Origin of the sequence: Alteromonas sp. RW2A1 (assembly GCF_001886475.1) — a bacterium.
Taxonomy (GTDB): domain Bacteria; phylum Pseudomonadota; class Gammaproteobacteria; order Enterobacterales; family Alteromonadaceae; genus Alteromonas; species Alteromonas hispanica.
Genome location: NZ_CP018031.1, coordinates 1767642 through 1825312, shown reverse-complemented (window position 1 = coordinate 1825312; position 57671 = coordinate 1767642). Strand labels below are relative to the sequence as shown.

The window sequence follows — 57671 nt, the reverse complement described above, 5'->3', positions numbered from 1 at the left end:
ATTCAGCATACAAAGGTTTTACCGAAAGTCAGTTACCCATCGTCACACAGGATTACTACGATGATGGCAGCGGTAAATCACCTCGCTACTATCAGCTGCAGGCCATTAATAAAACAATTGAAGCGGTATCGGCAGGGCAAAACCGCATCTTGCTCGTCATGGCAACGGGTACGGGAAAGACCTATACCGCTTTCCAAATAATCTGGCGGCTTTGGAAAGCCAAGGCAAAAAAACGCATCTTGTTTTTGGCAGATCGTAATGTATTAGTCGACCAAACCCGTATTAATGATTTCCAGCCATTCGGTCAGGCAATGACCAAAATAACAGGCAGAAAAATTGACCCTGCTTATGAAGTACACCTTGCCTTATATCAAGCGTTAACGGGCCCTGAAGAATCACAAAAAGCCTACAAACAAGTCGCCCCAGATTTTTTCGACTTAATCATCATTGACGAGTGCCACCGAGGCAGCGCAGCAGAAGACAGTGCGTGGCGTGAAATTCTTGAGTACTTTAATGCAGCTACCCAAATAGGCTTAACAGCAACGCCAAAAGAAACGGATGAAGTCAGTAATATCGATTACTTCGGTGAGCCGGTATACATGTACTCGCTTAAAGAAGGCATTGAGGATGGTTTTCTTGCACCATACAAAGTGGTAAGAGTGGACCTTGATGTTGACCTTCAGGGCTGGCGTCCAACCAAAGGCCAGGTAGACAAACACGGCAATCAAATCGAAGACCGCGTTTACAACCAAAAAGACTTTGACCGCACTATGGTCATTGATGAACGCACGCAGCTAGTGGCACATACCATTACTAATTATCTCAAGCGCACCGATCCTATGGCCAAAACCATCGTCTTTTGTAACGACATTGACCATGCCGAGCGTATGCGTCGTGCTTTGGTGAACTGCAACCCAGAGCAGGTCGCAAAAAGCGATAAATACGTAATGAAAATCACAGGTGATGATGAGGTAGGTAAGGCGCAGCTAGACAACTTCATTAATCCTAAAAAAGCCTACCCTGTTATCGCTACCACATCTGAGCTTATGACAACCGGAGTGGACGCCAAAACTTGTAAGCTAGTGGTATTGGATCAGAACATTCAGTCCATGACCAAGTTTAAGCAAATCATTGGGCGCGGCACGCGTATTGACGATAAATACGGCAAGCTCTGGTTCACCATATTAGATTTCAAAAAAGCCACCGAATTATTTGCCGATGAACGCTTTGATGGCATACCCGAAAAAATCATCACAACCAAGCCTGATGACATCAATGATCCTGATTCTAACTTTGACGACATCATCGATGACACCGACAACGACAATGAAGATGACCAGGGAGTTGATGAACCAGACGGTTACCCGGATGATTCTGGACTCATTGACGGTGGTGATTGGACTAGTAGTGATGACGATGAGGGTGAAGAGGTACGTAAGTATCATGTAAACGGCGTTACCGTCAGTAAAGTCGCGGAGCGCGTTCAGTATTACGATACTGATGGCAAACTGGTCACCGAGTCTTTTAAGGACTATACACGTAAAACGTTGTCAAAACAGTTCACATCACTGGATGATTTTGTGCGCAGATGGAACGACACAGAACGCAAGCAAACCATTATCGATGAGCTTGCCGGTGAAGGCATTTTGTGGGAAGCACTGGCACAAGAAGTCGGTGAGGGGATCGATCCGTTTGACATGATATGTCACGTTGCATTTGACCAACCGCCACTCACGCGCAAAGAGCGAGCAAATAACGTCAAAAAGCGTAACTACTTTACTAAGTATTCTGAACAGGCACAGCAGGTATTAGACAAACTGCTGGACAAGTATGCCGATGCCGGTGTTTTGGAAGTGGAGAACTTGCAAACTATCAAAGTACAGCCATTTACCGACATTGGCTCGGTCACTGAAATTGTCAAAAAAGGCTTTGGTGGTCGTAAACAATACGACGAAGCTATTACCGAATTAGAGCAGGCCATTTACAGCACAACCGATAAAAGTGCGTAACGGTTTTGCCTGCTAACCAATAAAAATAAGAGAGAAAAGATGTCAGTCAGTACAGTCATTAAATCGATTCAGGACATTATGCGCAAAGATGCCGGTGTAGACGGTGATGCGCAGCGTTTGGGACAAATTTCATGGTTACTGTTCCTTAAAATATTTGATGCGCAGGAAGAAGAGCTTGAACTTGAACTCGATGATTACCGTGAACCTATCCCAGAACAGTACCTTTGGCGTAACTGGGCTGCAGATGAGCAGGGGATAACCGGTGATGAGTTAATGGAGTTTGTAAATGACGACTTGTTCCCAACCCTGAAAAACTTTACCGTCCCGATTGACAAAAATCCGCGTGGTTTTGTGGTGCGAGAAGCATTCAGCGATGCCTTCAATTATATGAAAAACGGCACACTGCTGCGCCAGGTAATTAACAAACTCAACGAAGTGGACTTCACTGACTCAAAAGAGCGTCATTTATTTGGTGATATTTACGAGCAAATCCTTCGTGACTTGCAAAGTGCAGGCAACGCGGGCGAGTTTTACACACCAAGGGCAGTTACACGCTTTATCGTTAATCGTGTGGACCCAAAACTGGGGGAGCAATTGTTCGACCCTGCGTGCGGGACAGGTGGTTTTCTAGCATGCAGTGTTGACCACATTAAAACCAACTACGTTCAAACAGGTAGCGATCATCAAATGCTGCAAAAGCAAATTCATGGAGTGGAAAAAAAGCAATTACCACACCTGCTGGCAACCACCAATATGATGCTGCACGGCATTGAAGTGCCTGTTCAGATTAAACATGACAACACACTTAACAAGCCTCTATCGAGCTGGGATGCTGACTTTGATGTCATCGTGACCAATCCACCATTCGGTGGCACAGAAGAAGATGGTATTGAAAAAAACTTCCCATCAGAAATGCAAACCCGCGAAACAGCTGACTTATTTTTACAGTTAATCGTTGAGGTGTTAAAAGACGGTGGACGTGCTGCACTTGTATTGCCTGATGGCACACTATTTGGTGAAGGTGTGAAAACCAAGATCAAAAAGCTACTCACTGAAGAATGTAACCTGCATACCATTGTGCGTTTACCTAATGGTGTATTTAACCCCTATACCGGTATAAAAACCAACCTACTATTCTTCACTAAAGGTAAACCCACCAAAGACATCTGGTTCTACGAGCATCCTTACCCCGAGGGCGTGAAAAACTATTCCAAGACCAAGCCGATGAAGTTTGAAGAATTTCAGGCTGAAATTGATTGGTGGGGCAATGAAGAAGATGGTTTTACCAGCCGTGTTGAGAATGAGCATGCTTGGAAAGTGTCGATTGATGAAGTCATTCAGCGCAACTTCAATCTGGATATTAAAAACCCGCATCAGCACGAGCAGGTCAGTCATGATCCAGAAGAGTTATTAGTACAATATCAGGCTCAGCAAAACGAGATACAAGCACTACGTGACCAGCTTAAAGGCATCTTGGCTGAGGCACTATCAGCTAATAGTTCAGTAACAGGCAAAGAGGGTAACGCTTGATGTCTGTTGAAAAATTGATTACCGATAATATTGATGTGTGGACATCGGCCATTAAAACTAAATCTGCATCAGGGCGAGGCAGTTCAAATAAGCTTGAGCTTTACGGTATTAAAAAACTGCGTGAGCTGATTTTAGAATTAGCCGTGCGCGGTAAGTTGGTGCCTCAAGATCCAAGTGATGAACCCGCATCGAAGCTGCTTGAGCGCATTGCCGCAGAAAGAGAACAGCTCATTAAAAGCAAAAAAATCAAAAAGCAAAAGCCACTGCCGCCAATATCAGACGATGACAAACCGTTTGATGTGCCGAACGGTTGGGATCACTGCAGGTTGGGAAACGTCATACACGTCTCTTCTGGAAAAAATCTAACTTCATCAAAAATGGTGAAAGACGGTGGAATTCCAGTTTTTGGGGGGAACGGAATAACTGGCTATCATGACGAAGCAAATATAGTAGAAAAGACGTTAGTTATTGGACGTGTAGGTTATTACTGCGGTTCAATACATATTACACCTAAAAAAGCCTGGGTTACTGATAATGCGTTTATTACCTATTTTTCAAAACATAATATTGACATGGATTTTCTTGCGTTGTTGCTGAAAGCAACTGATTTAAAAGAAAATGAAAATGCCACAGCGCAACCAGTGATCTCCGGCAGTAAGGTATATCCAATTGTGGTAGCTTTGCCTCCGACACATGAACAAAAACGCATCGTCGCCAAGGTTGATGAACTAATGGTCCTGTGTGACCAACTAGAGTCACAAACCGAAACCAATATCGAAGCGCATCAGACCCTGGTCAAAACTTTGCTTGAAACGCTCACCAACGCCAAAGATGCCGATGAACTCAATGAAAGCTGGCAGCGCATTAGCGAACACTTTGATGTGCTCTTCACCACCGAAGCCAGCATCGACCAGATAAAACAAACCATTCTGCAACTCGCCGTGATGGGCAAACTCGTCAAACAAGATCCCAACGACGAACCCGCATCAAAGTTACTTGAGCGCATCGCAGCCGAAAAAGAGAAGTTAATTAGAGAAGGTAAGCTTAAGAAACAAAAGAAAGCGATCGCTCATGACGCTGTGATCAAAGAGGGCAATTTGCCGCATGGCTGGGTTGCAGTGGATTTTGGTGATGTTTCCTTTAATAGAGATTCAGAAAGAGTTCCTTTATCGGTTTCTCAACGCCAGAACAGACGTGGAGAGTATGATTACTACGGAGCATCTGGAGTCATCGACTCTATTGACGACTTTCTTTTTGATAAGCCTCTTCTTTTAATAGGTGAAGATGGCGCTAACCTCGTAAATAGGTCCACTCCAATCGCATTCATGGCTCGAGGGAAATATTGGGTAAATAATCATGCACATGTTATTGATGGAATCACTGAACAATTACTTCAGTATCTTGCACTTTATATAAACTCAATTTCTTTACTTCCATATATTACCGGCATGGCTCAGCCTAAAATGAATCAAGCTAAGATGAATGGAATATTGGTATTTTTACCTCCTGAAGGTGAACAGTGTCGAATACTTGCTAAAGTCGACGATTTAATGGCTGTATGCGATAAGCTTAAAGACCGTTTGAGAGATGCTCAAACCACCCAGCTGCACCTCACTGACGCGATTGTAGAACAAGCGTCATGAAGGCCAAAGATTTTCGATGGGGTATCGATAAACTTTCAGATATTGAACCAGAACCATCCAGTTTCTATTTCCCCGAATACGATCCCTACATGCAATTGCACGGTTTGAATCAACTGGTTGAGGTGTTGTTGGAAAAAAGTTCAGCTAACAGTACAAACATACAAGTAGGTAAACACACCGGCCTTTATTCTGGTGAGAGAGGTGGTAATGCCTACGCTGATGACTGTGCTACCTCGGCATATTTTGATGCTTTCATGTCGAGTTCCATTGCAGCGGCGCTGGCGCAATTTTTGGAAAGTTTAATAAAAAATGAAACGTTGACGATTAAGAAAAATGAAGGTGAAAACGCTAAAGACCCCAATCATGTCCGTACATTAAAAATGACCAAGGCCAAACAGTTCTGGGATGTAGGTAAATACTGGTGTGATCAATCTGACAAAATTGAGACCGGAATAGTCGGTGGCTGTTTGCAGTTGTTTGAAGCGTTAAACTTATCCAACAAATTACCCGTAAATTTTGCCACACACATGAGAGTGTTGTTTGGCTACCGTAACTATGTCATGCATAACGGCGTGGAGTGGGAGAAGACTAGAAGAGATAAATTCAAGGAAATCATTCAAAGCACAGGTTGTGATGGTTTTTATTGGTCAAAGTCTGATGGTGAAGACAATGTGTGTTATTTAAAAGATGCCTTCATCAAAGAACTCCTCACTTTTTGTAATGACCTGTATCAGTCGTTTTATCCTGAATTTACATAAATAAAAGGTACGGAATATTAAGCAAAATCTTCAATGCTATTGATGCAGAGTATTAAAAATGAAAACAAGGAGTTGTCATGGCAGGTAAAAATGGACAAAAAATGTTTTTCGAGTTTCTTCAAAGATGTGAAAGAAACGGTAAAACGTTTGATAAAGAGCAGGTCATTGCTGCTGCAGGTTGGAAACCTGCCACTTTCAAAACCTATTTTGGTAAAGGCCAAATAAACCAATTCGTTACCGATGTTGGTAGTGGGCAGTTTGAAGCGGTTAACACACTTGATATTTCCTTTACCGAATTTAAGAAACGCTTATCCCAAAGCAAACATTTTCAAGAGTTAGGGCATAAGTGCAGATCTCCATTAGCCAAGGCCCTGCTGAAAAAGTCTAAGGACAATATGATGTTGGCGTTAGAGTTATATAACCGGCCATCATTGGAAAACAAGCTCGATGGGTTTGTTTTACTGTTTTGCACGGCATGGGAACAACTATGCAAATCAATATTAATTGAACGCGAAGGTGAAGAGTTTATATATGAAAAGGCCAATAAAAAGGGACTAAGGAAAACCAAGCCTCTACGCATTTGCCTTGAACACCTTTATGAAGGCAAAAGCCAAATCCGTCGAAATGTAGAAAAAGTTGCTGAATGGCGGGATAAAGCGGTTCACCTTCTAATGCCCGAGCTACAGTCTATTGCGTCAAGAATATTCCAGTCTGGAGTATTAAATTATTCCTCCGAATTTGAAAAGTTTGCTGACGTACCTTTTATCTCATCCCAACACACAGGAATGATGTCTCTAGTAGGCGACTTTAAATTACCGCCTGCGTCCATGTTAAAAACGCTTTATGGCGACGCCGCCAGTGAAATCCTTGAATTAGCAACCACGTTGCAAGATGAGATTGAGCAAGAAGATGATATTGGTTTTGCTATTCCTATGCGCGTTTCATTAGTTTTTGCTAAGGAAGAGGGGGGCGACCAAATCGTCATCGCAAAAGCAAACGGCAGTGCTGAAGATCTGAAAAATCTGCGCCAAGCCATGGTTGTCGAAAAGCCTATTGACCCAGATAAATCACATCCGCTTAGTCAGGGTGGTTTGATGAAACGAGTCAACGAGATCCTACTTAGAGATTTTGCGATAGAGAAACTGGAAAAGGTCCTACCGAAGCGTGACAACCAAGGCCGCCCATCATTGAATCAACACTGCGTCCAATCATGTGTGAATAAACTTGGGTGGAAGAAACAAAGTAACAATAAGTACCATTATTACAGCAAACTCTCCAAACGACACCAATATTCGGAAGATGCAGTAAATGAATTAATCGAACGTATTACTGCGGATGATAGTTTTGTTGTGAGAGCAAAAAATAATAAGTAGGAAGCAGGGCTATGGAAACAATACAGTCATATTGGTTTGTCGGGGCGAGTTGGGATGATGCGGATCAGACAGACCGGTTTGTGCAACAAGGAGTCTGGGAGAATGGATACGATGACAAGTACGTTGAACAAGTCAATGCCATCAAGCCAGGTGACTTAATAGCAATCAAGGCTGCTTACACCCGTAAATCAGGAGTTCCATTTGAAACTCGTGGGAATGTGGTTTCAACAATGGCTATCAAGGCCATTGGTCGTGTGACGAAAAATTATAAGAATGGAAAAAAACTCGATGTCGAATGGCAGTCTGCATCGCAAACGCCTCGAGAGTGGTACTTCTATACAAATATGAAAACGATTTGGCATATTCAACCGGGCGACTGGAAAACGGATGGCTTGATTGCATTTGCGTTTGAGGAACAACCTCAGGACATAGATAAATTCAGGAATGCCCCTTTCTGGCGTGAGCGTTTCGGTGATATTCCTGAAGATGATATTCGCTTTAAATGGGCGAGCTTTTATGAGGCAGTGGCGAGCAGCCTTCTAAAATTCGAACATGATCGACAAAAGCTGATTGATATTTCTATTTCCGTTGCTGATAAACACGGCTTGTCCTATATGCAAGATAAACACACGCAATTAGATGATATGGATCCATTCACACTAATGGGAATGTTCAATCGTGGCCAAACAGCGGCAAATAGGCAGGCCATAGCAGCAGATATTGCAACCGCTATCGGTGTGGAAGCCGAAATACCGACTTCGTTCGAAGCCATCCCATTATTAAATAATCAAAAATCTTGGTTTTTCTGGGGGAAAGAAGACGGGCGAGGCGAGCAAGACGTTAATAATCTATGGGCTCTTTTTAAGATTGCACTGATGTATGCGGATGATAACGAAAAAGTAAATAGCGACACGTTTGTAGAAGCCTACGACAAAGTGATTCAACAAAAAGGGATCCGTTGGAATATAACGATGGGCTTATTTTGGATAAGGCCATGGTTTTATCCAACCCTTGAAACACAATCGATGGATTACCTTGGTGCGCTGTCTTGTAAACCAGACTGTTCCGGCCCCAAAAGAACCTGTTCGGGGGAAGAGTACTTGGTGTTGCGCGAAAATTTACTTATCCGATTTAGTGAAGACACCTTTCCTGTGCATTCTTTTCCTGAATTATCATTGAATGCATTTTCCAGAGACGTGAAGCCTGATAAAAAATCGAGTCACTCTTGGAAGTTGGTGGTTATAGAAAGAATTCGCGATCTTTGTCACCGAAACCAACGACCTAACTTTTCCCGACAAGAATTTCAAGAAAACTACCTTGATGAGATAAGCACAATCTTTCCGGAAAATTCGACGCCTGATATGTCGATAGACCGCACCACGCAACAGTTGCGAGATGAAGGTGAGATTGAGTTTATCAGCTCGGGGCAATATCGTTGGGTCGGCTATGAGGACGATACTGTCCTTGAAGAAACAGCTCCAGTTGTAATTGAGAAACGGATCGAAGCGTACGACTTATCCAACATTAAAAAAGACGGATGCTTTATTGAGGTCAGTGAACTTGAGGGTATCCTGAGTACACTGCGAGACAAAAAGAACATGATCCTTCAAGGACCACCAGGAACAGGCAAAACGTGGTTGGCAAAAAGGCTTGCAATGGCGCTAATTGGAGAAAAGCAGCCAGAGCAAATAAAAGCCGTGCAATTTCATCCAAACCTCGCGTATGAGGACTTTATCCGTGGATGGCGGCCTTCTGGGCATGGGCAGTTAACGCTCTGTGATGGACCTTTCCTTGAATGGGTTCACAATGCTCAAAAGTATCCGAGCAAAAAGTTTATTGTTGTAATCGAAGAGATTAATAGAGGTAATCCTGCACAGATATTTGGTGAAATGCTGACATTGTTGGAAGCAGATAAACGCACACCTGAGGAAGCCCTGCATTTATCCTACACCAAAGAGGATGACGAACCCGTTTACATACCCAGTAATCTTTATGTAATCGGAACCATGAACGTGGCAGACCGATCTCTAGCGTTAGTCGATCTTGCTCTGCGCCGACGCTTTGCCTTTGTCTCTCTTAAACCGCTTTACGATGATAATTGGCGTAACTGGGTGCATGAGAAAAAAGGGATAAGCACGGAAACGTTGAATGTTATTCAACACCATATGCGTGAATTGAATAATGCGATTTCAGACGATAGTCGCCTTGGAGAGCAATTCCAGATAGGTCACAGCTATTTCACGCCTGCTAAAGGCCACGAAGTCGCCAACGAGAAAAAGTGGTATCAGCAAGTCGTGCGAACAGAGATTGCTCCTTTATTAGACGAATATTGGTACGACGACCCTGAAACAGCAATGAAGTATGTCGATGAATTAATGAGTGCGCTATAACTCATGGAGGCTACTCAAAACATTAAAAACCAAGGGATCCCTTTACAAAACCTTTGGTTGCTAATGCTTTATGCGTCGGATTTTCGTTACCAAGCACATCAATACACAGGTAGCGAAAATTCAGATGAGCACCTTGTTGACATGGTCGCTGATGTTTTATGTAACCAAGTAGAAAAACGGCTTAGGCGTCAGCTTTCATTTGGTTATAAACACAGAGATGAACAGCTGAACCGGGTAAGAGGACGGATTAACGTTTTAGAAACAGAGCGCAAAATGCTACTTTTCAAAGGAAAAGTATCGTGTCGCTTCGAACAACTCACAGTTGATACCTCTCGTAACCAATACGTTGCATTAGCGTTGAGTAAGAGTATCCGACTAATAGAGAATCCTGCATTGAGAAATCGCGCTAAGATGCGCTTAAATGATCTTGTTGGACTAGGGGTTACCGTCCAACAATTTTGTTCCTATCGGCCACAAGACGATCGTTTTTCTCGTCACGAAATAGAAGATAAAAAGGTGATCGCAACTGCTGAGTTAATGCACAATTTAGCATTAATTAACGAATCAGTAGGCAATCAGTGGTTACCGTCGCCCGAAAAACAAGAGCACTGGGTTAGAAGGTTATTTGAAAAAGCCATTTTCGGTTTTTATACGTTACACCTTGGTGATGAATGGAGGGTAAAAGCCAGCAAGAAATTGGGATGGCAAATTGATGAGATGACAGAAAATATTCCAACTTTATTACCTGGAATGGAGTTGGACATTTTGATTGAGAATGTGCAAAAAGAACAGCGAGTGATTATCGATACCAAGTTTACCTCCATCACACAGGACCGTAGGTTTGGTGGGCAGTCATATAAAAGCAATTATATTTATCAACTGTTTACCTACTTGCGATCGCAAGAAAGACATGACGACCGATTATCCGCCACTGCCGAAGGAATGTTGTTGCATCCGTCTACAGGGGTTACACACCGCGAGTCTGTGTTGATCCAAGGACACCGTTTGCATTTTTGCACAGTTGACCTAAGTCGATCGTCTACTGAGATTAAAAATGAATTGATTGAGCTAATCGATAAATCAATTACGAATTGATATTCGTTGCCCTAAAAAGTACTGCGGCTCATATTTAACCTTTAACTTTCGCGTTAGAGGTAAGTAAAATCTGACAGTCTGCACTTCGGTTTAGTTAGAGCTTTGGAGCTATAACTTAGCTTGTATTACTGAGTTCATAACTAAGCAGACATTTCTTCGCCGCTTTCATTTCATTCGCTTATATACTTCTGTTCCTTATTGCCAGTGAATTGTGATGCTCTATTGATTAGAAGCTCTCTGATTGACACTAACTCATTTACCTTAAGAATTTCCCTTACCCTACTTTTTACTTCTACTACAGTGGCATCTTCATTTTTAACGTTGACTTCGCCAATACCCATTAAATTGCTGAATACGTCAAACATTTCTTCTAGAGCCTTCGTCCTTGTCTCGTCGCTACGCTCTGTACCTGAAAACGCATCTACGAGACCTGATTTTGCACCAATATTACGAACAGCTTTCTCAAAAGGCAGGAGCTTCTTTTCCATATCTGGCGTAATCCAAGCAGTGTATTCAATTCTTAACGTATAAAGTCTTCCTGCGTGTTCCAATGCTTCTTTTGTTGGGCCTTCCCTAGTCAGAGTTACAACAGTTTTATGAACCTCTGCCAGATACTTTTCACAAAACTCTACATGCTTATCAAATACTGAGTTAGCCATGTGCGAAGTTGCGCCTAGATTAAATAGTTGCTGTTCTTGTTGGATTTCGATATTTCGTTTATGCGAGGCCTGGTCTCGTATTAACTGAAAAAGAGCGGTGAGTAATCCGGCAACACTAGGTAATGAAGCAACACCTTTGTAGATATCATTAATTGGTGCAAAGAATGTGACGCCCAAGGACACTGCAACAATAATAGAAATGCCAAACCAAAAACCGTTGTTCATGTGTTGTACTCCTTTACAAAGTAGACTTGCGTGATTGACGCGAGCTAGGGGATGACCTGATTGAGGCATTTTTAATGTTTTATCGATAAGTTGGCGATATCCACTCACATAACCACCAAGTATTGATTGCTGATTTTGCGGTTTTTATGCAGCCAATTTGCTTGAGATTTTGTAATGCATGTTTTATGTCCGCTTCTGAAAGGGGCGGCCTTTCGTATTTTTTGGCATGCGTATCAATGGCTGGCTTTATGTCTTCAAGTTTAACGTGTTTGTTTGAATCTTTGACCTGCCACATTACCCATAAAGTAACGGCTTCTGCCTCTGAAAGACTAACCTGCGTATTTCTCCATATACTATTCCACAACAAAATTGCTGCGAAAGGTATTGCCCATGGAGCCTGCGTAGTAGAGATCACTGTAAACACACCATTAGCAATAGCGTCAAATAAGGTTCTAACATTTAATTTGATGTTGCCGGCCTTAGAGCTACGGCCACCACCACGTCCAGAGGGAGCCATGGTAACCATATGCATAAGTACTGGTTCCTTCTCTGGTGGTGACACTCGTATTGCTTTTTCAAGGAATTCTGTGGCGGTCTTTTTAATAATTTCCTTATCTAAACCAGCATCACGAAGAAAAACTTCAATAGCTCTCTGAATTTCCTGTTCTTTTTCGTTTTTTCTTTTGTGGTTCCATTCCATTTCATTTTCTCAAGGCTAGTAGATTGATGTTGTAAGAGACAAAGTAATACGACAAACAAAGTATATTAATACCTCATGTTTATCATACTACTGCTTTTCACATACAAGTCATAAACTTAAGAGTTTACATAACATAAGTTGCAAAAAATGTACTCGATAAAAATACTAACAATTTTGTATGCTAAATCTAATGAGTTCATGCCACTTTGTTACCTTTATTCTTTACCACAAAACTTTGCCACAATGTAATAAAACTGCTATGTTGCTACCACAAATCAATAGGTTATGTGATAAAAAACGTCTGGCGGAGAATCCCTCTCTCTCCGCCAAATAGCATCGAGGCCTTGCATGACGCAGGGCCTTGTTGTTTTTAAAGCGCTTATTAATTACCAAATAAATATCAAAAAACCTCTTGTCTAAACTCGAAAGTAAAGAGCCCAGCATCTTATATCAATAAAAAGTGTGACTGCGTCACGCCTCCCAATTTTTATTGAAAAACTCTTCCTTCGTTTGCAACGTATACTTTCTTAAATAAGCCGAGACTTTAAATAGCTTAGCCTTTATTCCCGCTTGCGGCGCTATGGGCTGAATTTTTTGAAATTAGTAGTCCGGTAGCTATAAGCATTTATCACATTTAAAAAGGTCATTGACATGCCAGAGGGCCCAGAGATCCGTCTTGCCGCAGATAAGATTGCCAAGGTAATTGAAGGCAAACAAATAGACAATATTGAAGTGGGGTTACCACATTTATATCAAGGAGCAGAAAGGCTTAAAGGACATATGGTAAGTCATGTAGAAACGAGGGGGAAGGCAATGCTGATTCACTTTAATAATCAGCTTTCTATCTACTCTCACAACCAGCTTTACGGCGTTTGGATGACTGCTAAGCGGGGTGAAATGCCCAATACTAAACGCTCGCTAAGACTGGCGTTGCATACCGCTGAACAGAGTGCACTATTATACAGTGCCTCAGATATTGGCATTTATCAGTTAAAAGAACTCGATGAACATCCATTTTTGAGAAAAATAGGCCCTGACATTCTACAGCCTAACTTAACCTGGCAAACCATAAGAGATAGGCTACTTTCAAAGCGATTCTGCAATCGAAGCGTCAGTGCACTTTACTTAGATCAGCATTATATTGCCGGTATCGGAAACTATATTCGCAGCGAAATTTTGTTTGCCGCAGGCATACACCCAGATTATAAGCCAAAGCAACTCAGTGAAAAGCAGGTGGCAGAGCTTGCTAAGCAAACGTTATTAATTAGTAAGCGGGCATACGAAACAAAGGGGCACACGGTACCCAATGCGTTAGCGAAAAAACTGGCGAAGACCAAGGGCAGCTATGAAAGCGTTCGGTTTATGGCATTCAACCGTGAGGAGCAACCCTGCCGACAATGTGTTTCACCAATAGTAAAGGCGCAGCGCAACGGGCGTAGAATTTATTGGTGTGAAATCTGTCAGCCGCTGGTATAGAGCGGATTCAGAGTGAAGGATACAGGTTGAGTAAAACCAGTATCAATCACCATTTACTTAGCCTGATTCTACTTATTCGGGTTTTGCGTTCTCAAACTGCGCAGTAATGGCGTTCATGCGCTCTTTATTTACGCCTAGGTCTGAGTAGCCCAAACGAGACGCCGACCTAAAATCAATGATTGTTTTATTATCAGGTGTTGAAGACAACAAAAACTCAACATCATCCACAAAGCCAAAAAGTTTTGATGAGAACGCCGCGTGTACATAGTTATCGTTTTGCTCAATTATCGATGTGCGAGGCATGTCGCTGATAATATCAATTAATCTAACTTTTGCAGCCACTATTGAGCCGTTAAACGTTAAGGCTGGCATAGATTCACTGTCGGTACCCATACTGGTCACGCAATTAGGCGTGCTTGGACAGGGTTTGAGTGTGCCGTTTTGAACACCTAATTCTGGTGGCGTTGTAAAGCAGCCTGTTAGAAGAGACGCTGCGAATGTTAATGCTGATGCTGCGGGTATTTTCTTAAATTTTGACTCGCTTTTTACCCAATTTGTCCAATCGGGCCCGCGAGAAAAAAATAACGTGGATCGCTGTTTCATAACTTTCCCTCTATAAAGATTTCGTATTTTATTTTTGTTCCTATTTATTTCTAGCATAGCGCAAATGGTCTTATCTTAATTACACTATCTACATACAAAGTAGTAGAATGCGGCGCATGTGTTTCACTGTCACTTTTTTCGTAAATTGAGTCGTAAAATGAAATTATTTGTAAATCTTATTCGTAACTTACTCGGTAGTATTATTGCCTTTTTCGATGTAATTACTCGAGGCTCTAAACTAAAGCGTTCGCCAGAAGAGCAGTCTCAGGTTGTTGCTGAAAGTGAAAACCTAACTTTATATCAATTTTTTGGCTGCCCCTTCTGCATCAAAACGCGCAGGGCAATGTACAAGTATAACGTACCCGTTAAAAAGCGAAGCGTATCAGAAGGCTCTCCATATCGCGAAGAGCTTTTACAAGGAGGCGGGAAAGTGCAAACCCCATGTCTTCGCATTGAAAACAACGATGGCGTTGAATGGCTTTATGATTCGAAAGCCATTATTGGGTATATTGAAAAGCGTTTTGTAGCGGCAAAGTAATACAATTAGCATATGCGCCACTGGTGGCTGTTAAATGGTGGCGCACTTTCAGAAATAAAACGTCCTCTTTGAAAACTGCTGCGTAATAATGCAGAAGAGAGAGTATATAGATTGTAGAGGGCAATAAAGCCTTCTTACATCAATGCGATACGCAATTTCTGCCCTTTTCTTTCGCATTATAAACGGCTTCATCAGCGCGTTTTATCAAGGTATGCATATCTAGGGTTCCATCAAATGTAGCAATGCCTATGCTACAGCTCACGGAAAACGGATGTTGTGTGGAGATTGACGCTACACTTTTGCGTATTCTCTCAGCAAGCTCATAGGCCTGTTGATTATCGGTTTGCGGCAATACAATGAGAAACTCCTCGCCACCGTAACGCCCGACAGAGTCGGTTTGCCTGCATGTTTGGGTAATCGCATCAGCAATCATTATTAACACCTCGTCGCCAACTTGGTGTCCATAGGTATCATTAACGTGTTTAAAATAGTCCACATCAAGCATGAGTACTGAGCATATTTGATGATGCCTCTGGCAACGATTAATCTCGTTGTCTAAATCCTTTAGAATGGCGCGGCGATTAAGTATAGATGTCAGCTCATCGGTGCTGGCCTGAATATTCAGCTCACGGGTTCGCTCTGCTATTTTCGCCTCAAGCGTCATATTAATGTCTTTGAGTTCTTGCTGAGCGTTTAACAGCTCTTGGTTTCGTTGAGCTAGAAGGGCAGCACTCGGTAGGGCAACAATTCGGGGCGTTAACTTCCATAATACTACAGCAGTTACGATAGAGATAAGGCCAGTGATTAGCTTCGCCACGCCCTCTATAAAGTAATACCCATGCCAGATATTAAAAAGTCCAAGTAAGTGAGTAATACCACAGAAACTTATAAACCCTGCAAAAAGTAAGAAGAGTCTGTCGAATTTTAAGTCATTTCGCTTTAGAACAATATGGATGAGGGCTATGGGTATCATTGCATAGGCGAGGCCGGTGAGTGCATCTCCACCTACGTGTAAGAATAATAAGTCCCAACGCCATAGCAAGCAGTGTCCGTGTGGCATAAAGCTGCCGTTGAAGACCATTTCTAGCACGTCCTATTCTCCTCTTGCTGATGCAGATACTTACCTGTCGCCTCGCCTGAAAACGCCATCTTTCATTAGAAAATATAGTGCTAGCAGTTCGAAAAGAGCTGTTTTTCAGCGCAAATTGATAGGTAAATATTTATGTTACTAGGTTTAGCGTAGTCTAAACCTCAGTTTCGTAAAGTTATTTAGCTATTCTGAGGCAACATGAGGTGTGACTTTCTATAAAAGTGGCAATTATGAAGAACAGCTGTAATGAGAGACTCCGCCCGCACCAAAATATTCGCGAGGCCGCAAGCGGCAGTGTTCTGCTTCTGTCTGCGCCGACTGTTCATCATAGGGCTTTGAAAGTATGTGTTGTAATGCGTGTATACGCTCAAATGTTCCTTGCTCAGCTTCTTTATAAGCAGGCACAACCAGCCATTCTCGCCAGGTATATTTTGGGTTGCTACGCATCATTTTTTGCACGGCAAGCTCGCTATTTCCTTGTTGCTTGCCATCTCCCTGATGTTTTATGAGCGCATGCCACGTATCAAGCCACTCATTCCATTGTTCAGTCGTACCATCTTTTAGAGGAACGTAAAAGCTCTTCGTTAAGCCACTCACTTCTTTTGGAAGCTTTGAAAGCTCTCGAAAAAAGAGATTATAGTCGACACCGGTACGCATCATTAAATGCAACAACTGCAGAAGCAACTCATGATTAAACGTGTTAAGCCCGAGTTTAGCGGCCCACATAGTGTCCATTTTTTCCTGCATTACAGCAGAAAACCCGCTATTTACATCCCGCAATGCCTCAAGCGATGAAGGTGCATTTGTGAGCAGAGGCTCAATTGCACGGCAAAACATATCAAAATTCTTTTCGGCGGCTACGGGTTGGTTAAGAAAAGAAAAGTGGCGTCCTCCTCCTGTCCACGGCTGATAAGCAGGGTCAAACAGTTCACAGAATCCGAAAGGACCATAGTCGAGAGTGTATCCGCCCGCAGCGCAGTTATCACTGTTGAAGTTTCCTTGGCAGTATCCCACTCGTATCCAGTTGGCGATAAGTGATGTCAATCGTTCGCGAAAAGCCTTGGCAAGTGCGATGAGCTGGCTTTCAAATGGTTGCGAGCTGTCTACTTCGTTTGGATATTCTCTTTCTATCAAGTGCATAACAAGCTTTTGAAGCTCCTCTAGCGCAGAAGGATACTCATTGCGTCTAGCACGCCTACCAAATAGCTCAAGTTGCCCAACGCGAATAAACGAAGGTGCTACTCGCGTAGATATAGCAACAAAATTTTGAACCATGACCTCTGGATCTTGAGAGTTTGAGCCCTCTAAATACCAAGGGCGATCTACGGTTTCCGACTGAGACATAAAAAGACTAAGCGACCTAGACGTCAGTATGCCAAGTGCATGCATATGTTCTTGAACTAGGAACTCTCGCACACTTGAGCGCAGAACGGCTCTGCCATCTGCACCCCGGCAGTAAGGAGTACGTCCGGCACCTTTTAGCTGCATTTCCCAGCGCTTTCCATTTAAAACAGCTTCAATCACTGAAATAGCCCGTCCATCGCCATAGCCGTTGCCGGTCTGAAACGGGCATTGCTGAGTGTATTCGGTTCCGTAAATAGACAGAGCATAGCCTGTAGACCAGCCATGAGGTTTTATCGCTGAAGGTAGGGCTGCCATGTCGCCGGAAAATAGCTGTTTAAATTCATCTGTGTAAGCGAGTTGCTCATCAAATCCAAGTTCGTCAAAAAAAGCAGGGCTGTGGGCAATGTATTTGGGATCTTTAATAGGGGTAGGGGTTACTGGAACATAATGCCCTGAGAATACTTGTCTTGGGGCGTGTTCGTCGCCGCTCTTATCCGCTTGCGGATCAGCAACTAAGGCGTTCATAAAGGAGTAATCAAGGTGTTCTGCAAGGTCGCCTATGGTTTGTACTCGCTGTTTTGCTGTGTTGTCTTGCTGGTTTAACATTTGCTCTGACATTGGCGCCTCATTAAAAACACTAAATTATGCTCACATTGTATGGTCTCTCACCTAAAAATAACACCTGTGCTTTTTGGGGTTATCTGTTGCGCTCGCTCGCAGAAAGCATAGCTAATTCAAACATAGCCAATTCAATAGTCACTGATTCAACCACAAGACAATGTTTACTTTACTGCGGATAAAGAGCAATCTAGCGTTAAGCGTTGCGCGCTTCTTATTGCTAAATCACCAACCGTGGTCGATGCCATTCGCAAGTAATCAATAATTCGTTGCGCGCTAAAAAGCTGGAATCTAAAAAGCTGGGATTTAAAAAAAAGCAATGACACAGCACAAAACTACAAAAATAGTCATACTCGGCGCTGGCAGCGTAGGATGTTATATCGGTGGATGTTTGCTAGCCGCCGGCGCAAACGTGAGTTTTATAGGTAGGCCCCGTTTACAGCAGGATATAGCGCAATATGGCCTTCATATAACCGATTGGGAAGAGCGAGACAGTAATGTAAGTAGCAGCGATATTCATTTCACAACAGATAACAATGTACTGACTGAAGCAGACTTTATTCTGCTTTGTGTGAAAAGTTTAGACACAAAAGCCGCAGCAAACGTCATAAATCAGTACGCTGCGTCACACTCTATCATTGTGAGTTTTCAAAATGGCGTGACTAACGGCGATGTGCTGCAATCACTATTACCTCACAGCGTAATGCGCGGAATGGTTCCCTTTAATATTTTTTATAGAGGGAAGGGGCACTTTCATTGCGGTACTGAAGGCCATTTAGCCATGGAGGATAAACACGGGATATGCCAGCCATTGTTAACTCTGTTAAGCAAAGCTGGGCTTCCTGTCACCGTACACGACGATTTGAAAAGCGTTCAGTACGGAAAGCTCATACTCAACTTAAATAATGCGGTTAATGCATTATCGGGGATTCCGTTAAAACAACAGTTGGCCAATAGAGATTACAGGAAAGTAGTCGCTGAAGTGCAAAAAGAAGCGCTTGCGGTTCTTAAGGCAGAAGGAGTAACACCTGCGCGCACCGGCAAGGTAATACCCTCTCTTATGCCTTATATTTTATCGCTTCCAGATGGTCTGTTTAAGCTGGTTGCCGCCTCTACATTAAAAATAGACCCACAAGCTCGCTCCTCTATGTATGAAGATCTCGAGTTAAACAGACCGACAGAAATCGACTTTCTCAACGGTGAAATTGCGCAAAAGGGCGAGAAGCACGGAATAGCGACCCCGGTAAACAGCCATATTGTGAAATTGATGAAACGTGCAGAGCAGAGTGCGAAAGGCTCACCTCATTTATCTGCTTCGCAGATGATGCCCTAACTGCACAGCTAAAGCCGAAGCCAAAACCAAAGCTTAGCCCAAGTACGAGCTTAGCACTTCGATAAGCTTTACTCTCTCAATGGGTTTACTGATATGTGCATTCATACCCGCTTTCTTGCTTTCTTCTATATCGTGTTGCATTGCGTTAGCGGTTAACGCAATAATTGGCGTTTTTATATTACGCTTTTTGCGAATAATTCGTGAAGCCTCATACCCATCCATTTGCGGCATTTGAATATCCATCAAAATAAGATCGTAAGACGCATCAGATAGGGCTTCAAGCGCCTGTATTCCGTTCTCGACTCGTTCTATCACGGCATTGGTATTACTGAGTAACGACCTGATAACTTCTACATTAATATCGTTATCCTCGGCGAGCAAAATTCGACACTTTTTAAACTGGATATGCGCAGGCGCTGAAGCAGATGACGGTGATCGCTTTTCTTCTTTCTCATCGCCTACCGCTAAGCTTAGTGTGAAAGAAAATGTTGCTCCGCTGCCTTTTTCACTCTCAACGTTAAGCGATGAGTTCATTAACGCCAGTAAGTTATTGCTAATATTGAGGCCAAGTCCCGTGCCACCATATTTTCTTGCGGTTGAACTCTCTGCCTGAGTGAAAGGCGAGAACAAGTGGTCTTGCTGAGATTGAGAAAGACCAATTCCCTCATCTTTCACCCAAACTTTTAACATGCATATATTTCCTTCAATATGTTCAACACCTATTCCAATTTCGATGTTGCCCGCATCAGAAAACTTAATGGCGTTGCTTATTAAGTTTGCCAAAACCTGCCTTAGCCGTAATTCGTCAAAAACAAGGTATTTGGGCAAGGTCTTGTCGATATTAAAGCGCAGTGATAAACCTTTTAGCGATGCTTGCTCATAAAAAATATCAGCGAGATTGCTAACGCTTTTTTTGAGGTCATGGCTTTCCAACTCAAGCTCAAATTTTCCGGCTTCTATTTTTGCAAAATCGAGTAGGTCATTAATAAGCTGCAATAACATTTGTGAAGAGCTGACAATGCGACGAGTGAGCTTTTTATTCTCTCTATCTTGCATTTTATCAATAAGCACCTGACCGAAGCCGATAATCGCGTTCAGCGGTGTACGAATTTCGTGACTAATGTTTGAGATAAACTCTGTTTTGAGACGGTTGTGTAATTCAGCCTTTTCTTTGGCGTCTAAATAAAGTTTATTGGTTTTATGAGACTTGCGCAGCAGAAGTAAAATAATCACGATGGTGGAAAGAGTGAGCAGAACCAGCAGTACCAGAAGTTTAGAGTAAAGGCTCTGACTCTCTTGAGCAGCATTTTGGGCTTTAAACAGTTCGTTGAACGCCTCGTTTTCTTTTTCCAACTGCAGTGCTTTCTGCTTTTCTTGTTCTATTTGCTGCACTAAGTTTGCACTTTCTATCAGCTCTAAATCTTCATATTTTTTCGCTTTTATATATTCCTGGTGAAACTTCTCATACTGGGAAAAAGCAAGTTGATAGTCGCCTCTTGCAGCGGTTATTTGTGAGGCCGTTTGCTCTAATTGTGCTCGCCACGTCGTGCTCTCTCCCGGGCGACTGTTGTCGTACAAATCACGAGCCATGTTCAGCGCGGTTTCAGCTTTTTCCAGTTCACCTCGCGACAAATGTGCTTCTGCTTTTAGCCTGTATATTTCACTGTCGTAAAACGATGATGTAAGCGGGTGGGCAAGAATTTCCTCAGAAAGCGTGAGCGCTTCGTCAAGTCGTTGAGCTCTAAAGTAGGTAGTCGCCATACCATATGTAGCAAGATATTCAGAATACTGAATGTCTATTTTTACATCGTGGGTAATCGCATAATTGAAATACTCAAGCGCTTTCTCATATTGGCCAATATTTCTATAAAAAAACCAATAGCATAAAGGCTGTCGCTCATAAGTACCCACTGCTGGACTTTTCTGCGCCATTGAGCGACTTTTGATAGTAATCAAGTGCAATATCAAATGCGATGATAGACTGATAGTAGTCGGCGACTATGGTGTCGTATAACGGCCGAAGCTGATGCAGGTCGTTTTCTGTAAGCAGGAGGTTGAGCTCGCTGATAAGCTTTGCATTTGGAGCAAAAACCTGACCTTCACTATAAGTGAGAATAAGATAAGCAATGGCATAAGCTTTAACGTTAGCTGATGCGGCGGGGTGTGATATGACCTTGTCAAAGTAGCTATAGCTTTGTTGGTAATCTGCATTCAATCCATATATACGCGTAATGCCGGTGGACACGGTTAAGCCTTGTTGGCTGTCATTTTCAAGAGTTTGCAGAATAGCAAAAATATTGTCGTTAGGTGATTGGTGTAATTTGAGTAGATATTGAACGTAGTAACTAGCAATTAAGCGTTTTGTATCGGTATCTATGCTTTGCTCGCTTAGCCATTCCTCCATTTATTCGATGGCCTCGCCAATGGGCATGGGAAGCTCATTATCTACGCGATTTACCAATTCGTTTAACTGAGAAACTTCGAAAGCCTGAGCGTGCCTATGAAAAGACAGCGCGCAAATAAGCACTAGAAAACAAAATGTGGTTATTCTCGTCAACTTCTTGAAGCCCATATTTAACAATGATTTTTGTAATGCGGAAATGCCGGTTACGAATTTGTATCGTACCGTAATTCGCATGTAAGTCTAACCCTTGTTTCTCATATAAAATGAGATATATGTGCCAGAAAACAGAAGAATATGGCTGTAACTCTAAACCCGTAAATTTGTGGCCCTTAAAAATAAAGCTCCTAAAGAGGAGCTTTAACGATTCTTTCAGCAGCTAGCGTATCGCTTACTAACTCTTTGATAATAAAATACGCAACATTCTGCGTAGAGGCTCGGCAGCGCCCCACAGCAGCTGATCGCCCACTGTAAACGCTGAAATATATTCTGGCCCCATGTTTAGCTTACGAATTCGGCCCACAGGAATGGTCAGAGTGCCGGTGACTTTAGCCGGAGTAAGTTCTTGCATGGTGATATCCCTATCGTTAGGGATAACTTTCACCCATTCATTATGTGCGGCGAGAATGGCTTCTATTTCCTCTACAGGCAAATCCTTTTTAAGCTTAATTGTAATAGCTTGACTGTGACTGCGCATCGCGCCTACACGAACACATATTCCGTCAATCGGAATTTCCTTTTTCTGTGCAGAACTAACGCCTAATATTTTGTTTGCTTCAGCCTGTGCCTTCCATTCTTCGCGGCTTTGACCCGAAGGTAGCTGAGAATCTATATACGGAATAAGGCTGCCGGCAAGAGGGACGCCAAATTGTTCACTTGGGTAGTCTTCACTACGAATAAACTCAGCCACCTGATGGTCGATATCGAGGATAGCTTTTGCTGGGTCTTCAACGCTGGTTTTTACGTTGTCGAATATGGCGCCCATTTGCGAGATAAGCTCTCGCATGTGTTTAGCTCCAGAACCAGACGCCGCTTGATAGGTCATGGGAGAGGCCCATTCAACCAAGTCTTTTTCAAACAGTCCGCCTAAAGCTAGCAGCATAAGTGAGACGGTGCAGTTACCGCCCACAAATGTACGCACTCCTTTCTCGATGCCAGTAGATATTTCGCTGTTGTTAACAGGATCTAGCACAATAATGGCGTCATCGTTCATTCGAAGTGTTGACGCAGCATCTATCCAATAGCCGTTCCACCCAGTGGCTCGCAAGTCTTCATAAACTGCTTTGGTGTAATCACCGCCTTGACAGGTAATGATAATATCTTGCTGCGATAGTGCGTCTATATCGTATGCGTCTTCTAAAACACCGGTGTCGCCATTGTCGGTTTTATTGGCAAAGTTCGGTGCGGCGCTACCTTTTTGAGAAGTGGTAAAAAATGTGGGCTCAATATGCGCAAAATCGTCTTCTTCTTGCATGCGCTGCATTAATACTGAGCCAACCATACCGCGCCAGCCCACTAAACCTACTTTTTGTTGTGCCATTGAATCGAGAACCCTTGTTTCTAAAATTGATAAGTACTGGCTTACACCGGCTTCGTGCCGCTATAAAGCCTGTGAGGTGATTAGATAACCTAAACCACGTATACCTGTCGTTTTTATTTTTATGCCCGCAGTCTAAGGGTTATTTTCCCATCTTGCTAGCAGGTTTTTATAGATTGCAGCAGGGCTTGAGAAATCGATTGCTAAGTGGCAGTTAAACTTGCTTTTGTCAGGAACACTTTTTATGCTCAAGATGAATTTTGATTCCTTATAAAAAAGAATACAGCGAGAATCTACCCAATGAGTGTTGCTAATATTATGTCTAAACGCGTGGTGAGCGTTTACATGGACGACAGTCTACAGTCGTTGCGAGAACTATTTACGGCCACGGGGTTTCACCACTTAGTTGTGGTTCATGATCACAAGCTGCAGGGCATTATATCTGACAGAGACTTGTTAAAAGCGGTGAGTCCCTTTGTAGATACCATCAGCGAGCGTATGTTAGACAGGGCAACGCTAGATAAACGTGCCCATCAAATAATGACTCGTGATGTTATAACCATGAGTCCCGACGACTCTATTTTTACTGCCATTGAGCTATTCAATAACAACAAAATATCATGCATTCCCATTGTCGATGACAAGTCGCACCCGGTGGGCATGGTGTCTTGGCGAGATGTAATGCGCTTTATGCAACAACGAGTTGAGTCGAAGCGCTAGGGAGTCTAGGTTATTGCTGCAAAAAAAAGTTAGCACAGTGGTGCTAACTTTCTCTATCGGCTAGCAGCCGCTACTGTTTGCGGTAGCTAACTTTAAATAGCAAGCTGTATAAAACAGGCACGGCAATTAGCGTTAAAACAGTGGCGAAGGAAAGACCGCCCATAATCGTCACTGCCATATCTGCAAAGAAGGGGTCGAAAAGCAGAGGCGCCATGCCCAGTATGGTAGTCACTGCCGCAAGCGCAACAGGTCGAACACGACTTAGCGTGGCCTCTACAATCGCTTTTCTAATCGCCAGTCCTTCCTCAATTTGAAGATCAATTTCCTCAATTAATACAATAGCATTCTTTATTAACATGCCGAACAAACTAAGGAATCCTAGTAAAGACATAAAACCAAATGGCATGCCGGTGGCAAGTAGACCGGATACCACACCCACTACTGCCATAGGAACCACAAGCCAAATGATCAGAGGTTGTCTGGCGCGGCCAAATAGCAACACTGATATGATAAACATCACTAAAAAGCCTGCTGGTAATCCTGCTCCCAGCGCTTTTTGGGCATCTCGAGAGCTCTCAAATTCCCCGCCCCATTCAAGGTGATAACCCGGCGGTAACTCGATAGACTCGACAACCAGTCGTATTCTCTCGAACGCCTTTGCAGCAGTTTCGTTAGGACCGGGTTCACCCTCTACCGTAATGGTGCGCAAGCGGTTCCTTCTATGAATTCGCATTTCTTCGGTAACAAGATCCAGCCCTTTAGACACCTGCGTGAAGGGAACATACTGGCGCTGCTGTGAAGACCAAACCTGTGATTCTCGAATAGACTGTAGTTCGGTGTCTTCGGCTTTGCCCATTTTAGCCATAATGCTATAGGCATAGTCGCCGTCTTGAAACGTACCTAACTGTACGCCACTGCTGGCGTATTGCACAGTTTGGCTAAAGTCAGAGTGGGATACACCAGCAATACCTGCATTATAATTGTCGTACTGCGTATTAATGGCAAACCCTTTCTCGCGCCAGTTATGACGCACATCGATAATTTGCTCATCTTCTGCAAATAGGCGCTTAGCCTGCTCAGCTATTTCTCGAAGAACCTCAGTATCAGGGCCAGAAAATCTCGCTTCAAGTTTGGCGCCGGACCCCGGGCCAAACTGCATGCGCTCCATGTAAAAGCTGGCATCGAAGTCTAAGTCGGTTAGTTTATCTGATAGCGCTTTTTGAATAGAAGGAATACTATCTAATGTTTCTGCCCTAACCATAAAGAAGGCATAATTTTCGTTTGCACTTTTCGGGGCGTAGGTAAGAGTAAACCTGTCAGCACCCTGACCAACAAAGGTGGTAACAGCCGTTACATTTTCCATTTCAAGAATGCGTTTCTCGGCTTGTTTGGCGATGACTTCGGTGGCTCGAATGTCGCGGTCTTGCGGGCCCCAATAGTGAACAAAGAAGAGTGGGGCATTGGAAGGGGGAAAGAATCCTTGTTTCACCATACCAAAACTGCCATATGCCACAACGGTAATAACTACTAAGGCGGCAATGGTAACCCAACGAAATTTGAGTGCTTTTACGAGTGCACCTTTAAAATAGGTGAGCATAGTTGAGGGTTTTTCATCACCACCTGACGACATACCTTTTCTATAAAAGTAGGCTCCCAATACAGGCACAAGGGTTACCGCTAATACCCAGCTTATAAGCAGTGACACAAGCACAACAGCAAATAGAGAATATAAAAATTCGCCTGTGGCGTCGTTAGACAACCCAATACCTGAAAACGCTGCAATACCAATAATGGTGGCTCCCAGCAACGGCCATTGTGTGCGCTTAACAATGAAGCTTGCTGCGCTTTTTGCGGTTGTACCTGTGGCCATTCGCAGCATCATACCTTCTGCAACCACAATGGCATTATCTACCAACATGCCCATAGCAATAACCATGGCTCCTAGGGATATACGCTGAAGCTGAATACCCATTAACCACATTATCAAAATGGTACCTAGTACGGTCACAAGCAACACAGTGCCCACAACGACACCAGAGCGCCAGCCCATAAATAGGCACAAAGTGAGGGTCACCACAGCCACTGACATCACTAAGTTGTTAATAAATCCATCTACCGACTCATCAACAACCGAGGCTTGATCGTAAATCGGTGTCAGTGTAATACCCACAGGCAATTGTTTCAGCAATTCGTCTACTTTGGCGTTTACTTTCGCACCTACATCCACAATATTGACATCTTCAAGAGCTGATACGCTGAGCGTTAATGCTTCTTCTCCGTTATAGCGCACTAACACAGACTGAATGTCTGCTGGCTCAAGTTTTAGCGTTGCAATGTCCGCTACCCGTAAAGAGCGATTCGTACCAGGAATAACCACCGATAAGTTAGAAATCTCTTCTAGTTTATCGGGAGCGCGCTCAACAATAATTCTGACATTCTTTTCGTCTACTTTTACGCGACCACCATTAAATGGGCGAAGATTGTCTTGAAATAAAGAGGCTAAATCAGGGAATGATATGCCCAAACCGGCCAGTTGATAGGGGTCGATGTAAGCCACTATTTGCTCTTTTTGTACACCGGTTACATCCACTTTTGCTACCCCTTCGGTAGTCAGCAAGTCTCGACGTATAATGCGAGCAAACTCACGTAACTCACGAGTGTCAAAATCGGGTGCACTTAAGGCGTAGTAAAGACCATATACATCACCAAAATCGTCATAAACAATAGGGTCTTGCGTACCGGTAGGAAGCGAACTTGCGGTGTCGCGAATACGTTTTCTTAGCTCGTCCCAAATTTGAGGAAGTACTTTACTATCGTAAGTACTTTTTACTTCAACCGTAACTTCTGACAAGCCGGGAGATGATACCGAGCTTACCTTTTTAAGTTGAGGCATTTGTTGAATAGCAATTTCAAGTCGCTCGGTAACTTCGCGCTCTACTTTTTCTGCACCCGCGCCAGGGTAAGCGGTATATACCTTTACTTGTTTAATGGTGAAAGCAGGGTCTTCTAAACGTCCTATTTTCGACATCGCCAGAATACCGCCTAACAGCAGTATTACTACCATAAGCCATACATTAACCGGCTTATCTATTGAGAAGCGCGCTATATCCATGAATTACTTCTCTCCTTTATATGGGAGGACTTTCATGTCGGGCGTCATTTTTGTGGCTCCCGCCGATACTACGCGCTGCCCAAGACGAATATCGCCTTCAACAATAGCAAGTTCATTTTCGATGTGTTTAACGCTGATTGACTGTTTGTTAACGCGGCTGTTGTTCTCGTCAAAGATCCATATAGCAAACCCATTATCCTTATCTCCCACTAACGATTTCACCGGCACGACAAGTCCTTCAGGGTACATAGAGCCTTGCAGGCTTACTTTTACAATAGCGCGAGCGCCAGGGGTAAGCGGTAACTCTTCTCGGGGCTCCATAGCAAACACTACTTCGTAAGTTTGCGATACCGGATCGGGCTGGGTTGAATGTTCGACGTAAGTCACTGGATACCACTGGCTTCTATTGGTGGCAAGGGTAGCACTTGCCTGCTTTATACCACGGCCTAAATTAGCGGTGAGCAGCCGTTCAGGTACATTGATATTAAAATAGATTTTTGACATATCCTGCAGTCGAGCAATGGGCGTACCCGCAGCAACAAAGCTATTATTTTCAACGAGTCGTTGAGATAGTTTGGCATCAAAAGGGGCATAAAGCTGGGTGTAGCTCAAATCTTGTTCCGCATTTTTTAAATCAAGCACAGCAAGTTCGTATGACGTTTTTGCCGAATCAAGGGAGCTTTGAGCAACAAGATTTTGTGCGAACATTTTCTCGATGCGGCTAAGTTCACGCTTAGACTGTTCTAGCCGTGTTCTCGACTGCTCTACGCGGCGCTCAAAAGGCTCTCTATCGATAGTGGCTAAGAGTTTGCCCTTCTCAATATCACTTCCCGTTACAAGGTCGGTTTGAATCAGGCGACCAGACACTTCAAAGCTTAGATCTACCGTTTTAACCGCTGATACTACCGCAGGAAAGGTAAATTCATCAAAATTTGGTATGTTGCTAATCGTTGCCAGCTTTACATAGCGCGGGGTGGCGGGTTCTGACGACTCAGTCTTTTCCGATGTGCATGCAGCAACGGTTAAAAAGGTGATCGCAGTAACGATAAAAGTACGAGAGATTCGCATCATGGACATAATGTTTTGTAATCCATATCAAATTAAATAAAAAGAGAATAGAAGAAACGGAATTAGCCGAATGGAGCTTCTTCTTAAAGTAAACTGTTGAGTGCATTTTAGTGTGCTTCATTTGAAAAGTAAACTGTTCAGTGTAATATGTGCCTTAGCATTCATTAAGACTTTATTAAATGACAGACATTACACGCAGACGAAGCGATAAAAAGCGAGAAGCTATCATTCAGGCCGCCACCCAAGCGTTTCAGGAGTTTGGGGTGAATGGTACAAGTATGGATAAATTGGCCGAATTGGCAAATGTATCGAAGCGGACCGTTTACAATCATTTCTCAACCAAAGAAGATTTGGTGATGCACTTAATCAAAGAGCAATGGCAGAGTGCATTAGTTGATATTAATGCAGAATATAAAAGCGACTCGCCTTTAAACGAGCAGCTAGAGGAATTAGTATTTCAAGAGGTATCGTTTATGTGCAGCGACAGCCACCTTGAACTAGCCCGTGTTGCCATTGGTCACTTTTTTTACAAGCCTGAAAAGCTGAAAGACGAAGTAACACAGTTAAAAGCGCAGGAATCTTCGCTGCACCGCTGGCTCAAAAAAGCTGAAGCAGACAATAGGCTAACATTTGAAGATATAGGGCAGGTGGTTAATGAAATAGACAGCCTCATTAAGGGGCAGTCTTTTTGGCCTCGACTATTTAAGATAGAAGACAACCTAAGCGACGATGATAAGTGGCGAATTACAAGAAATATTGTCGCCATGGTGTTAAGTCGATATGAATGTTAGAAAGCGAAGCAGTAAATGATTAGCAAGCTGCTTCGCTTCAAAAAGCCTTCCCGAATCTGATCTCAATCAGGATGGTACTACAGTGTTATTGTCCGTTTTTTGCAAATTTTATCAGAGTTTCTCCATCCATTCGGTATCCAAGCCATTCGCTTTTCGCCTTTGCGCCTAGCGACTCATAGAAGTCGATAGCCGGCTTGTTCCAGTCAAGCACACTCCATTCAAATCTTCCGCAATTGTTATCAACGGCGATACCGGCAAGATGCTGCAATAGCGCCTTTCCTGCGCCTAAACCGCGAGATTGTGGAGAAACATAAAGGTCTTCTAAATAGAGTCCATTACGCCCTTGCCATGTTGAATAGTTAAAAAAGTAAACCGCAAAGCCTATGGGCACGCCCTCATTTTCGCATATGATGCAATGAGCCGTGGCACCCTCACCGAATAAAGTGTTATGTAGGTCAGCTTCCGATGCTTCTACTTCATGTTCTGCTTTTTCATAAATTGCAAGTTCCAGAATAAACTGACGAATTTGCTGAATATCATCTGGGGTGGATTGACGAATTGATAGGGCATTACTCATCGGTATTCCTTATTTGCTTTTATCGACCACTGCTATCAAGTGCCGGCTTATGGTCATTGATTGACGCGCTCTCACCGCCTGTTGTGCTTTTTACCAACTTACTCTTAATCCATGTAAATGGCTTTCTCAAATCAAGCAAAATCAAATACAAGCAGGGCACTAAAATAAGTGTCACCAGAGTAGCATAAAGCACAGCAAAACCCAGTGCAGCAGCCATTGGCACTACAAATGCTGCCTGCAGACTGGTTTCAAACATTATAGGTAGCACGCCCACGAAAGTAGTAATTGAGGTGAGCGTTATTGCTCTAAATCTAGCCGTGCCTGCCTCAACAACCGCTTCTTTTACACTGAAGCCCTGACTTCGGCGTTGATTAACAAAATCGGTCATTACCAAAGAATCATTTATCACTACACCGGCTGCCGCAATAAGGCCAAATGTAGACATCATAGAGAGATCTAAACCGAGCAAAAAATGTCCCCAAATAGCGCCGGTTAAGCTAAACGGAATGACCGACATGATAATGAGAGGCTGACCATAACTTTTCAGCGGTACTGCAAGTAAAATGTACACCATCACCATGGCCGCCAAGAAAAACAGCAGCTGCTCACTTTGTTGTGCCTGCTGTTCTTCAATATCACCACCAAGTTCTGTCATCACAGTCGGAAATTCTTCCTGAAGTTGAGGGAGAAGAGTGTCTTTGATGTCTTCTACCACTTCGTTAGGCTCAACCGTTTCTTCGTCTATATTGCCCCAAACGTAAACGCTTCTGTATCCTCCTTCACGGCGTATGTAGCTAATGCCTGGCTTTTCTTCTAAGTACACGACATCGCCGAGCATCACTTCTTCACCGGTCGGGGTTTTAATGAGCGTGTATTTCAAGTCGGCAAAACGCTCGCGGGTAAGCTCCGGGTAGCGCACCATAACGCGCACTTCTTCGCCATTTCGAATAACACGCTGGGCTTCACCACCATAAAATCCAGCGCCAACCTGAGAGGCTATGTCTGAGAGTGTTAATCCCAAATCGTAAGCTACCGGCAGTAATGTCATCTGCACTTCTTTACTTGGAGGGTCGATAGTGGAGCTAACGTCAAACAGCCCATCCTGTTGTTGTAGCATTTCAATAAATTTTAATCCTGCGGCGTTTAAGGTATCTATATCTGAACCAAAAAGAAGGTACCCAAATTCACCATCGTCACCGCCTCCGTTTACATCATCAACAACGGTAAAAGATTTCATTCCAGTAATTTCTGGTATGGCTTCACGCCAGCGCCGCGCCAATTCAAATGTATCGATGGGGCGCTTTTCTTCTTCCACTAGGGGAGCAAGAATTTGTGCTTCAGTGCGTGTATTGTTAAATGCCAGCCTGTCTCTAACCATGCCTGAGCCAAATTCATCAATTATTTGCTGCTCAACATCAAGTATGGTGTTTTCTACGATTTTGAGCGCATCAATGGTCGCTTGGTCTGAAACATTCTCATTCATTTCTATTCTTACGCTTGGAAAATCGTGAGGTACTTTGGGGTTTGGCACCATGCGAACATAATTCGCACTTATCAGGCCCCAGCTCAACATAAGCATGGCAATGAAAAGCATAAACACTACCCAACGAATTTTAATGGCTGCCTCGACCGTTCTTTTGTAAGGTCCATTTATAAAGCTTTGGAAGCGTTTATTGAACTTAGAACGCCAGCTATCGGGTTTTACTGGAGAAAACGAGGTGTGTGCTAAATGAGCAGGTAAGATGAGCTTAGATTCAACTAAGCTAAACACTAAGCATAAAATAACAACAACAGCGATGTTGTAGAAAAAAGCGCCTTCCGGGCCGCTACTTAATGTGAAGGGTGCAAAAACCGCAATGGTTGTTAGTACACCAAACGTTGCCGGAGTGGCAACGCGCTTGGCACCACGGATCACGTTATCTACTCCGCCGCCTTTGCTTTCTATTTCTGTGTAAGCACTTTCACCGATAACTATGGCGTCGTCCACCACTATCCCAAGCACCATAATAAATGCGAACAACGAGAGAATATTGATACTTATGCCAAATACCGGCATGAGCATTACCGCACCAAGAAAACACACTGGCAAGCCGAGCATCACCCATATGGCTAACCTAAATCGCAAAAAGAGAGTTAGCATAAAGGCTACTAACACTGAACCTTGCAGAAGATTAGACAACATCATATCAAGGCGAGCGTTAAGATAGTAAGTTAAGTCTACCAACACTTCTAATTGCACATCTTGTGTAAAAGATTTATTTTTTTGCTCTATATAGGCTTTAACTGTCTCGGCAACGGGAATGGTGTCTTGTGTTTTGGTGGCTTTAACGGCCATTGCAATAGCATTCATACCGTTATACTTAAAGTATCTTTCACCCTCTACAAAACCATCGTTTATGAAGGCGACATCTCCTAAAGTTACTTTGGCGCCGCCCTGACCAATTTTAACAGGGATATTGGCAAATTCTTCGCCGCTGTAAAATTGGTTTTCCACTCGCACAGAAACAAGCCCGGCGTTGGTGCGTATTTGACCTGCTGAAATGTTTGCAGAATAATTATTGATTGAACGGGTGACATCAGCAATAGATAGACCGTACTTTCGTAGCGTATCGGGCTTTATTTCTATCGCAATCTCATCATTGGGAGCAGACATCTGAACCAGTGATACTGTGCCTAGCTGCAAGAGTTCGTCTTCTACTTCCTTCGCTATTTGCTTTAGCTCAGAAAGTGGTAAGTTACCCACCAGCGGCATCTCTATCACGTCTTGTTGAAATTCTACTTGCGAGACATTGACTGGTTCCATACCGGCGGGAAATGTTGCTATGCCGTCTATTCGAAGTTTTACCTTATCAAGCACATCAGTGAGTTCTGCATTTGTGTCTATTTCTAAACTTACAGTACCATTTCCTCTAAATGCTCGGGACACAGTGCGCTTTATTTCAGTTATGTCTTTTATCGCCTCCTCAATTTTTATGAAAATACTTTCTTCTATTTCTTGAGGAGAAGCACCGGGGTAATTGGCAGTAACCGTGATATAGTTAATTTCAATATTGGGAAACATTTGACGTTGTATAGTGGCAAAACTGGCAATACCCATAACGATGATAAACACCATCAGTAAGTTAGCCGCCACTGAGTTACGCGCAAACCAGGCAATAATGCCGTGTTTTGTATCGTTATGCGTATCCATGAAAACCCCTAAATTAGTTTGCTTTCGCTGTCACTGCATTAGCAGTATTTTCAATCACTCTTACTGCCATACCGTTTTGCGGGTATTCAGGTAAACTCATCACAACTTTCTGAGGGTTAAAGTCGCCTTGAATAAGAAAGTCGCCACTGTCTTCACGCACCACTTTAACTTTGTGAGAGTGTAGGGTGTTGTCTGCATCTAACGTCCACACTTTCTGTTCAGTAACCAACTCCTGTGGTATGCGGAACACGTCTTCCAATACCTTACCTTCAAAACTTACTGATACGTAAGAACCAAACTTAAGGACAGGTTTGTTTGAATTGATACTATAGGGGTCGTTAACTCGCGCAACAAAGTAAGACATGCGCGTATTATTATCTACAATGCCTGTATCGCGATGAATCACACCTTTTACAGATATGCCTTGCCCGTTTTGATTTGAAATCGTGTTGTCAGAAACCGTCACTTCACTGCCTACCGTTTTCGCCTCCAGAAATCGACTATCAAAGCCAGCAACAGGAAAGGTGATTTCAGCAGATTCGATATTGTTAAGTACTGCAACCGGTGAGCCTTGTGTCACATAGTCACCGGTGCTTATGCTGCGAGATACAACCAGCGCGTCGTAGGGCGCTTTCACCTTACAGTTTTCAAGATCGCGTTTGGCTATCTTCAATTGTGCTTCTGCAGATTTTAAGTTTGCCTCTGCACTCATCACTTGTGGCTTACGCAAATAAAGCTCTGAAACCTGAGAGTTAGGCATAGTTTTCGCCTCTCTCGCGGCTACGTCCGCCTGGGCTTTTTCTTGAATAAGTTGTGCTTTAGCACTCGCGACATTTGCCTGAGCAGAGAGAAACGCCGCTTCATAGGTGTCGGCTTCAACGGTAAATAGCACTTCCCCTTTGCGCACCAGACCGCCACTGACTAACTTTGGATTCCACATTTGAACTTCACCCGACACTTGCGCAGCAAGGTTTGTGGTTTCTAGGGGCATAACTTCGCCATAAGAGCTAAGCTGCACGCGAACGTCTTCGGGGGTCAAAGAATCAATTGTTACGGTGGGGCGGGTATCTATTTTTTCCGTAGGCGTTTTGTCAGAAGCTGACGCTTCAATACCTTTCATACCGGCGTATCCTAGGACAAGAACTACCGCGGGTAATACAACTTTCGACCACTTCATTTTACTACCTAAACTTACTGCTAATTCTGGTTATAGTTTAACGTTTATCTGACGTTTTTTGTCAAAGAAATTGTAACGAAAAGTGAGTCGAATAACGTCGAGAGAGCGAAACTGGCTATTCACAATCTTAGCCGATACAGACTTTATTGCGACCGCTTTCCTTGGCGCGGTACAATTCCATATCTGCATGACGTATAGCGTCTGCAAGGGGGAGTGCACAGGAAACTTCACACACGCCAAAACTGCTGGTTATGTGAATGTCGCTGTCGCCGATTGCGACTGCTGAGTAGCTTAGTGCCTCACGCAGCTCCTCCAGCACGTTTACAGCCTCTGAGGAGGTGGTTTCTGGGAATATAAACATAAACTCTTCACCGCCCCAGCGTGCAAGAATGTCTTGCTTTCGCAACCGTGAGCTGAAAATTTCTGATATTTTTACCAGTACGTCATCACCCGCTTCGTGGCCGTAAGTATCATTGATGCTTTTAAATCTATCTATATCAGCAATGGCAATTGAGAATACCTTTTTGCTGCGCTGAATCCGTGCATACTCTTTTTCTAGCGTGACCTGACAACCGCGGCGATTCATTAACTTGGTCAAATGATCGTGATTGGCTTGCTGCTCAAATTGTTCAGAGAGGTCTAGCGCTGTCTCATAACTTTTTTGTCTGCTGTACTCATAAAACGCAGAGAGGAAGGTAACGGTAAGAAATGAATATAGCAGCCGAGATTTAAATGCGTATGTGTAAGACGTTAAAAGCAGCGATTCGTCGAAAACAAAAAAAAGCAGGGTGCAGGCAATGGTAAATACCAATAAAGCGAGTAGTCCCCGAACGAAACCAGCAAAAAACATGGTGACCGGAGGCACTAAATAAATCCACAGCGGGCCCGTATTATCTTTTCCTCCAGTAATAAGCAAAAGAAACACTAACACCATTAAGCACGTTATTAGCAACGTCATGGAAACTGTTCGTGAGCGAGGCGTACCAAAATGAATTTGTATTCGTTGAGATAGCGCAAAAGTAATGCTTGCGGTAAGTAGAATAATAGCTAGTGGAAATTCTTGCCCGATGAGTGCGCGTATGCCTAAAAAGAAAGTGATCGAGACGCCAACAGCAGAAAATAAGTTCACCACCATAATACGACGATTGGTTTCGTCTTTGTAGTGTCGACTCACACCACTCATCACATACTGTTTTAGAAAACTCATCATAAAGATTAGGCTGAAGGTGCTCTGGTGTTGTGTGTACTATCAGCAACTTTACTGGCTAACTCCACTAAAGCGTGCCGCATGGCTGTTATGCTGGCGGAAAAACCGTCGTTCTCTAATTCGGTCTCTATAAGAAACGACTCCCTATGGACATTTGAATGCATGTCAGTAATGACAAAGTCACCTTTCAGCACAACATTGCCTTTGTATGTGCTTATAAAATCTGAAACGTAAAGGTTTAGCGTAGACAAATTCCCTTCTAGCGGATTTTTTGCCGATGTCAGGCTTATGTTTTTTAGGGCGAGATGGTCGCTAAGCGATTTTCTCAAACCTTCTTCAACAGGCTCGGCCCATAAATGGGTGGCAGAGATGTGCAAGTTAGTATCGCTAACTTGATAGACTAGCCCGCGATGTTTTAAATAGTCGGGAAGCGTAACCTTGTTGAAAACAAGATTGGTGTTATTAGTATCTGAGTACGCAGTTGTGTTTTGGGCTTTAGAGGGAACTGCCGAGTGCAATAAATAGTAAGACAAAGACGGATTAGAACCTGCACACCCGCTGATAAATAAAACTAAAATTGTTGCCAGTGCAAACCTGATGTTTCCTTTTTTCGAAAAAAAACCAGTGTTCATTGCCATTTTTATTTTCCCTAAACTCTTTTGTCTTTTAATGACAAGAGTATTAACTACGTTTATTAAATGAACGTCAACTTTTCTCAATTTCTGATAGGCATGCTCTCTCATTTTACTTCTGAGATATCACGCATGTTTCCATTGCCTTTCTCTGGCCTTATACGTTCAGAATAAATGAATTCTACGCTTATTTCTCTACTGCTTTAGGCTGAATATCTTCATTGACCTCACGAGAAAAAATAAGGCTATTGGGCGACTGATTTAGCTTAAGCAATAATGGTTGAATTGTGCGCATAGTGTCTTGAAGCGCATCCACCGTTTCTTTTATTTCTGACTTGTCGAAGCCACCTTCACTGTAATTTTTCAATAAGCTATCTAAACTTATCAGGACTTGATTCAAATTACTATTTAGCGCTTTCGCATCAATGTCCTCAATAAGAAGGTCAAAGTCACTGCTTGCGGTCTCTACTGATTCAGCGGCTAGCTTCATGTCTTCTACCGCTAATTGAACGTTTTCTACCATTTCCTTAAGCGGTAATTGATTAATTTTATCCAGTATGGCATCGGCCTTTTGAGTCAGCTGTGTGAACTCATTGCTCACGGTAGGAATAACCTCGTACCCATTGATCACCCTAATTATACTGCTCTCGGAGGCATCGGGAACGTGTTGAAGATCGACATACAGCCCGCCGGTAAGCACGTTGCCCATTCTTAAGGTTGCGCGTAAATCGCGCTCCAACCAATTGCGCAGCGTTTGTTTTATCGCCCGTAAACCTTCTTCAGTATCTGGCTGTCGAGCTTTGCCAGGATAAATATTGATAAGGACAGTGATAGGGTAGTCTTGTTCTAAAATGTTCCCTTCCACTGCAGGGAGGGAATTAATACCTGTCACGTTACCTATTTCTATACCGCGGTATTCAACCGGCGCACCAACGGTGAGTCCTCTCACACTTTCATCAATGAGTAATAAGTATTCGGCTGCCACTTTGTAGCGGGCGTCTGAGGCTGCGCTGCCGTCTTCAAAAATGGTAAAAAACGCATTTTCTACCACCCGTTCGCCTTTAGGTACACCCTCGGGAATACCAAAAGTTATACCGTTAGCTAAAAGTGTTTCGAGACTGCCTGTTTCAACACTTACGCCACTAGATTCAAGCTGTAGTTTAATACCACTGACATCCCAAAAGCGTGTATTTACAGTGATAAGTTTGTGATAGGGAGCTTCAATAAAAGCATCATAATAGACCACGCGCTCTTCAATATTGAACGTAGCATCTTCAAACTCACCGACTTTGAAGCCTTTGTAAATAATCGGGTCGCCAGGTTTGTAGGCAAACTCATCATCGCTTCTTAACATCACGTGAAGCCCTGGTGTTCCCGGCGGGGTAACAGGAGGGCGGGAAAGCGCGTTAAAATGAAACTGTTCTTTTCCATTGTCCTCTGCAGACATGGCAATATAGCTGCCCGAAATGAGAGTGCTGAGGCCAGAGACTTCTGAAAAACTGATTCGCGGAGCAACCACCCAAAATTCAGCATTTTCATTGAGTAGGTGCGATGCACTGGCGTCGATGCGAGCCGTCACTAGCACTCCGTCAAGATCGGGTTTTAGGGAGATTTTCTTTACCTGACCTATTTCTAAATCTCGTACTTTAATAGGGGTTTTATTTATCTCTATACCTGTTGCCGAGTGCAGCTCTATGGTGATGAGTGGGCCTTGGTTTTTCCACTGGTAATAAACCATCCAGCCGCCAATTAACACCACAATAATGGGAATTAACCAAATTCGGGAGACGGATGATGTTGGTTTTACCTCTGCCTCGTTAATGTTCGCATCGTTTGTGGTCATGGTAATTGCTTCCACTGCTGCCATATAAGCCGTGAGTCAAATGTCATTGCAGCTATCATTGTAATAAAAACAACGGCACAAAAGGCGAGAGCCGCTTGGCCGGGATAAATTGATAATGTATTTCCCATCTGTATCAGCGATACCAGCACTGCAACCACAAAAACGTCAATCATAGACCAGCGGCCAATAGCTTCTGTCAGTCGGTAGTAGCGAGTGCGCAGTTTTTGTGAGCCTGTTCGCTGTCGTTGAACGGAATAATTTAGCCATCCCAATATTAATATCTTCGCCACGGGGACAACAACGCTGGCAAAAAGAATAATAAGCGCCACCGGATAAGACCCAGACTCCCACAGTGACAGCACACCACCAATAATGGTGTTTGGCGTTTCTTGGCCAAAGAGTTCAGTATACATAATTGGTAAAAAATTAGCAGGAATATACAAAACACATGATGTTAAAAGTAAAGCCCAGGTTCTTTGGATACTGGCGCTAGCTTGAGATGCTCTCAGTGGTTTGGGCGAGGGTGGCGTACCTTGCTTTAACCACATAGCATAACGAGTGGGATCAAACTGCATAATAGCTAACGTGGTGAAGGCACTAAACCCAATAAACGCATAGAAAGATAAACCTATTGTTACATCAGCGAGCTCGTTAATTTTAATAAGGCTCACTAATGTACCAATTAGAAAGATTTCAGCCATACTCCAGGGGAGTAACCCCTTAACGACTGAAAAAAGACGGTGAAGGTAGAAGGAACGTCGTTGCTGTAATTGTGCAATTGACAGCCATACCAGGCCAACAAGTACCAAGCCCGGCAGCATAACAGTGGCAAGGCCCGTAATAATAGCAAGTGATAGATAGTCGTTTTCAATCAGTACGGTTATCCCGGATGGTAGGTCAATGCTGTGCTTTTGCCCACTAGCCCTAAACGTTAAAAAGTTAAAAGGAAGGGATAATAATAAAAACACTAAGGCACTGAACGTATAAGCGATTAGCTTTTCAGTGGCATTATTCTTGAAGGTAATCAGGGTATGTCCGCATTTAGGACAGGCCGCCCTTTGACGGTGAGCAAGTGTGGGTATACTCACGCTAGTGTGGCATTGGTCGCACACTATTGTTAATTGCTCGGCTTTTTCCATACTAGTCGCTAACGACACCCGTTGTGTGTAATATCAATAATATAAAGCATTGATTTTTAGTGTCTACCAAATAGCGTTTTCTTTCCATGTCTTTAGCCAAATCTGCGTTTTATACTTAATAAATAGCGATATACCTGATGCAAAAACTACGAGCGTTTCAACAATTCCTCACTACCGGTCGCAAGCGTAGCTATCGAATTTTTACTCAACAAAGCGTTCAGTTTGTTCGCTTATGGCGCACATTAACTTTTGCTCAACGTTGCTATCTTATCGCTTCTCTAATGATGGTTGCCTGGTTGTATCACGACATAGAAAGCACGATATTTGAACTTCTTATGTTTGGCCTTGTACTTTCAGCTTTAGTAAAAGAGATATGGCCTCGTTTTATGAGGTGTGGGATAGCTTACCAGGCAAAGCGCTTATTTTATTTATGTATGCGGTGATAGCCAACTTCGCTCTCGCGTCAGCAGGCGGTATGGTTAACGATGTCACAGGCGTATCATCTAGTGCTCTGCCCTATAGCCATAACTTCGCACTGATTCTTACCTTGCCCAGTTGGTTTTTTATCACCACCTTGCTGGCATTGCTATTGAGCACAGTGCTTGTTCCCATATATTTGTTGGTGTTACTTATTTTAAAGCCTATAGGTGTGCACAGCCTGTGGCATGCACCAGACTATCGGTTTGTATTTACCACAGCCCTCATACGCTATATTTGGACATTTGCACTGCTGTTCAAAGTAATAACGGTGGCAGCGCAACTGGGCTTAGTATCTGGAGTAAACTTTGAAGAGCCACAAGAAACTGACGTTGTGCAGTCGGTGGGTGGTTCTGATCAGATTGCCAGTGAAGATGCTGATAAATCTGCCATCAGCCATGAAAGCAATGATATCAACAGTGTCGAGACTAGTGAGAATGAAGAGGCAAGCGATGTATCCATTCTTATTAAAGAGTTAAACGATAAAAACGACCCTTTCGAGGCTGAGTTTAAAACCCTTGTATCTGATGCAAACAATCAAAGTAAACGGCTCAGAGAGGCTCAAGAGCTTCTACTTGCCGGCTTTATTTTTGAGTTTGAGGCAGATACTCACTCAAGGTGTGAGCATAAGGAAGGGACGAAAGTGGTCGAGCTTAATGACTATGAAATTTTGCAGATCAGCCAAAACGCCGGCAAGGAAAATACCTACACTTACGAGGTGATAGCGTGTCAGTCGGCTGCTTTAGGCAACCATTAATTTGGGCAATCATAAATGTGGGCTACCGATAATATGAGCAATCGTGAAAGATTGCCCACATAAATTAAGTTTTATAGGCAAAAGCCTTTTTTAAAAAAACGTATTAAAAAAAAGTATTAATAGACGGGCAAAGTTACTGCACTCATCAATTAAAAAAAGCGCAGCATCAGGGCGATGAGCACGCCCGTGATAATAAGCTGAACTAGGCAAAAACCCATAATATCTTTGGCTTTTAAGCCAGCGATGGCCAAAACAGGAAGGGCCCAGAAAGGCTGTATTAGGTTTGTCCACGCATCTCCCCAAGCCACCGCCATGGCTACTCTCGATATATCTGCACCCAATTCGGCTGCGGCAGGCAGCACAACTGGGGCCTGTACAGCCCATTGTCCACCTCCTGAGGGCACAAACATATTAACAATACCTGCGCTAATAAAGCTCAGCACGGGCAACGATTCCACAGAAGCGAAACTGATTAACCACTGAGACATGCTTTCGGCAAGACCGGATTGAACCATAACTGCCATGATCCCTGCGTAAAATGGGAATTGAATAATGATACCACTTCCGCCCTTTACGGCTTGCTGTAAGCTGAGCAGCAACCGGCGGGGGGAGCCGTGCAGTACAATTGCTAAAAACAAAAAAATGGCGTTTACGATATTAAGGTTTAGCCCACCGCCATGGGCAAAATAATTAATGAGATACACTAACCCCATGACGCCAATCAAAGTGCCTAATATTTTACTGTTCTCGAGTTTATCTGCGGGTCTTTCTGTGTCTTGCTCATCCGGCTGGGCATCGATGAGTTTTTCGGGGCTCACAAAAACGCTGTCTGTGCGGGTGGGCAGCATTAGTCGGTTTATTAAGGGAACAACGATAAATAAGATACCAACGAGAGCAAGATTAAACACACTAAAAATAGTGTTACTTGTATCTATAACGCCTATTTGCGCCTCACTGAAGTGTCCATTTGTAGCAATGGTTAGAGGAATTGAACCGGCCAGGCCACCGTGCCATACAATAAAGCCGGAGTAGGCGCTTGCAACCAGCAGGCGGTAATCTACTTGAGTTTTGCGAGCGATGGCTTTAGCGAATAGCGCGCCAATCACTAAACCAAAACCCCAGTTAATCCAACTCGCCGTTAATGAAACCAAGGTGACCAAAATAATTGCCTTACCCGGTGTATTGCCCAAGTGAGCAAGCTTTTCTAACAACCTTCGAATAACGGGCGTCGATGCCAGCATATATCCGGTAATCAGGACTAATAGCATCTGCATGGAAAATGTAAGTAGACCCCAAAGCCCGTTGCCCCATTGTTCTATCACGGTGATAGGAGACTGCTGCTCAATAAACACCGCGGCAGCAAAGACAATAGCAGTGAGAATAAGTACGAATACGAACGGATCGGGTAAATAACGTTCTACTAGTTTAACCAGTGGTTTTGCAGCTCTATTTAACATTGTTATGAGTATATTTTCGTTAATAGGTAATACGAGCATATCGTATCTTTACCCATTTCCCTACACACTCGAAGGAATGAATAAATAGTGAACATAAAAAAGCCCGCTTTTACAGCGGGCCTATTTGTTCTACGCATTTGTTCTATGTATCTGTAAATGTATTTATTAATACATGGTGAAATACGCTTTTAACCGTATATCGATTTAGAAGCTTGCGTTTCCTGGCGTGCGCGGGAATGGGATCACGTCGCGAACGTTTTGCATACCTGTCACATAAGCTACCAAACGCTCGAAGCCTAAACCGAAACCAGAGTGGGGAACTGTACCGTAACGGCGAAGATCGCGATACCACGCGTAGTCTTCTTTTGAAATTTCCATTTCCTCAAGGCGTGCATCAAATACGTCTAAACGCTCTTCACGCTGCGAACCACCAATGATTTCGCCAATACCCGGCGCAAGGACGTCCATTGCGGCCACGGTTTTACCGTCATCATTTATACGCATGTAAAATGCCTTGATGTCTTTCGGGTAGTTTTGCATGATGATCGGTGCGCCAACATGCTCTTCGGCCAGGTAACGCTCGTGCTCAGACGAAAGGTCGATACCCCATTCAACTGGGAACTCAAAATCTTTTCCGCAATTTTTGAGTATTTCGATTGCATCGGTGTAATCCATACGAACAAAGTCTGAACTTACCAGCTTTTCTAAACGCTCAATAGCATCTTTCTTGATGCGCTGAGCAAAGAACGCCATATCATCGGGTAATTCTTCAAGAACTGCCTTACAAACGTACTTCAACATATCTTCGGCAAGCTGCGCTACATCGCTAAGCTCGGCAAATGCTACTTCTGGCTCAATCATCCAAAATTCAGCCAGGTGGCGAGATGTGTTTGAGTTCTCTGCGCGGAATGTAGGGCCAAAGGTATATACTTTTGACATTGCGGTACAGTAAGTTTCAACGTTTAACTGACCCGATACCGTGAGATAGGTCTCTTTACCGAAAAAGTCTTCGGAATAATCGACATTGCCTTTGTCATCACGAGGTAAGTTCATCATATCAAGAGTCGATACGCGGAACATTTCACCTGCGCCTTCTGTATCGCTGGCTGTTAATATTGGTGTTGATATCCAGTAGTAACCTTTCTCGTGGAAGAAGCGATGGATAGCTTGAGATAGACAGTTACGAACACGTGTTACCGCACCAATCACGTTAGTACGCGGGCGAAGATGCGCATACTCACGAAGATATTCAATACTGTGGCGTTTTGCTGCCATTGGATAGGTGTCTGGGTTCTCTACTAATCCAACAACTTCAACGTCTGTCGCTTCAATCTCTAGCGCTTGGCCTTGGCCTTGAGATTCCTTCACCGTGCCAGTTACTGCGAGTGAGCAACCTGCCGTTAAACGCTGAATATCAGCGTAATTTGACAGAGAATTTAGCGCAATAACCTGAACTGGATCGAAGCAGCTGCCATCGTGCAACGCTATAAATGATAATCCAGCTTTAGAATCTCGGCGTGTTCTTACCCAACCTTTAACGGTTACCGATTCGCCAACGGCGTACTTACCTTTAAGTACGTCAACTACGGGCGCGTGCGTCATGTTAGTTTCTCCGTCTTACTGTTTTTCTGCTGTTGTGTACTATGGTTAATTACACTCAACGCAGTGTGCAAAATGCACGAAAAAATGTCTTTTGGTCAATGTTTTGGATTTTTTGCCGATACAACAACATAAGTAAAAATGTGGCGTTTCAAACACACAGTAGCCTTTCAAATAGCGCATAACGTCGGCTAGGGTGGTAAACGGTGAGATGATAGCCACTATCCAATAGCACGCTAGTATACTCAACCATAAGCTGGATGCCAGAGAACAGAGTGACAAATGGGAAATAAAAGTGTTTCTCTACCCTTGAATAAGTATGAAAAACGGAAAACAGGCGAAAAGCAGGCAATGTATCAAGATGATCGCAGGAAAATTTCACCAGCGGATACCACTTTTTATAAAGTGATGGTTACCTTGAATATCTTGGCGTGGCTTGGTTTAGTCGCAGTACTTATCTTGTTTCATTACGCGCGACCAGACTTCATTAGTGGCGTGCAAAAGTATTGGGGAGTAGAGGGGGTAACAACCTGGTCTCAGGACTATATTGATGCCATGATAATCCTTTTAAGAGTATGCCTTGGCCTGAGTTTAGTGAGCTTGATAATGAAAGCCAAAAGAAGCCGCCGACAAAACGACAGCTTCGGAGTTAATCTTATTGTGCTTACCATTATAGTGGCTGTGAGTTTATTCACGTTAGCCACTACGGTGGGCTAATCATTGCCTTTTGAATCTATTAAAAATAGAGGCCGCTCGCTAGATAAAGGCCATTCGCTAGATAAAGGCTACTTTTATCAGCCAATAGGTATAGGCGATATATGCCAACAGAAAAGCACCGCCCTCAAGCCTATTCAAACGTCCTTGGCCTTTTATTCCTATGCAGAAAATAAACAACGCTACCGTAGAGGCTAACATAACAACCACGTCGCGATAGATAAAATCGGCACTAACTGTCATAGGCTGAATAGTCCCTGCAATACCAACTACTGCAAGCGTGTTGAACATGTTGGAACCAATCACGTTTCCTATGGCTAAATCGTGCTCGCCTTTTTTAACTGCAATAAGGGAAGACGCTAATTCAGGTAATGAAGTTCCAATAGCAATAACCGTAAGACCAATAATGGTGTCGCTTACACCGAAGAATGTAGCGACTTCTACCGCACCCCAAACAAGCATGCGAGAGCTAGCAACTAGCAGCAATAGCCCAGCTATAAGCCAGATAACGTGAGTTTTTACCGTGCCTTCTGTTGAATTAATTTCATCACTGTATTCATCGGCTAGGGCATCTTTGTCGCCTTTCATTCCGTGGTAAATACTCCAGGAAATAAGAAGAACGAATAAACCCAGTAGTGAAAATGCGTCATCTTTTGACACTTGCTGATCGAGAACCTGCCACGCGGCGAAAAAGGTAATGCCAAGTAGTACAGGCAGTTCTTTTTTGATGATTTCAGACTTCACCGCAATAGGGCTTATCACTGCAGTTAGACCTAATATTAGCATGACGTTTGCGATATTAGAGCCATAGGCGTTGCCTAGGGCAATACCAGAGTTACCTTGAATTGCAGCAAAGATTGAAACAATTATCTCTGGGGCTGAAGTACCAAAGCCAATAATAAGCATCCCTATAAGCAAGGGCGATACGCCAAAATGATTCGCTACTGATGCGGCGCCACCAACAAATTTTCCGGCACTCCACAATAATACGGGTAAACCAATAGCAATAGCCAAGCTGGCCAGTAACATACTTACTCCTTAAAACGACATCGTTGAGATGCGTTCTGTTCACGTTATGTCAAAAAACATCATTTATACAACAAGTATCGCAAATACTGCTCTTTTTTGTAACAAAGTTAACAAATATCGCAGCGAAAAAGGCAATTTAATTATTTCTGTGCGCAGACCAAACAACGTCAGCGGCAAGTCAATAGCACAATACAGCAAATTCTCAGTAAAACACTCGCAACAGCTCAAGTGAGGGCTAGGCCTAGCAGCACTTAGCCCCATCGCTATTTGCGGGCAAAATCAATTTGCCAGCTTAGTCATGAGCCTCAATTAACTTTAACCAGTGGGGAAAAACTTCCATTTGTTGAAGAGTCAGCTTAATACAAACAAATATGGGTACTGCCAGCAACACACCTAACACATATGAGCCCAGCTCCCGTCAATAGGTAATAGTATTTCTCTGGCTGCGTTAGCAGCCAGTCCAAATCTCTGCGCTAAACCTCCTAGCTTCACGAAGTTGGATTGTGGATCTGAGAAAAGAGAAGCAGCTTAGCTCAAAGCTAGACTGTAGAAGCCCAGTGATCAGAAGCGATGTCGCTGGGTAGTTCACTTGCGTACTTGCACCCAGAATTGTGGGTGTAATCACTTGAGAATCCAAAATATTCAACGTTACAAATATTCCTACAGGCACTAGGGCTGTGTTCGTAAAACCAAACTGTAAGGTGCCCACCAACAATAATATTCCCACGCTAATTATCGAGCCTATGTAAGGCACAAAATTGAGTAGGCCAACTATTGCACCCCATAAGATAGCGTCTGGAACACCAAAAAGAGTAAGTCCCAAAGCAGTTAAAGCGCCCAACGCACAGTTAATAAGGCTAATGGTTAAAATGTAGTGGGAGAGAGCCTGTTGAATACTTTTTATTAACACCCTGGCCCGGGTTCTATTTTTGATGATTGGGAAATCATTAATGATAACTTTAGACAAGGGGGGCCCGAAAATTAGCAGAAAGAGCGTTAGAACAATGCCGCCAACTACTTGAACTAGAAATATCGGTGTGGCGAGGAGCATTTCAAACATCATTTGTCGACTTCCCTCCTTAAAGCGCTCTTCTACTACAGTGTTATCTTGTTTTTCAGCCTTTTCCGCTGGCTCTTGTTCAAACCATGGATATCCCGTGCTACTTGAGGTGTCTTTTTGTTCTTGTGTACTTCCGTTCAAGCCATCAACTACACCACTTACCTCAGCAAGTTGTTCAGGCACTTGTTCAGCAATCTGCGGAAGTGCCTTCATCCACCTTTCCACTGGCTCTGACAGCTCAAACATTAAAAAGGTGAGGGGGCCAATCAACACTTTCTCATCTTATTGGTCGTCTCTCTCGTGATGAATATGATTCGGGGTAGATAGCTGTCGTATTTTCGATAAGAAAGTGGACAGAAGCTGTTTCCCACAAAAATGAACCGAAGCAGTCGTATGTTTACGGCTGCTTTTTTTAAACTTTTAACCCGCATCACGAAAGGGAAATATCATGAGCAACAAAGAGCTAATGACAACTATCGGCGTAGGACTTGCCGCGGCGTCAGCTGGTATGCTTGCGAGGAAAACATTGCAAAAATCTTGGGAAAAGGTCACAAATGAACCTGCGCCTAAAGACAAAGCAAAAGACGATACAGAAATTAAGGAAGCGGTTACTTGGGCTGTTGTGTCTGGTGTCGGAGCTGGGGTGGCTAGAATGGCTGTTCAGTATGCGTTGGACAAGCGGCAGACAAAGTAAAAGCCAGAGCACCAGAGCAAAGGCAAATATGTCAAAACGCTAAAGAGAGTTAGTTTCGCTTTGCGATTAAGGCGTCTAATCTATTCAGCCAATTTTCGTACAATGAGTTTCCATTTGGATATTGCGAAAAGACAGCTTTATATTCTCGCGAGTGACGAAGTTCAAGGATGGCTTGATTAATTTGAGCCAACTTCTTTGATGCTTTTTTGTTCCTTGTGAGCGATATGGCGTGAACGCCATCTGGATGATAGTCGGGACTTACCTGTTTCATACATTGCGGCGTATTCTGAGTGTTATAACTAAGACAATAATAATTGATAATGCTCACACCAAAAAATAGAAAGTCTAGTCGCTTCCCTTTAAGCATTTCGTAAAGTTGAGGTCGTCTTTCGGTTGCGTAGATATTTTTAAAGCCAAGCTCGACAGCGAGCTCCTCTTGCAAAGACTCAGCAGACACACCTATAGTGCTTTTTTCTAAGTCAATATCCTCGAATTTATCGATAGCATGCTCTGGATGGGCAAATATGGCAGAACTTTCAGTCATTAACGGTAGACTAAAAGTGGCCCATTTCTCGCGCTCACTGGTTTTTAGCGCCGCAAAAACTATATCTACTTTCTCGTTCCTGATTCTGCTCATCGATGCTTGCCAAGAAGTTGGCACGACACGCAGTTCAAATTGAGCGTGAGCTGCAGCAATTTCAAATAGTTGCCAAGAGAGGCCATAAGATTGTGAGGCTTCTACGTAGCGCTCATGGTCTTCGAAAACAGTGACACTTAGTATATCGTCTCTAGTATCTGACCATGCATTTAATGAGGCCAGTAAAGCGATTAGGCACAGGCAACAGTGAAAGGTACGAAAAGAAATTCTACCGTTAAGAAGAGCGTTCAACGTTAACCCGAAACGAAAAAGTAAAAGACATATCCTAGTTTGTAGAATATCGCTCAATTTTGCAATACTTTGCAGCCCAAAATGCAGCCCTGCCACTTACATTTCAACTGATATAAATTGAGGTATTGCAGTGTCGTTTTTCACTATTTGCCTTAGTCTTTGCGAATCGTTAATCAAAAGACGACTTGCTTTGCGCAGGCTATGAAGTGAACTTATCTCAACTAAACCAATCTCGATTAAAGCCATTACAACTAAAGCGATTACAACTAAGCCTATTACAACTAAGCCACTTTTGGTCCAATTTAAACTCTATCCAATAGCATAGGTAATTCACTGTTAGTGACGTACTTGAGTAATCGTTACTTTTTTATTTAGCTTCTTTAGCTTTGATACCAATTGAGATAACTCTTCAACTGAACCGGTATAGTCAATTTGCTTATTCATTTTTTGGCCTTTAACCGCCGAGTTGAATAAAGCGTCACTTTCAAAGCAGGCGGTTTGGCCGTTTAGTGCATCCCATTCTTTCTGAAGATCGCTAGGAATGGCGTGGCGCTTCGCATTCAACTTGTCTTTTATTTGCAACACCTTCCCGATTAGTAACTGTGCATCACTTGGCATAAATAGCTCTCCTAAATCTATAAAAATTAAGTAAATCAATGTGTTTAATAAGTTTGGTTCGTTAGAAACCTAAACAAAGATTACTCGCTTACTATTAGATAAAGCATCTACAATGCCAATATGACACAAGCTCAATGTTCAGAGGACAAAACCTAACGACGCTTGGGTACGAAGGTACAAATTATATTTGCAGTAAGAAAATCATTTATAGGAGTAAGAGGTGCGTTTGCGTTTAACCTTTTTCACCTGGCAATAGCAGAAGTGGGGCGTCCAAATGAGTAAATTAAGTAAAATGGCGGTAACCAGGCTAAATATAACCGAGGCGGGTGTGAGAGGAATTGAAGGCCGAAAGTTATCGACGACTTTTTTCAGGGTTGAAAACTGTGATGGGCTAGACATGTACATCAATTTTTCAAAATAGTGACCATATTCTAGCGTACGCATGCCGTGCTCTATAGATTCAATCATAGAAAAGCGCTTTGCTTTTTGTGAAGCGCTATCGCGAACTAAGGCTTCGTCATTTTGTTTCAGGCTATCGAGCATAGCTTCAACCGATGAAAAGCCGTGTTGTTTAGCTAATTCTGACGAAGAGGTAACTTCATCTCTTATGGCATCGTAATAACCGTTGAGATACTGCCTGTAATGGTCGGCAAGAATAGGTACCTGCAGCGTGATAATAAATAAAACCGCAAAAACAACTTTATCTAGAACCCGCGTTATCATCTACCTACCTCACCTTATTTCTATTCAACAATTGCCAATGCAACGCTTAGCCACCCAAACTAATGAACTTTTTGCACTTATTAGGTGCAAAGAATACACAGCTTCAAACACCCTCAATGATCACTTCAAAAAGCTGTAGATCGCATGAGTTAAGCGGCTTAACTGCTCAGCGCTAATGATGTAAGGAGGCATAATGTATACCAGTTTACCAAAAGGCCTTATCCACACCCCTTGCTTTATAAAGTGACGCTGAATTTCTGCTACATCTACCGGCTGTACTGTCTCAACTACCCCAATAGCGCCGAGAACTCGAACGTCTGCGACGCTCGGTAAGTCTGCACATTTTGCTAACTCACTGTGTAATTGTTGCTCTATGGCGGGAACCTGACGCTGCCAATGATTCTCATTGATCAACGATAAGCTAGCGTTAGCAACTGCACAGGCCAGCGGGTTACCCATATACGTTGGACCGTGCATAAATACGCCAGGGGAACCCTGGCAAACGCCAAGCGCAACATCTTCAGTACAGAGCGTTGCAGCCATGGTTAAATACCCGCCGGTTAATGCTTTGCCTAGGCACATGATGTCGGGCGTAATGCCCGCATGTTCGCAGGCGAATAATTTTCCTGTTCTACCAAACCCCGTGGCAATCTCGTCACATATAAGCAGTACGTCGTAGGTATCGCACAATTGACGACAGCGCTTTAAATATTCGGGGTGGTACATTCGCATGCCACCAGCGCCTTGTACGATAGGCTCTAAAATAAGTGCAGCCATCTGGTGGTGATTTTTTTCAAACAATTCTTCAAGTACGAGAATGTCTTCTTCGCTAAAAGTTTGTCCGTAACGAGTTTGCGGGGCTGGCGCAAAAATCTGCTTACTCAATACACTTTCAAACAAACTGTGCATGCCATTAACAGGGTCACACACACTCATGGCCGCAAAAGTATCTCCATGGTAGCCGTTTCGTGGCGCTACAATTCGAGATTTTTCAGGTCGCCCTTGGCATGCCCAGTATTGAATAGACATTTTTATAGCGACTTCTACCGATACAGACCCGGAATCGGCCAGAAAAACACGCTCTAGTCCAGCTGGAACCATTTGTAGCAAAGACTTGCACACATCTATTGCGGGCTGGTGGGTTATGCCTCCAAACATGACATGAGAAAATGCATCTACCTGATCGTGAGCCGCTTTATTGAGTTCGGGATGATTGTAGCCGTGGATCGCTGCCCACCAACTGGACATGCCGTCAACAAGCACTTCTCCGGTGGCTAATGTAAGTTCCGCGCCACTTGCGCCTGTCACTTCGTAGCAAGGCAATGGATTCACCGCAGAAGTATACGGATGCCAAATGTGCTGTTTATCAAAATCTATATTGTTCAAAATTTAACCGTTAGTAAATATTTTGGAATGGTCAGAGTTGACAACTTTGTAATGACGCATAGACTAAGCCAGCATTCTAATTTAGTAAAGAACAAGTAAAGGACATTCAATGACCGCGGCTTCAGCGCAAAATGCGTCAACGACAACGATTCGTAACGATTGGACTAAAGACGAAGTTAAAGCTTTGTTCGACATGCCATTTAACGATTTACTCTTCCAAGCACAGGTAGTGCATAGACAGCATTTTAATCCTAACGAAGTGCAGGTAAGTACGTTATTGTCGATAAAAACTGGGGCCTGCCCGGAAGATTGTAAATACTGCCCGCAAAGCGCGCGTTACGACACCGGTCTTGAAAAAGAGCGTTTGTTAGAAATTGACAAGGTGATAGAACGCGCCAAAGAAGCAAAACAGGTTGGCTCTACTCGTTTCTGCATGGGAGCAGCATGGCGTAACCCACGCGACCGCGATATGCCCTACATTGTAAGCATGATTGAAGAGGTCAAAAAGCTTGGGCTTGAGACGTGTATGACCTTAGGCATGCTCACGCGCGACCAGGCCGTTGCATTAAAGCAGGCTGGCCTAGATTATTATAATCACAACCTTGATACATCACCGGAATATTACGGCGATATCATCACCACTCGCACCTATGAAGACCGTTTAAATACCCTGGAAAACGTTAGGGAAGCCGGCATGAATGTGTGTTCAGGCGGCATTGTGGGTATGGGCGAAACGGCGGCAGACCGCGCAAGTATGCTTGTTCAGCTAGCTAACTTGCCAGAGCAGCCGCAAAGCGTGCCCATTAATATGCTGGTAAAGGTAAAGGGGACGCCGCTAGATAGCGTTGACGACCTCGACTACTTCGAGTTTATTCGGACAATTGCCGTTGCTCGTATCATGATGCCAAAATCTCACGTTCGCCTTTCTGCAGGACGGGAAGCGATGAATGAGCAAATGCAGGCTTTGTGCTTTATGGCGGGCGCTAACTCTATTTTCTATGGCTGTAAGCTGCTAACCACTTCAAACCCGGATACTCACGAAGATGTGATGCTGTTTAAAAAGCTTGGTATTAACACTGAAAGAACTCGCGATTTTTCCGATGAGGCTCATCAGCAAGTGCTTGAAGAAGAAATTGCTCAGCAAAACGAGCCAGAGAGCAGCGAACTCTTTTACGACGCGAGTAAGCCAAAAGCAAACCAAAAATCGCAGCGAACTGCGGAGGCGTAGTGGCCTTTACTTGGTTAGATGAAGCGTTAAGTCAGCGGGCCCAAGCGGGCCTGCTGCGCGAACGTGTTTGCCAACAATACGAAAAAGACAACATTATTTGCATTAATGGCGAACACTATCTCAATTTTTCGAGCAATGATTACCTGGGTATGCGCCAGCACGAAGGACTGCTTCAAAGCTGGGTAGAAGGGTTGGCACAATTTGGCGGTGGTAGCGGCGCATCACCATTAGTTACCGGCCACTCTCAGGCGCATCTCGCCCTAGAGGCCACTCTTGCCGATGGTCTCAATCGCGAAGCTGCGTTGCTGTTTAGTTCAGGGTTTGCTGCTAATCAGGCGGTATGTATGGCGCTATTTGGGTCTGCAGCGCCAAAGAAAACCTCTGGTCAACCTGCCTGTATTTTTGCTGATAAACTTATGCATGCCTCTTTTTTAGAAGGAGCGATGTCTCTAGGCGATAGTGTGTCGTTAAGGAGGTTTAGACACAACAGTGTTGAGCACCTCGACAGTTTGCTAAAGAGGCAAAACGCGTCTGAGCAAGATATTCTCGTGGCCAGCGAGGGAGTGTTCAGCATGGATGGCGATACTGCGCCCGCCGCTGAAATTGCTGACATAGCCCAAAGGCATAATGCGTGGTTTATGCTAGACGACGCCCATGGTATGGGGGTGATGGGCGAAAACGGATTTGGCACGGTTGAAGCTCTTAAGCTGTCTCAGCAACAGGCACCTATTGTGATGGGCACGTTCGGAAAGGCCATAGGCACAGGCGGTGCGTTTATCGCCGGTAGTCAAACCTTGATAGATTTTCTGGTAAACTTTTCAAAACACTACGTTTACTCCACCGCAATGCCTCCTGCACAAGCGGTGGCCACACTATACTCACTTACTCACATTGGTAGCGACCATGCTCGCCGAGACAGCCTTAGCGCCAATATCGAACACTTTAGAGATAGGTTTGCTCAACAATTTGGCGAATATAATAAGCCGTCGCTTGAAAGCGGCAGTGCTAATGATGTTAATTTAACGGATACTTTAACAGGCAGTCTCTCTCTTGTGTCTTCTCAAAGCGCAATTCAACCTATTATAGTAGGTTGTCCAAAGAAAGCGGTTAAGCTTAGTGAAGAGTTGAAAAAGCGAGGCATTTGGGTGAGCGCCATTCGCCAGCCTACAGTTCCGAAAAACCAAGATAGACTGCGGGTAACATTAACGGCAACGCATACAGCACAAGACATAGAGGTTTTGATAGACGCCTTAGCGCTAAGCGCAGAGGCGATATCGTGAAAATGTCTTCATATAGCCCAGTTGGTGCAGCCGGCGCAGCGTTTTCAACAAATTCGTCGAGCGCAGTAAATAAGCCTGCGCCAAGAATTGCATCCGCGCAAAGCACTGTATCTGCACAAGCCAGGATAGGTATAGAAATAGAAGAGTCTGCTGTGGCCCAGCGATTTTCTAAAGCCGCTTCTAAATACAACAAACTAGCTTCAATTCAACATACTATTGCGCAGCAAGGCTTGAATAATTTACCTAGGGAATTAAGCGGTGTCGCCCTCGATATAGGCTGTGGCACGGGAGTGCATACACAAACATTATCGACACGGGGGCTAAATGCTGTAGGCGTAGATATCGCTGATGGAATGCTAGAGCAAGCAAGAAATACTTTTCCCCAGCTTGTGTTTAAAAACGGCAGCGCTCAGGCTTTACCTATTAGCGATTGCAGTATTGATATTGCCTATTCATCCATGGCATTACAGTGGGTGAACGACCCTGAAAAAGTGGGGCGTGAGCTTTACAGAGTGCTTAAATCTGGCGGCATTGCCGAGCTCGCTATAATGGTGAGTGGCTCATTCCACGAGCTTAAACTCGCGCGGAAAATTGCCCAGCTTCCACAAGCCAATACGCCAATGCCTTCTGCTCTCCAATGGAAGCAAGCATTTCAGCTCTCAAAGCTGTCGGTAAAGCGCTTAATAACGCGAGATTACACAGACAGTCATAAAGACATTATGTCGTTATTGCGCTCTGTAAAAGGTGTTGGGGCAGGCGAGACGGGCAGGCAACAGCCCCCGTTAAATCGCCAAGACATTAAAAAGTTATCTATCGCATATCAAAATACACATGGCGTAAACGAGGTGCTGCCTCTTACTTACCGGGTGTGTCATTTTAGATTGGAAAAACAATAATGAAGCAATATTTTGTAACTGGAACAGATACTGAGGTAGGTAAAACCTACGTAACCTGTCAACTTCTTACAGCCGCCACTCGCCTTAATAAAAAAGCAATTGGTTACAAGCCGGTGAGCGCGGGATGCGACCTAATTAATCACGAATGGGTGAACGAAGACGCCGCTAACATTCAAAAAGCCAACAGCATACAACTGCCAATAAGCGAAATAAATCCTATTGCGCTAAAGCCGCCGATAGCCCCTCACATTGCTGCAAGTGAAGAGAATGTCGTACTGAGTGATGATAAAATTATGCAAGGTTTGGCACACTTGCAGTCTTATCAGCCAGATCTACTTTTAATGGAAGGCGCCGGAGGCTGGCGACTGCCGTTAAACATTCCTTCCAGAGGAACAGCGTTAGCAGCAACGCAAAGTCGGTTTATGTCTGATGTCGTCAGCGCAATAGACATGGAGGTAATTCTTGTAGTTGGCATGCGATTGGGGTGTTTGAATCATGCGCTTCTGACCGCAGAGGCTATCAGGCAAGACGGGTTGACCATTGCTGGGTGGATAGCTAATGATATAACTGGGAACATGAGCCGCTACAGCGACAACTTAGCTTCACTAAAAGCACTGCTACCAGAGCCATTACTCGCTGAAATTCCCTTTCAGCAAGCACCCAAAGACGAAGCTTTAAACTTCGCTTTGGAGCAACTCTGTTAAATCCGTATTGGGCGCAATGCGTTTTTTATCGTGTGCTGAAAAAATAAACCCGTCTTTGTCACCGACAAGCGTAAGCTTGTTATCAGTGAGCTTGAGTGCTGTACCCTCGCGAATGGCAACGACAGGAACGTCAGGGTTCAGTGATGTAAATTCTATCAAACGCTGGTCGCGAGTCTCGCCATTGTGCCCTTCAGGTATGAAATCTGTGTAGTGAGGATTTAGCTGAAAAGGAACAATGTTTAGCGCTTCAAAACTGGGTGGTTCAATAATGGGCATGTCGTTTGTTGTTCGTATGGATTGCCCGCAAATATTAGACCCAGCGCTCCAGCCAATATAGGGCGTAGCGTCGGCGATAGCGTGCTTCATTGGCACCATAAGCGCACCGGCGTAAAGGGTTGAAAGCAAGTGGAAGGTGTTACCACCGCCAACGACAATACTTTGGCCGTTTGCTTTTGCATTATTGATTGCGGCTACAGGGTCTTCCATTGTGTGCAGCCCGGTAACATTGCAGTCAGGCAGGGCCTCGGCAACTTTATTCACGTATTCGTCGTAAGTTCCGGTAACGGCTGCATACGGAACGAATAGAAGGTCGCGTATATCTCCCAAGTGTGCCAAAATATGAGGTCTTGCATGTTCAAGGTATGCCTCGTCACCTTGACGAGAGCTACTTAGCATCAGTGCGTGTGCGGTCATACTAACTCCATAAAATCATAGATATATAATATTACGCTAAATAAAAGGTAAAGTTTAGTATGGCACTGCTTCTATTCACATAGCCTTCAAATTTTGAGCTCTAGCGCATAAGCGCTATTGCGTATAAAAGGAACATGAATGAAACAATCTACATCGGTCTTATTCGTATGCTTAGGCAACATCTGCCGGTCACCAACTGCGGAAGCCGTGTTCAAGCAAAAAGCGGCAGATGCAGGGCTAGATCTCTTTATCGATTCTGCAGGCACTCATGGCTATCACATAGGCAATCCACCTGATAAGCGCTCACAGGCTGCAGGTGTAGAGCGCGGATACAGTTTCAAAGGCTTAAAATGCCGACGTGTTGACGAAAGTGACTTTGAAAAGTTCGATTACATATTAGCGATGGATGAAAGCAACCTGGCTAACTTACACGGTATGTGCCCTTCTCAATATCACGATAAGGTTTCTTTGTTTCTCGACTTTTCTGATGAAGAAGAAAAGGAGGTGCCAGATCCATACTACGGTGGAAAACGTGGTTTCGAACTAGTGCTCGATCTTATTGAATCAGCCTCTGACGGTTTAATTGCTCATATTAAAAACACGTCAAATAAACCATCGTAAGTACAGGGTTGAAGAACGTTGATAAAAGGTAAAACGGCAGTTGTTACTGCAGCCACAGTGTTTATCTGCGCGCTCTTTGGCGTTCTCTCTGCTGTGGGATTTACCGACACACCTTATGAATTAAAGCTTCATATTTTATATCAACTTCAACTGCCGCTGGCGCTAACTGCCACGTTAGTTGGTGCCGCATTATCGGTAAGCGGAGCAACACTACAAGTTGTGCTTCGTAACCCTTTGGCAGACCCTGGTATAGTGGGCATTACCAGCGGTGCTAGCTTGGTCGCTGCGGTGTTATTGCTTGCAACCCCTCAGTGGGCGGAAAATTATCTTCATTACATTCTCCCTGTAGGGTGTTTTATTGGTGCGTTAGCCACTACCTTCATCATTTATAAATTGGCAAGAAGGCTGTTAGGTTCTTCTACAGCGGTTATTCTTTCTGGCATTGCAATATCTACGTTAAGTGGTGCTGCCATCGCCTGGCTGTATTTGTTTAGCGATGCGAATTCCCTTAGAAACCTCACGTTTTGGTTAATGGGAAGTTTATATCAAACTACATGGCCAATTTTGGTAGTTGGCGCGCCGCTCGTTATAGCCGCATTAGCCTTTCAGTTTTCAAACGCGAGCAAATACAATCGTTTGTATGCAGGTGACGTCGCCGCGACAAGCAGTGGCGTAGATGTTCATAAACTAACGGAGCGTAGCTTAGTGGCTTGTGCCGTAGCTGTGGGGGCTGCTGTGTCTATGGCTGGCTCTATCGCGTTTGTTGGATTGTTAGTGCCGCACATTTTACGCCTACTCATTGGTCACAATAACAGGCTTTTATTACCACTTTGCGCCCTAGTTGGGGCGAGCTTATTGCTGCTAGTCGCGTTGTGTTCCGAGCTCACGCGCGCAATAACGCTGCCGGTATCTATGATCACGGCCACTCTCGGCGGACCACTTCTCATATGGGCGTTGCTTAAAGGGCAGCTTAGATGAACGCAGTGATACAAGTTTCTGATTTAGAGATAGAAAAGCGTTTAAATGGGGTATCTGTGAATGCCCAAAAAGGCGACTGTATTCACGTTATTGGTCCAAATGGTGCAGGTAAAAGCACCCTTATGACAGCGATTGCGGGGCTTGTTTCACCTGATAACGGATGTATAACTTTCAAGGGAAAACCTTTAGAGTACTGGTCTTTAGCCGAGCTAGCATCAATGAGAACGGTACTCGCCCAACAGTTAGAATTGAGCTTTGCTCTTTCCGTTTCAGAATATTTGTCTTTTTATAGTATCAGCGAAAACTTAATCATTCCAAGCATGCTCGAAACGGCTCTTGAAATAGCCGCTTTTCTAAATAAGCCAATCACGCAGTTATCAGGAGGAGAACGGCGGCGGGTAGAGATATGTCGCGCGCTACTGCAGATATGGCCTCAGCTTTTGAAAGGAGAGGGGATAGCCATTCTCGACGAGCCCCTACAGGGATTAGATATTCGTCATCAATACGCAGTGGCAACACTAGTACAAACGCTCTGTTCAAAGGGAAATACGGTTATCATGAGTTCGCATGATATTGGGCTAAGCGTTAACTATTGCAGCCAGCTATGGTTAATGCAACAGGGCAATATAGTCGCTAGCGGAACCCCCTCTAAGGTGGCGACCCAATTTAATTTAGAAAAAGTTTTTGAGTGTCACTTTTCGGTAAATCAGAAAAATAACTTTCTAGAAATTCAAGTTTGCGCGCCTATCACCTTAGAATAAGTGTGGTAAAATAAAGAAATATTTTTTCAGACGTTTGTAATGCTAACTTTACGTCGACTTATTTTTCAGGAGAATAACCTTGAGTGATTGGAAAGTAGATAGCTGGAGGCAAAAGCCTATTTTGCAGCAGCCCGAGTATGAAGACAGCGCGCTATTGAGCAATGTTGAGCAGACCTTAAGTACTTATCCTCCGTTAGTATTTGCCGCGGAGGCCAGAGAGTTGCGTCGACAGCTAGGTGAAGTGAGTTTAGGCAAAGGATTTTTATTGCAAGGCGGTGACTGCGCCGAGTCTTTTGACGAGTTTAACGCACCTAAAATTCGCGATACGT

At 43.7% G+C, this 57671-nt stretch carries 50 protein-coding genes (2 of these 50 cut by a window edge); 23 read left to right on the top strand and 27 right to left on the bottom strand.

The genetic code is table 11. The features are described from left to right. The 7 genes from hsdR to BM528_RS08175 form a co-directional block, all read left to right on the top strand. Positions 1 to 2009, top strand: partial view of an EcoAI/FtnUII family type I restriction enzme subunit R gene (hsdR, locus tag BM528_RS08205; protein WP_332249010.1) — the 3' portion only. 421 nt of this gene lie to the left of the window's left edge; the window shows 2009 of its 2430 coding nt (coding positions 422–2430); its start codon lies off the left edge, out of view; it ends in the stop codon at positions 2007 to 2009. Positions 2010 to 2048: 39 nt separating this feature from the next. Continuing rightward, complete coding sequence (locus BM528_RS08200; RefSeq protein ID WP_071979468.1) at positions 2049 to 3539, top strand: N-6 DNA methylase; 1491 nt, start codon at positions 2049 to 2051, stop codon at positions 3537 to 3539. Then, complete coding sequence (locus BM528_RS08195) at positions 3539 to 5182, top strand: restriction endonuclease subunit S (protein ID WP_071979467.1); 1644 nt, start codon at positions 3539 to 3541, stop codon at positions 5180 to 5182. Before BM528_RS08200 ends, BM528_RS08195 begins: the two co-directional genes overlap by 1 nt. Beyond that, positions 5179 to 5940 carry a hypothetical protein gene (locus tag BM528_RS08190; protein ID WP_071979466.1) on the top strand — a complete coding sequence of 254 codons (762 nt, stop codon included), beginning with the start codon at positions 5179 to 5181 and terminating at the stop codon, positions 5938 to 5940. Before BM528_RS08195 ends, BM528_RS08190 begins: the two co-directional genes overlap by 4 nt. A 77-nt stretch (positions 5941 to 6017) precedes the next feature. Next, a complete protein-coding gene (locus BM528_RS08185) occupies positions 6018 to 7313 on the top strand; it encodes a DUF3644 domain-containing protein (RefSeq protein WP_071979465.1) in 1296 nt (431 codons plus the stop codon). Between the two features lie 80 nt (positions 7314 to 7393). Beyond that, positions 7394 to 9703: an AAA family ATPase gene (locus BM528_RS18830; protein ID WP_232230608.1), complete on the top strand. Its 2310-nt coding sequence runs from the start codon at positions 7394 to 7396 to the stop codon at positions 9701 to 9703. A 3-nt stretch (positions 9704 to 9706) separates the two neighbouring features. Then, complete coding sequence (locus tag BM528_RS08175; protein ID WP_071979464.1) at positions 9707 to 10798, top strand: 5-methylcytosine restriction system specificity protein McrC; 1092 nt, start codon at positions 9707 to 9709, stop codon at positions 10796 to 10798. 170 nt (positions 10799 to 10968) lie between these two features. On the opposite strand, the gene BM528_RS08170 is transcribed toward BM528_RS08175, so the two are convergent. Both BM528_RS08170 and BM528_RS08165 read right to left on the bottom strand, forming a co-directional pair. Then, positions 10969 to 11682, bottom strand: coding sequence for a hypothetical protein (locus BM528_RS08170; protein WP_071979463.1), 714 nt, complete (start codon positions 11680 to 11682; stop codon positions 10969 to 10971). 79 nt (positions 11683 to 11761) lie between these two features. Further along, positions 11762 to 12382, bottom strand: coding sequence for a hypothetical protein (locus BM528_RS08165; protein WP_071979462.1), 621 nt, complete (start codon positions 12380 to 12382; stop codon positions 11762 to 11764). Between the two features lie 651 nt (positions 12383 to 13033). Here BM528_RS08165 and nei point away from each other — a divergent pair. Then, positions 13034 to 13858, top strand: a complete 825-nt coding sequence (gene nei, locus BM528_RS08160) for an endonuclease VIII (protein WP_071979461.1) — start codon at positions 13034 to 13036, stop codon at positions 13856 to 13858. A gap of 72 nt (positions 13859 to 13930) precedes the next feature. Here nei and BM528_RS08155 read toward each other — a convergent pair whose 3' ends face one another. Continuing rightward, complete coding sequence (locus tag BM528_RS08155) at positions 13931 to 14461, bottom strand: DUF1499 domain-containing protein (RefSeq protein WP_083595234.1); 531 nt, start codon at positions 14459 to 14461, stop codon at positions 13931 to 13933. Positions 14462 to 14618: 157 nt separating this feature from the next. Here BM528_RS08155 and BM528_RS08150 point away from each other — a divergent pair, with 157 nt between their 5' ends. Further along, positions 14619 to 14999 carry a glutathione S-transferase N-terminal domain-containing protein gene (locus BM528_RS08150; RefSeq protein WP_071979460.1) on the top strand — a complete coding sequence of 127 codons (381 nt, stop codon included), beginning with the start codon at positions 14619 to 14621 and terminating at the stop codon, positions 14997 to 14999. Positions 15000 to 15138: 139 nt separating this feature from the next. Here the strand turns inward: BM528_RS08150 and BM528_RS08145 are convergent, their stop codons facing one another. Then, positions 15139 to 16080, bottom strand: a complete 942-nt coding sequence (locus tag BM528_RS08145; protein ID WP_071981223.1) for a GGDEF domain-containing protein — start codon at positions 16078 to 16080, stop codon at positions 15139 to 15141. A 237-nt stretch (positions 16081 to 16317) separates the two neighbouring features. Beyond that, positions 16318 to 18039, bottom strand: coding sequence for a protein adenylyltransferase SelO family protein (locus tag BM528_RS08140; protein WP_071981222.1), 1722 nt, complete (start codon positions 18037 to 18039; stop codon positions 16318 to 16320). A 331-nt stretch (positions 18040 to 18370) separates the two neighbouring features. Between BM528_RS08140 and BM528_RS08135 the strand changes: the two genes are divergently transcribed. Continuing rightward, entirely contained in the window at positions 18371 to 19384 is a 1014-nt protein-coding gene (locus BM528_RS08135) for a 2-dehydropantoate 2-reductase (protein WP_071979459.1), read from the top strand. A gap of 33 nt (positions 19385 to 19417) precedes the next feature. On the opposite strand, the gene BM528_RS08130 is transcribed toward BM528_RS08135, so the two are convergent. From BM528_RS08130 to asd, 4 genes are all read right to left on the bottom strand, one after another. Beyond that, a complete protein-coding gene (locus BM528_RS08130; protein ID WP_232230606.1) occupies positions 19418 to 21316 on the bottom strand; it encodes a response regulator in 1899 nt (632 codons plus the stop codon). Continuing rightward, positions 21282 to 21788, bottom strand: a complete 507-nt coding sequence (locus BM528_RS18825; RefSeq protein WP_232230604.1) for a hypothetical protein — start codon at positions 21786 to 21788, stop codon at positions 21282 to 21284. The genes BM528_RS08130 and BM528_RS18825 overlap by 35 nt, the downstream gene beginning before the upstream one ends. Then, entirely contained in the window at positions 21789 to 22022 is a 234-nt protein-coding gene (locus BM528_RS18820) for a hypothetical protein (protein ID WP_232230603.1), read from the bottom strand. A 157-nt stretch (positions 22023 to 22179) separates the two neighbouring features. Then, positions 22180 to 23325, bottom strand: a complete 1146-nt coding sequence (gene asd, locus BM528_RS08125; protein WP_071979458.1) for an aspartate-semialdehyde dehydrogenase — start codon at positions 23323 to 23325, stop codon at positions 22180 to 22182. 297 nt (positions 23326 to 23622) lie between these two features. On the opposite strand from asd, the gene BM528_RS08120 reads away from it, so the two are divergent. Beyond that, positions 23623 to 24042, top strand: coding sequence for a CBS domain-containing protein (locus BM528_RS08120; protein ID WP_071979457.1), 420 nt, complete (start codon positions 23623 to 23625; stop codon positions 24040 to 24042). Between the two features lie 70 nt (positions 24043 to 24112). Here the strand turns inward: BM528_RS08120 and BM528_RS08115 are convergent, their stop codons facing one another. Then, the gene (locus BM528_RS08115; RefSeq protein ID WP_071979456.1) at positions 24113 to 27154 is read right to left on the bottom strand and encodes an efflux RND transporter permease subunit; all 3042 of its coding nucleotides are present in this window, start codon (positions 27152 to 27154) and stop codon (positions 24113 to 24115) included. 3 nt (positions 27155 to 27157) lie between these two features. Then, positions 27158 to 28231, bottom strand: a complete 1074-nt coding sequence (locus BM528_RS08110; protein WP_232230602.1) for an efflux RND transporter periplasmic adaptor subunit — start codon at positions 28229 to 28231, stop codon at positions 27158 to 27160. 170 nt (positions 28232 to 28401) lie between these two features. Between BM528_RS08110 and BM528_RS08105 the strand changes: the two genes are divergently transcribed. Further along, positions 28402 to 29013 carry a TetR/AcrR family transcriptional regulator gene (locus tag BM528_RS08105; protein WP_071979454.1) on the top strand — a complete coding sequence of 204 codons (612 nt, stop codon included), beginning with the start codon at positions 28402 to 28404 and terminating at the stop codon, positions 29011 to 29013. Between the two features lie 85 nt (positions 29014 to 29098). On the opposite strand, the gene BM528_RS08100 is transcribed toward BM528_RS08105, so the two are convergent. The 7 genes from BM528_RS08100 to BM528_RS08070 form a co-directional block, all read right to left on the bottom strand. Then, positions 29099 to 29590, bottom strand: a complete 492-nt coding sequence (locus BM528_RS08100) for a GNAT family N-acetyltransferase (RefSeq protein WP_071979453.1) — start codon at positions 29588 to 29590, stop codon at positions 29099 to 29101. A 19-nt stretch (positions 29591 to 29609) separates the two neighbouring features. After that, positions 29610 to 32780, bottom strand: coding sequence for an efflux RND transporter permease subunit (locus BM528_RS08095; RefSeq protein ID WP_071979452.1), 3171 nt, complete (start codon positions 32778 to 32780; stop codon positions 29610 to 29612). A gap of 13 nt (positions 32781 to 32793) precedes the next feature. Beyond that, positions 32794 to 33957 carry an efflux RND transporter periplasmic adaptor subunit gene (locus BM528_RS08090; RefSeq protein WP_071979451.1) on the bottom strand — a complete coding sequence of 388 codons (1164 nt, stop codon included), beginning with the start codon at positions 33955 to 33957 and terminating at the stop codon, positions 32794 to 32796. 127 nt (positions 33958 to 34084) lie between these two features. Beyond that, a complete protein-coding gene (locus tag BM528_RS08085; protein WP_071979450.1) occupies positions 34085 to 35167 on the bottom strand; it encodes a GGDEF domain-containing protein in 1083 nt (360 codons plus the stop codon). A gap of 5 nt (positions 35168 to 35172) precedes the next feature. Next, positions 35173 to 35802 carry a PqiC family protein gene (locus BM528_RS08080; protein ID WP_071981221.1) on the bottom strand — a complete coding sequence of 210 codons (630 nt, stop codon included), beginning with the start codon at positions 35800 to 35802 and terminating at the stop codon, positions 35173 to 35175. Positions 35803 to 35983: 181 nt separating this feature from the next. Continuing rightward, the gene (gene pqiB, locus BM528_RS08075; protein WP_071979449.1) at positions 35984 to 37639 is read right to left on the bottom strand and encodes an intermembrane transport protein PqiB; all 1656 of its coding nucleotides are present in this window, start codon (positions 37637 to 37639) and stop codon (positions 35984 to 35986) included. After that, positions 37636 to 38778 (bottom strand): paraquat-inducible protein A, encoded by a 1143-nt coding sequence (locus tag BM528_RS08070; RefSeq protein WP_071979448.1) that lies wholly within the window; start codon positions 38776 to 38778, stop codon positions 37636 to 37638. The genes pqiB and BM528_RS08070 overlap by 4 nt, the downstream gene beginning before the upstream one ends. A 373-nt stretch (positions 38779 to 39151) precedes the next feature. On the opposite strand from BM528_RS08070, the gene BM528_RS08065 reads away from it, so the two are divergent. Then, complete coding sequence (locus BM528_RS08065) at positions 39152 to 40012, top strand: hypothetical protein (protein WP_232230601.1); 861 nt, start codon at positions 39152 to 39154, stop codon at positions 40010 to 40012. 149 nt (positions 40013 to 40161) lie between these two features. Here the strand turns inward: BM528_RS08065 and BM528_RS08060 are convergent, their stop codons facing one another. Continuing rightward, the gene (locus BM528_RS08060; RefSeq protein ID WP_071981220.1) at positions 40162 to 41469 is read right to left on the bottom strand and encodes a short-chain fatty acid transporter; all 1308 of its coding nucleotides are present in this window, start codon (positions 41467 to 41469) and stop codon (positions 40162 to 40164) included. Positions 41470 to 41673: 204 nt separating this feature from the next. Continuing rightward, complete coding sequence (gene asnS / locus BM528_RS08055) at positions 41674 to 43071, bottom strand: asparagine--tRNA ligase (RefSeq protein ID WP_071979447.1); 1398 nt, start codon at positions 43069 to 43071, stop codon at positions 41674 to 41676. Positions 43072 to 43350: 279 nt separating this feature from the next. On the opposite strand from asnS, the gene BM528_RS08050 reads away from it, so the two are divergent. Then, positions 43351 to 43785: a hypothetical protein gene (locus BM528_RS08050; protein ID WP_232230600.1), complete on the top strand. Its 435-nt coding sequence runs from the start codon at positions 43351 to 43353 to the stop codon at positions 43783 to 43785. A gap of 57 nt (positions 43786 to 43842) precedes the next feature. On the opposite strand, the gene BM528_RS08045 is transcribed toward BM528_RS08050, so the two are convergent. Continuing rightward, positions 43843 to 44811 (bottom strand): calcium/sodium antiporter, encoded by a 969-nt coding sequence (locus BM528_RS08045; protein ID WP_071979446.1) that lies wholly within the window; start codon positions 44809 to 44811, stop codon positions 43843 to 43845. 448 nt (positions 44812 to 45259) lie between these two features. Then, complete coding sequence (locus BM528_RS08035; protein ID WP_198033601.1) at positions 45260 to 46084, bottom strand: AI-2E family transporter; 825 nt, start codon at positions 46082 to 46084, stop codon at positions 45260 to 45262. A gap of 235 nt (positions 46085 to 46319) precedes the next feature. On the opposite strand from BM528_RS08035, the gene BM528_RS08030 reads away from it, so the two are divergent. Then, a complete protein-coding gene (locus BM528_RS08030; RefSeq protein ID WP_071979443.1) occupies positions 46320 to 46565 on the top strand; it encodes a DUF4235 domain-containing protein in 246 nt (81 codons plus the stop codon). A gap of 49 nt (positions 46566 to 46614) precedes the next feature. Here the strand turns inward: BM528_RS08030 and BM528_RS08025 are convergent, their stop codons facing one another. From BM528_RS08025 to bioA, 4 genes are all read right to left on the bottom strand, one after another. Next, entirely contained in the window at positions 46615 to 47454 is an 840-nt protein-coding gene (locus tag BM528_RS08025) for a substrate-binding periplasmic protein (RefSeq protein WP_071979442.1), read from the bottom strand. 336 nt (positions 47455 to 47790) lie between these two features. After that, positions 47791 to 48072, bottom strand: a complete 282-nt coding sequence (locus BM528_RS08020) for a hypothetical protein (RefSeq protein ID WP_071979441.1) — start codon at positions 48070 to 48072, stop codon at positions 47791 to 47793. A gap of 201 nt (positions 48073 to 48273) precedes the next feature. Beyond that, positions 48274 to 48795, bottom strand: coding sequence for a DUF2937 family protein (locus tag BM528_RS08015; protein ID WP_071979440.1), 522 nt, complete (start codon positions 48793 to 48795; stop codon positions 48274 to 48276). Between the two features lie 120 nt (positions 48796 to 48915). Continuing rightward, complete coding sequence (bioA, locus tag BM528_RS08010; protein ID WP_071979439.1) at positions 48916 to 50181, bottom strand: adenosylmethionine--8-amino-7-oxononanoate transaminase; 1266 nt, start codon at positions 50179 to 50181, stop codon at positions 48916 to 48918. 109 nt (positions 50182 to 50290) lie between these two features. Here bioA and bioB point away from each other — a divergent pair, with 109 nt between their 5' ends. From bioB to bioD, 4 genes are read left to right on the top strand one after another with little or no spacing between them, the layout of a single operon-like run. After that, positions 50291 to 51409, top strand: a complete 1119-nt coding sequence (gene bioB / locus BM528_RS08005) for a biotin synthase BioB (RefSeq protein WP_071979438.1) — start codon at positions 50291 to 50293, stop codon at positions 51407 to 51409. Then, positions 51409 to 52689: an aminotransferase class I/II-fold pyridoxal phosphate-dependent enzyme gene (locus BM528_RS08000; RefSeq protein WP_071979437.1), complete on the top strand. Its 1281-nt coding sequence runs from the start codon at positions 51409 to 51411 to the stop codon at positions 52687 to 52689. The genes bioB and BM528_RS08000 overlap by 1 nt, the downstream gene beginning before the upstream one ends. A 2-nt stretch (positions 52690 to 52691) precedes the next feature. Beyond that, positions 52692 to 53585, top strand: coding sequence for a methyltransferase domain-containing protein (locus tag BM528_RS07995; RefSeq protein WP_071979436.1), 894 nt, complete (start codon positions 52692 to 52694; stop codon positions 53583 to 53585). Then, complete coding sequence (gene bioD, locus BM528_RS07990; protein ID WP_071979435.1) at positions 53585 to 54289, top strand: dethiobiotin synthase; 705 nt, start codon at positions 53585 to 53587, stop codon at positions 54287 to 54289. The genes BM528_RS07995 and bioD overlap by 1 nt, the downstream gene beginning before the upstream one ends. On the opposite strand, the gene pepE is transcribed toward bioD, so the two are convergent. Continuing rightward, positions 54260 to 54982 carry a dipeptidase PepE gene (pepE, locus tag BM528_RS07985; RefSeq protein ID WP_071979434.1) on the bottom strand — a complete coding sequence of 241 codons (723 nt, stop codon included), beginning with the start codon at positions 54980 to 54982 and terminating at the stop codon, positions 54260 to 54262. The two genes, bioD and pepE, sit on opposite strands and share 30 nt — an antisense overlap. A 138-nt stretch (positions 54983 to 55120) precedes the next feature. On the opposite strand from pepE, the gene BM528_RS07980 reads away from it, so the two are divergent. The 4 genes from BM528_RS07980 to BM528_RS07965 all read left to right on the top strand — a co-directional run. Further along, positions 55121 to 55603 carry a low molecular weight protein-tyrosine-phosphatase gene (locus tag BM528_RS07980; RefSeq protein WP_071979433.1) on the top strand — a complete coding sequence of 161 codons (483 nt, stop codon included), beginning with the start codon at positions 55121 to 55123 and terminating at the stop codon, positions 55601 to 55603. Positions 55604 to 55660: 57 nt separating this feature from the next. Further along, positions 55661 to 56581, top strand: a complete 921-nt coding sequence (locus BM528_RS07975) for a FecCD family ABC transporter permease (RefSeq protein WP_420809539.1) — start codon at positions 55661 to 55663, stop codon at positions 56579 to 56581. Beyond that, positions 56578 to 57342, top strand: a complete 765-nt coding sequence (locus BM528_RS07970; protein ID WP_071979432.1) for an ATP-binding cassette domain-containing protein — start codon at positions 56578 to 56580, stop codon at positions 57340 to 57342. Before BM528_RS07975 ends, BM528_RS07970 begins: the two co-directional genes overlap by 4 nt. Before the next feature lie 79 nt (positions 57343 to 57421). Next, a protein-coding gene (locus tag BM528_RS07965) for a class II 3-deoxy-7-phosphoheptulonate synthase (protein ID WP_071979431.1) crosses the window boundary here: on the top strand, positions 57422 to 57671 show its 5' end (the start). The gene runs 1094 nt beyond the window's last position; 250 of the gene's 1344 nt are visible here — the first part of the coding sequence; its start codon is at positions 57422 to 57424; its stop codon lies beyond the right edge, outside the window.

Excerpts from the sequence above, each read along its gene's own strand:
- BM528_RS08145 (WP_071981223.1), bottom strand. The coding sequence starts at position 16,080 with ATGGTCTTCAACGGCAGCTTTATGCCACACGGACACTGCTTGCTATGG.
- BM528_RS08065 (WP_232230601.1), top strand. The coding sequence starts at position 39,152 with ATGGCCTCGTTTTATGAGGTGTGGGATAGCTTACCAGGCAAAGCGCTT.
- BM528_RS08165 (WP_071979462.1), bottom strand. The coding sequence starts at position 12,382 with ATGGAATGGAACCACAAAAGAAAAAACGAAAAAGAACAGGAAATTCAG.
- BM528_RS08155 (WP_083595234.1), bottom strand. The coding sequence starts at position 14,461 with ATGAAACAGCGATCCACGTTATTTTTTTCTCGCGGGCCCGATTGGACA.
- bioD (WP_071979435.1), top strand. The coding sequence starts at position 53,585 with ATGAAGCAATATTTTGTAACTGGAACAGATACTGAGGTAGGTAAAACC.
- BM528_RS08150 (WP_071979460.1), top strand. The coding sequence starts at position 14,619 with ATGAAATTATTTGTAAATCTTATTCGTAACTTACTCGGTAGTATTATT.
- BM528_RS08090 (WP_071979451.1), bottom strand. The coding sequence starts at position 33,957 with ATGAAGTGGTCGAAAGTTGTATTACCCGCGGTAGTTCTTGTCCTAGGA.
- BM528_RS08185 (WP_071979465.1), top strand. The coding sequence starts at position 6,018 with ATGGCAGGTAAAAATGGACAAAAAATGTTTTTCGAGTTTCTTCAAAGA.
- BM528_RS08105 (WP_071979454.1), top strand. The coding sequence starts at position 28,402 with ATGACAGACATTACACGCAGACGAAGCGATAAAAAGCGAGAAGCTATC.
- BM528_RS08045 (WP_071979446.1), bottom strand. The coding sequence starts at position 44,811 with ATGTTACTGGCCAGCTTGGCTATTGCTATTGGTTTACCCGTATTATTG.
- BM528_RS07980 (WP_071979433.1), top strand. The coding sequence starts at position 55,121 with ATGAAACAATCTACATCGGTCTTATTCGTATGCTTAGGCAACATCTGC.
- bioB (WP_071979438.1), top strand. The coding sequence starts at position 50,291 with ATGACCGCGGCTTCAGCGCAAAATGCGTCAACGACAACGATTCGTAAC.
- BM528_RS08130 (WP_232230606.1), bottom strand. The coding sequence starts at position 21,316 with ATGGCGCAGAAAAGTCCAGCAGTGGGTACTTATGAGCGACAGCCTTTA.
- pepE (WP_071979434.1), bottom strand. The coding sequence starts at position 54,982 with ATGACCGCACACGCACTGATGCTAAGTAGCTCTCGTCAAGGTGACGAG.
- BM528_RS08175 (WP_071979464.1), top strand. The coding sequence starts at position 9,707 with ATGGAGGCTACTCAAAACATTAAAAACCAAGGGATCCCTTTACAAAAC.
- BM528_RS08070 (WP_071979448.1), bottom strand. The coding sequence starts at position 38,778 with ATGGAAAAAGCCGAGCAATTAACAATAGTGTGCGACCAATGCCACACT.
- BM528_RS08080 (WP_071981221.1), bottom strand. The coding sequence starts at position 35,802 with ATGGCAATGAACACTGGTTTTTTTTCGAAAAAAGGAAACATCAGGTTT.
- BM528_RS08060 (WP_071981220.1), bottom strand. The coding sequence starts at position 41,469 with ATGTTAAATAGAGCTGCAAAACCACTGGTTAAACTAGTAGAACGTTAT.
- BM528_RS08115 (WP_071979456.1), bottom strand. The coding sequence starts at position 27,154 with ATGGATATAGCGCGCTTCTCAATAGATAAGCCGGTTAATGTATGGCTT.
- BM528_RS08050 (WP_232230600.1), top strand. The coding sequence starts at position 43,351 with ATGGGAAATAAAAGTGTTTCTCTACCCTTGAATAAGTATGAAAAACGG.
- BM528_RS08030 (WP_071979443.1), top strand. The coding sequence starts at position 46,320 with ATGAGCAACAAAGAGCTAATGACAACTATCGGCGTAGGACTTGCCGCG.
- BM528_RS07995 (WP_071979436.1), top strand. The coding sequence starts at position 52,692 with ATGTCTTCATATAGCCCAGTTGGTGCAGCCGGCGCAGCGTTTTCAACA.
- BM528_RS08100 (WP_071979453.1), bottom strand. The coding sequence starts at position 29,590 with ATGAGTAATGCCCTATCAATTCGTCAATCCACCCCAGATGATATTCAG.
- BM528_RS18825 (WP_232230604.1), bottom strand. The coding sequence starts at position 21,788 with ATGGAGGAATGGCTAAGCGAGCAAAGCATAGATACCGATACAAAACGC.
- BM528_RS08140 (WP_071981222.1), bottom strand. The coding sequence starts at position 18,039 with ATGTTAAACCAGCAAGACAACACAGCAAAACAGCGAGTACAAACCATA.
- BM528_RS08195 (WP_071979467.1), top strand. The coding sequence starts at position 3,539 with ATGTCTGTTGAAAAATTGATTACCGATAATATTGATGTGTGGACATCG.
- BM528_RS07970 (WP_071979432.1), top strand. The coding sequence starts at position 56,578 with ATGAACGCAGTGATACAAGTTTCTGATTTAGAGATAGAAAAGCGTTTA.
- BM528_RS08170 (WP_071979463.1), bottom strand. The coding sequence starts at position 11,682 with ATGAACAACGGTTTTTGGTTTGGCATTTCTATTATTGTTGCAGTGTCC.
- BM528_RS08200 (WP_071979468.1), top strand. The coding sequence starts at position 2,049 with ATGTCAGTCAGTACAGTCATTAAATCGATTCAGGACATTATGCGCAAA.
- BM528_RS08085 (WP_071979450.1), bottom strand. The coding sequence starts at position 35,167 with ATGATGAGTTTTCTAAAACAGTATGTGATGAGTGGTGTGAGTCGACAC.
- BM528_RS08035 (WP_198033601.1), bottom strand. The coding sequence starts at position 46,084 with ATGAAGGCACTTCCGCAGATTGCTGAACAAGTGCCTGAACAACTTGCT.
- BM528_RS08015 (WP_071979440.1), bottom strand. The coding sequence starts at position 48,795 with ATGATAACGCGGGTTCTAGATAAAGTTGTTTTTGCGGTTTTATTTATT.
- nei (WP_071979461.1), top strand. The coding sequence starts at position 13,034 with ATGCCAGAGGGCCCAGAGATCCGTCTTGCCGCAGATAAGATTGCCAAG.
- BM528_RS08020 (WP_071979441.1), bottom strand. The coding sequence starts at position 48,072 with ATGCCAAGTGATGCACAGTTACTAATCGGGAAGGTGTTGCAAATAAAA.
- BM528_RS08110 (WP_232230602.1), bottom strand. The coding sequence starts at position 28,231 with ATGTCCATGATGCGAATCTCTCGTACTTTTATCGTTACTGCGATCACC.
- asnS (WP_071979447.1), bottom strand. The coding sequence starts at position 43,071 with ATGACGCACGCGCCCGTAGTTGACGTACTTAAAGGTAAGTACGCCGTT.
- BM528_RS08095 (WP_071979452.1), bottom strand. The coding sequence starts at position 32,780 with ATGGATACGCATAACGATACAAAACACGGCATTATTGCCTGGTTTGCG.
- BM528_RS18820 (WP_232230603.1), bottom strand. The coding sequence starts at position 22,022 with ATGCGAATTACGGTACGATACAAATTCGTAACCGGCATTTCCGCATTA.
- BM528_RS08120 (WP_071979457.1), top strand. The coding sequence starts at position 23,623 with ATGAGTGTTGCTAATATTATGTCTAAACGCGTGGTGAGCGTTTACATG.
- BM528_RS08190 (WP_071979466.1), top strand. The coding sequence starts at position 5,179 with ATGAAGGCCAAAGATTTTCGATGGGGTATCGATAAACTTTCAGATATT.
- pqiB (WP_071979449.1), bottom strand. The coding sequence starts at position 37,639 with ATGACCACAAACGATGCGAACATTAACGAGGCAGAGGTAAAACCAACA.
- BM528_RS08135 (WP_071979459.1), top strand. The coding sequence starts at position 18,371 with ATGACACAGCACAAAACTACAAAAATAGTCATACTCGGCGCTGGCAGC.
- asd (WP_071979458.1), bottom strand. The coding sequence starts at position 23,325 with ATGGCACAACAAAAAGTAGGTTTAGTGGGCTGGCGCGGTATGGTTGGC.